Annotated in this window: 54 protein-coding genes and 4 tRNA genes (1 of these 58 only partly in view); 51 read left to right on the top strand and 7 right to left on the bottom strand. The window is 58.1% G+C overall.

The window, feature by feature from the left end; genetic code table 11:
- Positions 1–256: 256 nt before the first annotated feature.
- The 46 genes from ACPF7Z_RS13315 (at position 257) to rplQ (ending at position 33,293) form a co-directional block, all read left to right on the top strand.
- Complete coding sequence (locus ACPF7Z_RS13315) at positions 257–1,240, top strand: biotin--[acetyl-CoA-carboxylase] ligase (protein ID WP_425193729.1); 984 nt, start codon at positions 257–259, stop codon at positions 1,238–1,240.
- Positions 1,237–2,076, top strand: a complete 840-nt coding sequence (locus tag ACPF7Z_RS13310) for a type III pantothenate kinase (protein WP_425193728.1) — start codon at positions 1,237–1,239, stop codon at positions 2,074–2,076. The genes ACPF7Z_RS13315 and ACPF7Z_RS13310 overlap by 4 nt, the downstream gene beginning before the upstream one ends.
- A 102-nt stretch (positions 2,077–2,178) precedes the next feature.
- Positions 2,179–2,262 (top strand) — tRNA-Tyr (locus ACPF7Z_RS13305).
- A 44-nt stretch (positions 2,263–2,306) separates the two neighbouring features.
- Positions 2,307–2,380 (top strand) — tRNA-Gly (locus ACPF7Z_RS13300).
- Between the two features lie 10 nt (positions 2,381–2,390).
- Positions 2,391–2,465, top strand: a tRNA-Thr gene (locus ACPF7Z_RS13295).
- 136 nt (positions 2,466–2,601) lie between these two features.
- Positions 2,602–2,677: transfer RNA gene (locus tag ACPF7Z_RS13290), tRNA-Trp, on the top strand.
- Between the two features lie 69 nt (positions 2,678–2,746).
- The gene (gene secE / locus ACPF7Z_RS13285; RefSeq protein WP_425193727.1) at positions 2,747–3,115 is read left to right on the top strand and encodes a preprotein translocase subunit SecE; all 369 of its coding nucleotides are present in this window, start codon (positions 2,747–2,749) and stop codon (positions 3,113–3,115) included.
- A gap of 8 nt (positions 3,116–3,123) precedes the next feature.
- Complete coding sequence (nusG, locus tag ACPF7Z_RS13280) at positions 3,124–3,657, top strand: transcription termination/antitermination protein NusG (protein ID WP_425193726.1); 534 nt, start codon at positions 3,124–3,126, stop codon at positions 3,655–3,657.
- 100 nt (positions 3,658–3,757) lie between these two features.
- Positions 3,758–4,189 (top strand): 50S ribosomal protein L11, encoded by a 432-nt coding sequence (rplK, locus tag ACPF7Z_RS13275; protein ID WP_425193725.1) that lies wholly within the window; start codon positions 3,758–3,760, stop codon positions 4,187–4,189.
- A gap of 2 nt (positions 4,190–4,191) precedes the next feature.
- Entirely contained in the window at positions 4,192–4,884 is a 693-nt protein-coding gene (gene rplA / locus ACPF7Z_RS13270; RefSeq protein WP_425193724.1) for a 50S ribosomal protein L1, read from the top strand.
- A 264-nt stretch (positions 4,885–5,148) separates the two neighbouring features.
- Positions 5,149–5,649, top strand: coding sequence for a 50S ribosomal protein L10 (gene rplJ / locus ACPF7Z_RS13265; protein ID WP_425193723.1), 501 nt, complete (start codon positions 5,149–5,151; stop codon positions 5,647–5,649).
- A gap of 90 nt (positions 5,650–5,739) precedes the next feature.
- Positions 5,740–6,111 carry a 50S ribosomal protein L7/L12 gene (rplL, locus tag ACPF7Z_RS13260; protein ID WP_425193722.1) on the top strand — a complete coding sequence of 124 codons (372 nt, stop codon included), beginning with the start codon at positions 5,740–5,742 and terminating at the stop codon, positions 6,109–6,111.
- 245 nt (positions 6,112–6,356) lie between these two features.
- A complete protein-coding gene (gene rpoB, locus ACPF7Z_RS13255) occupies positions 6,357–10,433 on the top strand; it encodes a DNA-directed RNA polymerase subunit beta (RefSeq protein ID WP_425193721.1) in 4,077 nt (1,358 codons plus the stop codon).
- 81 nt (positions 10,434–10,514) lie between these two features.
- A complete protein-coding gene (gene rpoC / locus ACPF7Z_RS13250; RefSeq protein ID WP_425193720.1) occupies positions 10,515–14,732 on the top strand; it encodes a DNA-directed RNA polymerase subunit beta' in 4,218 nt (1,405 codons plus the stop codon).
- A gap of 155 nt (positions 14,733–14,887) precedes the next feature.
- Positions 14,888–15,262, top strand: coding sequence for a 30S ribosomal protein S12 (rpsL, locus tag ACPF7Z_RS13245; protein WP_048306682.1), 375 nt, complete (start codon positions 14,888–14,890; stop codon positions 15,260–15,262).
- Positions 15,263–15,401: 139 nt separating this feature from the next.
- On the top strand, positions 15,402–15,872 hold the full coding sequence (gene rpsG / locus ACPF7Z_RS13240) for a 30S ribosomal protein S7 (protein ID WP_425193719.1): 471 nt from the start codon (positions 15,402–15,404) through the stop codon (positions 15,870–15,872).
- 32 nt (positions 15,873–15,904) lie between these two features.
- Positions 15,905–18,025: an elongation factor G gene (fusA, locus tag ACPF7Z_RS13235; protein ID WP_425193718.1), complete on the top strand. Its 2,121-nt coding sequence runs from the start codon at positions 15,905–15,907 to the stop codon at positions 18,023–18,025.
- Between the two features lie 29 nt (positions 18,026–18,054).
- The gene (gene tuf, locus ACPF7Z_RS13230) at positions 18,055–19,248 is read left to right on the top strand and encodes an elongation factor Tu (RefSeq protein ID WP_425193717.1); all 1,194 of its coding nucleotides are present in this window, start codon (positions 18,055–18,057) and stop codon (positions 19,246–19,248) included.
- A 150-nt stretch (positions 19,249–19,398) separates the two neighbouring features.
- Positions 19,399–19,710, top strand: a complete 312-nt coding sequence (gene rpsJ / locus ACPF7Z_RS13225; protein ID WP_031384780.1) for a 30S ribosomal protein S10 — start codon at positions 19,399–19,401, stop codon at positions 19,708–19,710.
- A 149-nt stretch (positions 19,711–19,859) separates the two neighbouring features.
- Entirely contained in the window at positions 19,860–20,498 is a 639-nt protein-coding gene (gene rplC / locus ACPF7Z_RS13220) for a 50S ribosomal protein L3 (RefSeq protein WP_425193716.1), read from the top strand.
- 13 nt (positions 20,499–20,511) lie between these two features.
- Positions 20,512–21,120: a 50S ribosomal protein L4 gene (gene rplD, locus ACPF7Z_RS13215; protein ID WP_425193715.1), complete on the top strand. Its 609-nt coding sequence runs from the start codon at positions 20,512–20,514 to the stop codon at positions 21,118–21,120.
- On the top strand, positions 21,117–21,413 hold the full coding sequence (gene rplW, locus ACPF7Z_RS13210) for a 50S ribosomal protein L23 (RefSeq protein WP_425193714.1): 297 nt from the start codon (positions 21,117–21,119) through the stop codon (positions 21,411–21,413). The genes rplD and rplW overlap by 4 nt, the downstream gene beginning before the upstream one ends.
- Before the next feature lie 16 nt (positions 21,414–21,429).
- Positions 21,430–22,260: a 50S ribosomal protein L2 gene (gene rplB, locus ACPF7Z_RS13205; RefSeq protein ID WP_425193713.1), complete on the top strand. Its 831-nt coding sequence runs from the start codon at positions 21,430–21,432 to the stop codon at positions 22,258–22,260.
- 33 nt (positions 22,261–22,293) lie between these two features.
- Positions 22,294–22,569 (top strand): 30S ribosomal protein S19, encoded by a 276-nt coding sequence (gene rpsS, locus ACPF7Z_RS13200; RefSeq protein WP_072824351.1) that lies wholly within the window; start codon positions 22,294–22,296, stop codon positions 22,567–22,569.
- An 18-nt stretch (positions 22,570–22,587) separates the two neighbouring features.
- Positions 22,588–22,920, top strand: a complete 333-nt coding sequence (gene rplV, locus ACPF7Z_RS13195) for a 50S ribosomal protein L22 (RefSeq protein WP_048306672.1) — start codon at positions 22,588–22,590, stop codon at positions 22,918–22,920.
- Between the two features lie 11 nt (positions 22,921–22,931).
- Positions 22,932–23,633 carry a 30S ribosomal protein S3 gene (gene rpsC / locus ACPF7Z_RS13190; RefSeq protein WP_425193712.1) on the top strand — a complete coding sequence of 234 codons (702 nt, stop codon included), beginning with the start codon at positions 22,932–22,934 and terminating at the stop codon, positions 23,631–23,633.
- A gap of 15 nt (positions 23,634–23,648) precedes the next feature.
- Complete coding sequence (gene rplP / locus ACPF7Z_RS13185; RefSeq protein ID WP_425193711.1) at positions 23,649–24,062, top strand: 50S ribosomal protein L16; 414 nt, start codon at positions 23,649–23,651, stop codon at positions 24,060–24,062.
- Positions 24,062–24,253, top strand: coding sequence for a 50S ribosomal protein L29 (gene rpmC, locus ACPF7Z_RS13180; protein WP_048306669.1), 192 nt, complete (start codon positions 24,062–24,064; stop codon positions 24,251–24,253). Before rplP ends, rpmC begins: the two co-directional genes overlap by 1 nt.
- Before the next feature lies 1 nt (position 24,254).
- Positions 24,255–24,515, top strand: a complete 261-nt coding sequence (gene rpsQ, locus ACPF7Z_RS13175; protein WP_425193710.1) for a 30S ribosomal protein S17 — start codon at positions 24,255–24,257, stop codon at positions 24,513–24,515.
- Between the two features lie 54 nt (positions 24,516–24,569).
- The gene (rplN, locus tag ACPF7Z_RS13170; RefSeq protein WP_425193709.1) at positions 24,570–24,941 is read left to right on the top strand and encodes a 50S ribosomal protein L14; all 372 of its coding nucleotides are present in this window, start codon (positions 24,570–24,572) and stop codon (positions 24,939–24,941) included.
- 14 nt (positions 24,942–24,955) lie between these two features.
- The gene (gene rplX, locus ACPF7Z_RS13165) at positions 24,956–25,273 is read left to right on the top strand and encodes a 50S ribosomal protein L24 (RefSeq protein ID WP_425193708.1); all 318 of its coding nucleotides are present in this window, start codon (positions 24,956–24,958) and stop codon (positions 25,271–25,273) included.
- An 18-nt stretch (positions 25,274–25,291) separates the two neighbouring features.
- Positions 25,292–25,831, top strand: coding sequence for a 50S ribosomal protein L5 (gene rplE / locus ACPF7Z_RS13160; RefSeq protein ID WP_425193707.1), 540 nt, complete (start codon positions 25,292–25,294; stop codon positions 25,829–25,831).
- Positions 25,832–25,841: 10 nt separating this feature from the next.
- Positions 25,842–26,147 (top strand): 30S ribosomal protein S14, encoded by a 306-nt coding sequence (gene rpsN, locus ACPF7Z_RS13155; protein ID WP_425193706.1) that lies wholly within the window; start codon positions 25,842–25,844, stop codon positions 26,145–26,147.
- Between the two features lie 30 nt (positions 26,148–26,177).
- Positions 26,178–26,570, top strand: coding sequence for a 30S ribosomal protein S8 (gene rpsH, locus ACPF7Z_RS13150; protein WP_425193705.1), 393 nt, complete (start codon positions 26,178–26,180; stop codon positions 26,568–26,570).
- 9 nt (positions 26,571–26,579) lie between these two features.
- Positions 26,580–27,110 (top strand): 50S ribosomal protein L6, encoded by a 531-nt coding sequence (gene rplF / locus ACPF7Z_RS13145; RefSeq protein WP_425193704.1) that lies wholly within the window; start codon positions 26,580–26,582, stop codon positions 27,108–27,110.
- A gap of 9 nt (positions 27,111–27,119) precedes the next feature.
- Positions 27,120–27,470, top strand: coding sequence for a 50S ribosomal protein L18 (gene rplR, locus ACPF7Z_RS13140; RefSeq protein WP_425193703.1), 351 nt, complete (start codon positions 27,120–27,122; stop codon positions 27,468–27,470).
- An 11-nt stretch (positions 27,471–27,481) separates the two neighbouring features.
- Complete coding sequence (gene rpsE / locus ACPF7Z_RS13135; protein ID WP_425193702.1) at positions 27,482–27,982, top strand: 30S ribosomal protein S5; 501 nt, start codon at positions 27,482–27,484, stop codon at positions 27,980–27,982.
- 7 nt (positions 27,983–27,989) lie between these two features.
- Positions 27,990–28,172 (top strand): 50S ribosomal protein L30, encoded by a 183-nt coding sequence (rpmD, locus tag ACPF7Z_RS13130; protein ID WP_425193701.1) that lies wholly within the window; start codon positions 27,990–27,992, stop codon positions 28,170–28,172.
- Positions 28,173–28,175: 3 nt separating this feature from the next.
- Positions 28,176–28,610, top strand: coding sequence for a 50S ribosomal protein L15 (gene rplO / locus ACPF7Z_RS13125; protein WP_425193700.1), 435 nt, complete (start codon positions 28,176–28,178; stop codon positions 28,608–28,610).
- Entirely contained in the window at positions 28,611–29,942 is a 1,332-nt protein-coding gene (gene secY / locus ACPF7Z_RS13120; protein WP_425193699.1) for a preprotein translocase subunit SecY, read from the top strand.
- A 30-nt stretch (positions 29,943–29,972) separates the two neighbouring features.
- Positions 29,973–30,086 carry a 50S ribosomal protein L36 gene (gene rpmJ, locus ACPF7Z_RS13115; RefSeq protein WP_009099023.1) on the top strand — a complete coding sequence of 38 codons (114 nt, stop codon included), beginning with the start codon at positions 29,973–29,975 and terminating at the stop codon, positions 30,084–30,086.
- A gap of 273 nt (positions 30,087–30,359) precedes the next feature.
- Positions 30,360–30,716, top strand: coding sequence for a 30S ribosomal protein S13 (rpsM, locus tag ACPF7Z_RS13110; RefSeq protein WP_048306692.1), 357 nt, complete (start codon positions 30,360–30,362; stop codon positions 30,714–30,716).
- A 39-nt stretch (positions 30,717–30,755) separates the two neighbouring features.
- Positions 30,756–31,142: a 30S ribosomal protein S11 gene (gene rpsK / locus ACPF7Z_RS13105; protein WP_048306656.1), complete on the top strand. Its 387-nt coding sequence runs from the start codon at positions 30,756–30,758 to the stop codon at positions 31,140–31,142.
- Between the two features lie 12 nt (positions 31,143–31,154).
- Positions 31,155–31,775 carry a 30S ribosomal protein S4 gene (rpsD, locus tag ACPF7Z_RS13100; protein ID WP_425193698.1) on the top strand — a complete coding sequence of 207 codons (621 nt, stop codon included), beginning with the start codon at positions 31,155–31,157 and terminating at the stop codon, positions 31,773–31,775.
- 93 nt (positions 31,776–31,868) lie between these two features.
- Entirely contained in the window at positions 31,869–32,867 is a 999-nt protein-coding gene (locus ACPF7Z_RS13095) for a DNA-directed RNA polymerase subunit alpha (RefSeq protein WP_425193697.1), read from the top strand.
- Between the two features lie 39 nt (positions 32,868–32,906).
- The gene (rplQ, locus tag ACPF7Z_RS13090) at positions 32,907–33,293 is read left to right on the top strand and encodes a 50S ribosomal protein L17 (protein WP_425193696.1); all 387 of its coding nucleotides are present in this window, start codon (positions 32,907–32,909) and stop codon (positions 33,291–33,293) included.
- A gap of 156 nt (positions 33,294–33,449) precedes the next feature.
- Here rplQ and uvrA read toward each other — a convergent pair whose 3' ends face one another.
- Positions 33,450–36,326 (bottom strand): excinuclease ABC subunit UvrA, encoded by a 2,877-nt coding sequence (gene uvrA / locus ACPF7Z_RS13085; protein ID WP_425193695.1) that lies wholly within the window; start codon positions 36,324–36,326, stop codon positions 33,450–33,452.
- A gap of 179 nt (positions 36,327–36,505) precedes the next feature.
- Between uvrA and ACPF7Z_RS13080 the strand changes: the two genes are divergently transcribed.
- Together ACPF7Z_RS13080 and ssb are read left to right on the top strand one after the other, a co-directional pair.
- Positions 36,506–37,891 (top strand): MFS transporter, encoded by a 1,386-nt coding sequence (locus ACPF7Z_RS13080; RefSeq protein WP_425193694.1) that lies wholly within the window; start codon positions 36,506–36,508, stop codon positions 37,889–37,891.
- A 240-nt stretch (positions 37,892–38,131) separates the two neighbouring features.
- Complete coding sequence (gene ssb, locus ACPF7Z_RS13075; RefSeq protein ID WP_425193693.1) at positions 38,132–38,701, top strand: single-stranded DNA-binding protein; 570 nt, start codon at positions 38,132–38,134, stop codon at positions 38,699–38,701.
- A gap of 4 nt (positions 38,702–38,705) precedes the next feature.
- Here ssb and ACPF7Z_RS13070 read toward each other — a convergent pair whose 3' ends face one another.
- Positions 38,706–39,302 (bottom strand): DNA-3-methyladenine glycosylase, encoded by a 597-nt coding sequence (locus ACPF7Z_RS13070; protein WP_425193692.1) that lies wholly within the window; start codon positions 39,300–39,302, stop codon positions 38,706–38,708.
- Between the two features lie 58 nt (positions 39,303–39,360).
- On the opposite strand from ACPF7Z_RS13070, the gene ACPF7Z_RS13065 reads away from it, so the two are divergent.
- On the top strand, positions 39,361–40,236 hold the full coding sequence (locus tag ACPF7Z_RS13065) for a sugar nucleotide-binding protein (protein ID WP_425193691.1): 876 nt from the start codon (positions 39,361–39,363) through the stop codon (positions 40,234–40,236).
- Positions 40,233–40,994: a lysophospholipid acyltransferase family protein gene (locus ACPF7Z_RS13060; RefSeq protein WP_425193690.1), complete on the top strand. Its 762-nt coding sequence runs from the start codon at positions 40,233–40,235 to the stop codon at positions 40,992–40,994. The genes ACPF7Z_RS13065 and ACPF7Z_RS13060 overlap by 4 nt, the downstream gene beginning before the upstream one ends.
- A gap of 75 nt (positions 40,995–41,069) precedes the next feature.
- Here ACPF7Z_RS13060 and fabB read toward each other — a convergent pair whose 3' ends face one another.
- Both fabB and fabA read right to left on the bottom strand, forming a co-directional pair.
- A complete protein-coding gene (gene fabB / locus ACPF7Z_RS13055) occupies positions 41,070–42,287 on the bottom strand; it encodes a beta-ketoacyl-ACP synthase I (RefSeq protein ID WP_425193689.1) in 1,218 nt (405 codons plus the stop codon).
- A 13-nt stretch (positions 42,288–42,300) separates the two neighbouring features.
- Complete coding sequence (gene fabA / locus ACPF7Z_RS13050; RefSeq protein ID WP_425193688.1) at positions 42,301–42,816, bottom strand: 3-hydroxyacyl-[acyl-carrier-protein] dehydratase FabA; 516 nt, start codon at positions 42,814–42,816, stop codon at positions 42,301–42,303.
- 273 nt (positions 42,817–43,089) lie between these two features.
- Here fabA and ACPF7Z_RS13045 point away from each other — a divergent pair, with 273 nt between their 5' ends.
- Positions 43,090–44,910, top strand: a complete 1,821-nt coding sequence (locus tag ACPF7Z_RS13045) for a putative bifunctional diguanylate cyclase/phosphodiesterase (RefSeq protein ID WP_425193687.1) — start codon at positions 43,090–43,092, stop codon at positions 44,908–44,910.
- Here ACPF7Z_RS13045 and ACPF7Z_RS13040 read toward each other — a convergent pair.
- The 3 genes in view from ACPF7Z_RS13040 to ACPF7Z_RS13030 are tightly spaced (at most 6 nt apart) and all read right to left on the bottom strand, a layout consistent with a single transcriptional unit that may run on beyond the window.
- Positions 44,892–45,404 (bottom strand): DUF2878 family protein, encoded by a 513-nt coding sequence (locus ACPF7Z_RS13040; protein WP_425193686.1) that lies wholly within the window; start codon positions 45,402–45,404, stop codon positions 44,892–44,894. The genes ACPF7Z_RS13045 and ACPF7Z_RS13040 overlap by 19 nt on opposite strands.
- A 6-nt stretch (positions 45,405–45,410) precedes the next feature.
- Positions 45,411–46,679 (bottom strand): class I SAM-dependent methyltransferase, encoded by a 1,269-nt coding sequence (locus ACPF7Z_RS13035; RefSeq protein WP_425193685.1) that lies wholly within the window; start codon positions 46,677–46,679, stop codon positions 45,411–45,413.
- Positions 46,676–47,143 carry the 3' portion of a DUF1365 domain-containing protein gene (locus ACPF7Z_RS13030; protein WP_425193684.1) on the bottom strand. The gene runs 309 nt beyond the window's last position, so only the last 468 of its 777 coding nucleotides appear in the window; its start codon lies beyond the right edge, outside the window — the gene reads right to left on this strand; the stop codon is at positions 46,676–46,678. Before ACPF7Z_RS13030 ends, ACPF7Z_RS13035 begins: the two co-directional genes overlap by 4 nt.

Below are 47,143 nucleotides of genomic sequence, written 5' to 3'. Positions count from 1 at the left end.
CGACGGGAACCGCTTTAGCGGGCCCGAAGGGCGAGTCTCGGGAAGAGACGAGTAGAGTCCCGGAGTGCCGGCCAGCGGACGGCCGCCCCGCTCCTCGTCAGGCCTTTATCCGACCCCCCAGCCTCGCCGGGGCCGGGGGGTTGTGTGTGGTAGAAAGCGGTCAAAGTTAAGTTTGTTCGCCTAACTTTGATCACAGCGTTTCCGGCTGACAAGTGCTTCCGTTAGAATGTCGGTTTTTCGGGCGGGGCGACACAAGATGACCACCGGTGAGCTGATCCGTCTGCTAAGCGACGGTGACTACCATTCCGGCGAGCAACTAGGCGAGCAGCTTGGTGTGTCACGCACGGCGGTATGGAAGCAGTTGAATAAGCTGGAGGCGCTGGGCATACCGTTGGAAGCGGTTAGAGGGCGAGGCTATCGGCTGGCATTGCCCATCGAATTACTTGATGGGCATGCGATCGTCGCCACATTGTCCAAAGAGTCGCGACGGGATCTGGAAAGGCTGTTCGTGGAGGAATCGCTAGTGTCCACTAACAGTTTTTTGAGCGAGCGTTTTGCTCAAGGTGCGGGCCATGCCGAAGTATGTCTGGCAGAAACTCAAAGTGCTGGTCGAGGGCGACGCGGACGGCAGTGGGTGTCTGCCTGGGGACAGGGGTTAACGCTATCAATCGGCTGGCGATTTGAGAGTGGTGCCGCGGCCTTGGAAGGGCTGAGTCTGGCTGTCGGGGTTGTCATGGCCCGGGTGCTCGAGCGGCAGGGCCTGAATGTCACACTCAAGTGGCCCAATGATGTGCTAATGACGGGCACGAATGGCAAAAAGAACAAATTGGCGGGCATTCTGCTGGAATGCAGCGGCGATGCCGCAGGACCTTGTGAGGTCGTCGTGGGTATCGGTCTCAATATCGCCTTTCCTGAGGCGTTGCGTAGCAGACTGGATCGACCCATTGCGACTATCGCGGATCAAGCGCCCGCGCTTTCACGTAACCGTTTGGCATCGGAGCTAATCGAAGCATTGCTATCTTTGATGATTGACTTCGAGCACGATGGCTTTCCACGGTGGCAAAGAGAATGGAATCAGCGCAACGCCTATTTGGGCCATGAGATAGAGATTGTCCAGAAAACACAGCGTTATGTTGCAGTCGACGAAGGAGTCGATGCATCTGGTAACCTACTTGTGCGTCGTGGTGGTGAGCAACTGCGTCTGGTGGGTGGCGAGATCAGCGTGTGTGAACGCTCATGATTCTTGATCTCGATATAGGCAACACGCTTTCCAAGTGGCGACTAAAGGATGTCGTAAGTAGTGAGATTCGCTCGCGTGGAGCAATATGGACGCGCGAAGAATGGCGCCCTGGCCCGGATATTCCGGATCTGGGTGTGGTGACGGCGGTGCGTATCTCGAGCGTTGCGCGGCGCGCAGTGCTCGAGGAGACCATTGCGTTGCTGCGCCGACAGGTAGCTAAGGTTTATGTGGCGCGTTCCACGCGCGAAAGGCTCGGCGTGGTTAACGGCTATAGTGAACCAGCCCGCCTTGGTGTGGATCGCTGGCTCGGAGTATTGGCTAGTTATCAGCTGGCTGGAGGATGCTGTAGCGTTGATTGTGGTAGTGCAATGACGATCGATTTTGTACTGCCAGGCGGTCGCCATCTCGGCGGGTATATCATTCCAGGCCTGCGATTGATGAAGGAGAGCCTTCATCTGGGAACGCGTAACGTGGCAATCGATCCGAATAGCGAGGCCGGCGAGTTGCTCGCACCGGGTAGAAATACGATCGAGGCCGTCAACCACGGAATTTTCATGGCCACCGTCAACGCGGTGAATCGAATTTACCTCGAAGTGTGCGATCGCGAGGGTGTGTCCCTGCCGCTGTTGTTAACAGGAGGTGATGCGAGGGTGGTGTCGAGAGGTATTCATGTTCCTCATGCGCTGTGGCCAGACATGGTGTATGCAGGGCTTGAAGCCTGCTTTCCATTGACCGCTGCAGAGAGAGCTGGACGCATGTCGGGTGCGCCACGGGTGCCCGAGGCTGTGGAGCTTGAAAAAATTCGCCTCGGTCTTGCATTCTCCATGCTGCTTTGACACAATGCGCCCGCTTCGAGGCAATGCTTATACGAAGTGCAAGTGTTTGAATTAAGAGCGCTTGACAGCATTGCTGGAGGCGGTAAGATTAGCCGCCGTACTGGAGGGGTTCCCGAGTGGCCAAAGGGAGCAGACTGTAAATCTGCCGCGAAAGCTTCGAAGGTTCGAATCCTTCCCCCTCCACCAAGTTTTGCCGACAAGTTTTCTTGTTGAATGAAAAAAGCGGGCAAGCGGGCATAGTTTAATGGTAGAACCTCAGCCTTCCAAGCTGATGATGCGGGTTCGATTCCCGCTGCCCGCTCCAGATGTAATTTGCTCATGTAGCTCAGGGGTAGAGCACACCCTTGGTAAGGGTGAGGTCGACGGTTCAAATCCGTCCATGAGCTCCAGTAGTTCGAGGCGAGCATAGCTCGTCTTTTCTTTTTGGTCGCTATTGAGTAGGGTTGCCAGCGACAGGCTCATCCGCTATCATCTTGGCCGCTGTTATGTGGCTGTCTGTACAAGGCGTGATGTAACACCTGAAAAAGGCCAGTAGCTCAATTGGCAGAGCAGCGGTCTCCAAAACCGCAGGTTGGGGGTTCGATTCCCTCCTGGCCTGCCAGTCTTCCCCAGGCTGGTGTGATTACACAAGATTTCTTTTTGATTGCTGCACCCTGAGGAGTCCCGCTTCATGAAACACAATGCCGAGGTGCAGAAGTCGCGCCACGACGGGGCCAGATGGGCGGTTGTCGTCATTCTAGTTGCCTTGGCCGTTATCGGTAACAGTTATTTTTCCGATCAAGCATTGTTGTATCGTGTCTTGGGCGTGGTGGCTTTGGGTGCTGTTGCTGCCGCAATAGCTTTGACGACGACCAAAGGACGTGAGCTTACCGAATTGGCGCGTAGCGCTCGCAAGGAAATTCAACGCGTTGTCTGGCCAACTCGTCAGGAAACCATACAGACGACAGCCATTGTGCTAGTGGCTGTGTTGGTAGTTGGTTTGATGCTGTGGTTAATCGACACCCTTCTGGGCTGGGCCATGTCCGGCATCATAGGTTAGGAGCACCCATGTCCAAGCGTTGGTATGTCGTACATGCTTATTCTGGTTTCGAAAAACAGGTAATGCGCTCATTGATCGAGCGCGTGAAGATGTATGACATGGAAGATCAATTCGGCGAGATTCTAGTGCCGACTGAAGAAGTCGTCGAGATGCGTGATGGCAAGCGCCGTAAGAGTGAGCGCAAGTTTTATCCAGGGTATGTGCTGGTCGAAATGGAAATGGACGATCGCACTTGGCACCTGGTCAACGAAACGCCACGCGTGATGGGTTTTATCGGTGGTACTCCGGAGAAGCCGGCGCCGATTACTCAGAAAGAAGCCGATTCTATCCTGCGTCGTGTGCAGGATGGCACCGATAAGCCGCGCCCCAAAACCTTGTTTGAGCCGGGCGAAGTGGTCCGGGTCGTCGATGGTCCTTTCGCCGACTTCAACGGTGTCGTCGAAGAAGTCAACTATGAGAAGAGTCGTTTACAGGTCAGCGTGCTCATCTTTGGCCGCGCGACACCTGTCGAACTTGAATTCGCACAAGTGGAAAAAGACTGAGCTCAGCTTGTCGTTCCAGACAAGTTGGGCGTCAGAGGCCGCGTAGGCGGCCTGAAAACCCGGGGAGCCGAAAGGCGTTATCACCCAACTGGAGAGTATCATGGCTAAAAAAGTTCAGGCCTACATCAAGCTGCAAGTGGCAGCCGGAAAGGCCAACCCGAGTCCCCCCGTCGGCCCTGCGCTGGGTCAGCACGGCGTTAATATCATGGAGTTCTGCAAGGCATTCAATGCTGCGACCCAGGAGGTTGAGCCTGGTTTGCCGACGCCGGTGGTGATCACGGTCTATTCAGATCGCAGTTTCACCTTCATCACCAAGACACCGCCGGCTGCCGTTCTGTTGAAAAAGGCTGCTGGCATCAAGTCCGGTTCTGGTGAGCCGAACAAGAAGAAGGTCGGCACCGTGTCGCGGGAGCAGCTCGAAGAGATCGCCAAGACCAAGGAGCCGGATATGACGGCTGCAGATCTTGACGCGGCTGTTCGTACTATCGCAGGCAGTGCCCGCAGCATGGGTCTTAACGTGGAGGGGCTCTGATCATGGCGAAACTATCCAAGCGTGCGCAAATGATTCGCGAGAAGGTCGACTCTTCCAAGGTCTATTCTCTGGACGAAGCCGTTGCGCTTCTCGGTGAGCTGTCCAAGGTCAATTTCAAGGAATCACTCGACGTCGCCGTCAATCTTGGTGTCGACCCGCGTAAATCCGACCAGGTGGTGCGTGGTGCTACCGTGATGCCTAATGGTACCGGTAAGGACGTTCGTGTTGCTGTCTTTACGCAAGGTGCCAACGAAGAGGCTGCTAAAGAAGCCGGCGCCGATATCGTGGGTATGGACGATCTTGCCGAGCAGGTAAAGAAGGGCAATCTGGATTTCGATGTTGTTATTGCTTCACCGGATGCCATGCGCGTCGTTGGCCAGCTGGGTCAGATACTCGGCCCGCGTGGCCTGATGCCCAACCCCAAGGTGGGCACGGTGACGCCCGACGTGGCCACTGCAGTCAAGAACGCAAAGGCAGGCCAGGTTCGCTTCCGTACCGACAAGAATGGCATCATCCATACGACGTTGGGCAAGGTGGATTTTTCCGCCGATGCCATTCGCGGCAATCTCGACGCGCTGGTCAATGACCTCAAGCGGCTTAAGCCGAGTACGTCCAAAGGCATCTATTTCAAGAAAGTGACTCTGTCGACTACGATGGGGCCGGGATTGACCGTCGACCACTCAGCATGGGTCTGATGTGTCTGGAAAGGCAGTAACTTTGCGGTCCCCGTGCCAAGCGGTCGGGGCATCGTCAAAGACCGCAGGTGTCACTTGCGGGTGACTTAATGGCTCGATCATCGATCACAGTTGATGATCGACGAGCTGCCTGCGCAGATGGTGTGGCCCGCCAGTATGCTGGTGAGCACCATCAACTAAGACTCCCGTGCCTTAAGCACTGGGAGAGATGGTAACCACCGGGGTTTTCATCGTGAATATCCCCGGCACGAAGGAGTGAACACTGTGCCACTAGCTCTCGAAGGCAAGAAGGCAATTGTCGCTGAGGTCAGTGAAGCCGCCAAGGACGCTCTCTCCGTCGTTGTTGCCGATTCTCGCGGCGTGGCCGTAAGCGCAATGACTGACTTGCGCAAGCAGGCTCGCGAGAATGGCGTGCAGATCCGTGTTGTACGCAACACGTTAGCACGTCGCGCCCTGTCTGGAACTCCTTGGGAGATTCTGGACGAGACGTTGACGGGTCCAACCTTGTTGGCATTTTCCTATGAGCATCCGGGCGCTGCTGCTCGCCTGTTCAAGGAATTTCTCAAGGGGCAGAGGGACTTTGAAGTCAAGGCGCTGGCCTACGAAGGTGAGCTGATTCCAGCTTCCGATCTTGATCGTCTTGCGACGCTACCGACCTATGATGAGGCAATCGCTAAGCTGATGTCCGTCATGAAGGAGGCGTCCGCCGGCAAATTGGTGCGTACCCTTGCTGCGCTGCGCGATCAAAAGCAGGAAGCTGCCTAAGCGGCTTCGCTATCTCTCAAGAATCGACTACCCAGTCACCGAGCGCAGATACACGACGTTAAGCGCTCCGCAAAGTTTAGGAAAGCAAACATGGCACTGACTAAAGACGATATCATCAACGCCGTTGCCGACATGTCCGTGATGGAAGTCGCCGAGTTGATTGAAGCGATGGAAGAAAAGTTCGGCGTTTCTGCGGCTGCGGCTGTGGTTGCCGGTCCGGGCGGCGGCGGTGAAGAAGCGGCCGAAGAGCAGACCGAGTTCGATCTGGTGCTGACCGGTGCCGGTGACAAGAAGGTCAACGTGATCAAGGCGGTTCGCGAGATCACCGGTCTTGGCCTGAAGGAAGCCAAGGGCGCCGTCGACGGTGCACCGGCAACCATCAAGGAGGCCATGTCCAAGGACGACGCCGAGGAAGCCAAGAAGAAGCTGGAAGAAGCCGGCGCTTCTGTGGAACTCAAGTAACCCTTGCGTTCTGGAGCTTTACGCGACGCGTGAGCTTCTACGGCTGGTGGCGGGATGCCCGCTACCGGCCTTTTTCTGTTGTCACTAGCACCTTATCGTGAGCACTTTTTCGGCGATCAGGCGCTAGACGAATCCCGACGGCGAGCCTCTTATTGGGCTTGCCGTCAGCGCCTGGCGAAGATGCCTTCGTCAGGCGGCGTTGACCACGCATCGGTCACCCATGGTGAACAAGCTGGGGAATACAGATGGCTTACTCATACACTGAGAAAAAACGCATCCGCAAGGATTTCGGCAAACTGCCCCAAGTAATGGATGTGCCTTATTTGCTGGCCATCCAGCTTGATTCCTACTACGACTTCCTCCAGCAGGACCGGGCGCCACAGGAACGCCTTGATATCGGTCTTAATGCTGCTTTCAAGTCCGTGTTTCCTATCTCGAGCTTTTCCGGCAATGCCGCACTCGAGTATGTCAGCTATCGTTTCGGAACCCCGGCCTTTGATGTCAAGGAATGTCAGCTGCGTGGCGTCACCTACTCGGCGCCATTGCGGGTCAAGGTCCGCTTGATCATCTACGACAAGGAGTCGTCGAACAAGGCAATCAAGGACATCAAGGAGCAGGAAGTTTACATGGGGGAAATCCCCCTGATGACCGAGAACGGTACTTTCGTCGTCAATGGTACCGAGCGGGTCATCGTCTCCCAGCTACACCGCTCGCCAGGCGTGTTCTTTGATCACGACAAGGGCAAGAGCCACTCGTCGGGCAAGCTGCTATATTCTGCCCGAGTGATTCCCTACCGTGGCTCCTGGCTGGACTTCGAGTTCGATCCGAAGGACAACGTCTTCGTGCGTATCGATCGCCGCCGCAAGTTACCGGCGTCCGTATTGCTGCGCGCGCTGGGCATGAGCACTGAAGAGATTCTCGGCACTTTCTTCGAGACCAGCACTTTCCACATCGAGAAGTCTGGCTTCTCTGTGGATTTGGTGCCGTCACGTCTGCGCGGCGAAACCGCCACCTTCGACATCAAGGATGGCGATGGCAGTGTGATCGTCGAAGAAGGGCGTCGCGTCACTCAAAAACATATCCGCCAGATGGAGAAGGCCGGTCTCGAACGGCTCGAAGTGCCGATGGAGTATCTGTTCGGCAAGACTCTGGCCAAGGATCAGGTCGACCCGAATACCGGTGAGCTGATCTGCGAGTGCAACAGCGAGATCACACCGGAGCTACTCGAGAAGCTGGCCCAGGCCGGTATCGAGACACTTGAAACGCTCTACACCAACGATCTGGACTGCGGCTCGTTCATCTCCGATACGCTAAAGCTGGACACCACCCGTTCAGCGCTAGAGGCGCTGGTCGAGATCTACCGCATGATGCGCCCCGGCGAACCACCGACCAAGGAAGCCGCCGAGACGCTGTTCCACAATCTGTTCTTCACCGAGGATCGTTACGATCTCTCCGGTGTGGGTCGCATGAAGTTCAATCGCCGCCTGCGCCGCGAGTCCGATACCGGTTCCGGGGTGCTCGACAACGACGACATCATCGCCGTGCTCAAGGAACTGATCAGCATCCGCAACGGCTTCGGCGATGTCGACGACATCGACCACCTGGGTAACCGGCGCATCCGCTGCGTCGGCGAGATGGCCGAGAATCAGTTCCGGGTCGGCTTGGTGCGCGTCGAACGGGCGGTCAAGGAACGTCTTTCCATGGCCGAGAGCGAAGGCCTGATGCCCCAGGACCTGATCAACGCCAAGCCGGTGGCGGCGGCGGTCAAGGAGTTCTTCGGCTCGAGCCAGCTCTCCCAGTTCATGGATCAGAACAACCCGCTCTCCGAGGTCACGCACAAGCGCCGCGTGTCCGCCTTGGGGCCGGGTGGCCTGACCCGGGAGCGGGCCGGGTTCGAGGTGCGTGACGTGCATACCACGCACTACGGTCGTCTATGCCCGATCGAGACACCGGAAGGACCGAACATCGGCCTGATCAACTCCTTGGCGACCTACAGTCACACCAACAGCTACGGCTTCCTCGAGACGCCTTACCGCAAGGTGGTGGATCGCCAGGTGACCGACGAAGTGGTGCATCTGTCCGCGATCGAGGAGGGGGATTTCGTTATCGCCCAGGCCTCGGCCACCGTGGATGGCGACAACAAGCTGGTCGATGACCTGGTGCAGGTTCGCCACCGTGGCGAGACTACCTTCATGGGGCCGGACAAGGTCACTTTGATGGATGTGTCTCCGCGTCAGGTGGTGTCCGTGGCGGCGGCGCTAATCCCGTTCCTGGAGCACGACGATGCCAACCGCGCCCTGATGGGCTCGAACATGCAGCGTCAGGCGGTGCCGACCCTGCGGGCCGACAAACCGCTGGTAGGCACCGGCATGGAGCGCTTCGTGGCGCGGGATTCCGGTGTCTGCGCCGTCGCACGTCGTGGCGGCGTGATCGACTCGGTGGATGCCAAGCGTATCGTGGTGCGGATCAACGAGGACGAGATCATCGGCGGCGAAGCCGGGGTCGACATCTACAACCTGACCAAGTACACGCGTTCCAACCAGAACACCTGCATGAACCAGCGCCCCATCGTGCGCCCGGGTGACGAAGTGGCGCGCGGCGACATCCTCGCCGACGGCCCCTCTGTCGACATGGGAGACCTGGCCCTGGGTCAGAACATGCGCATGGCCTTCATGCCCTGGAACGGCTACAACTTCGAGGACTCGATCCTGGTCTCGGAGCGGGTGGTGCAGGAAGATCGCTTCACCACCATCCACATCCAGGAGCTGACCTGCGTGTCCCGGGACACCAAGCTGGGTGCCGAGGAGATCTCCGCGGACATTCCCAACGTCGGCGAGTCGGCGCTGTCCAAGCTCGACGAGGCCGGGGTGGTCTACATCGGTGCCGAGGTGGGTGCCGGCGACATCCTGGTCGGTAAGGTCACGCCCAAGGGTGAAACCCAGTTGACCCCGGAGGAGAAACTGCTGCGGGCGATCTTTGGCGAGAAGGCCAGCGATGTGAAAGACACCTCATTGCGTGCCCCGACGGGTATGAAGGGCACCGTCATCGACGTGCAGGTCTTCACTCGGGATGGTGTCGAGAAGGATTCGCGGGCGCTGTCCATCGAGCAGATGCAGCTCGACGAGGTGCGTCGGGACCTGCAAGAGACCTATCGCATCGCCGAAGACGCGACCTTCGAGCGCCTGAAGCGTACCCTCTCTGGGCAGGCGGTCAATGGTGGGCCCAAGCTCAAGAAGGGCGACGTGCTTTCCGAGGAATATCTCGAGGAGCTGCCGCGTCAGCAATGGTTCAAGTTGCGTCTGCAGGACGAAGCCTTGAACGAACTGCTGGCCCAGGCCGACGAACAGCTCGAGAATCGTCGCAAGGAAATGGACGAGCGTTTCGAAGACAAGAAGCGCAAGCTCACCCAGGGCGATGACCTGGCACCGGGCGTGCTCAAGATCGTCAAGGTCTATCTTGCGGTCAAGCGTCGCATCCAGCCGGGTGACAAGATGGCCGGCCGTCACGGTAACAAGGGTGTCATCTCGGCCATCATGCCCATCGAGGACATGCCCTTCGACGACAATGGCGAGCCGGTCGATGTGGTGCTGAACCCGCTGGGTGTGCCGTCGCGGATGAACGTCGGTCAGATTCTCGAGACCCACCTGGGCCTGGCGTCGCGCGGTCTGGGTATGAAGATCGATCACATGCTGCGCGACGCACGATCGCAGCAGGTCGCCGAAATTCGCGAGTTCCTGGGTAAGATCTACAACACCCCGGATACGCGTCAAGAGGATATCGACTCTCTGACAGACGACGAGGTAATCACCTTGGCCAAGAATCTGCGTGGCGGTGTGCCGATGTCATCACCGGTGTTCGACGGTGCCAAGGAGCAGGAGATCAAGGGCTTGCTCAAATTGGCCGATCTCCCTGAGTCCGGACAGATGGATCTCTACGATGGACGTACCGGGGAAAAGTTCGATCGTCAGGTAACGGTGGGCTACATGTACATGTTGAAGCTTAACCACCTGGTCGACGACAAGATGCACGCTCGCTCCACCGGCTCTTACTCGCTGGTCACCCAGCAGCCATTGGGCGGCAAGGCGCAATTCGGCGGTCAGCGCTTCGGCGAGATGGAGGTCTGGGCACTGGAAGCCTACGGTGCCGCCTACACCCTGCAGGAGATGCTCACGGTCAAGTCCGACGATGTGGAGGGACGTACCAAGATGTACAAGAGTATCGTCGATGGCGACCACGCCATGCAGGCCGGCATGCCGGAGTCCTTCAATGTGTTGGTGAAGGAAATCCGCTCGCTGGGCATTGATATCGAGCTTGAAGGCTAAACGCCGCACGCTAGCGAATGACGGTCCGCGGGGCCCCGAAGAATCGGCCCCGCTCATGACAACTCCGCGATGGAGCGACCTATGAAAGATTTGGTGAAAGTCCTCAAGTCCCAGGCACAGTCCGAAGAGTTCGATGCGATCAAGATTACCCTTGCGTCGCCGGACATGATCCGCTCCTGGTCTTACGGCGAGGTCAAGAAGCCCGAGACCATCAACTACCGCACCTTCAAGCCGGAGCGTGACGGTCTGTTCTGCGCCAAGATTTTTGGTCCGGTGAAAGACTATGAATGCTTGTGCGGCAAGTACAAGCGCATGAAGCATCGGGGCATCATCTGCGAGAAGTGTGGTGTCGAAGTGACCCGCGCTGCCGTTCGCCGTGAGCGTATGGGGCATATCGAACTGGCCTCTCCCGTTGCGCATATCTGGTTCTTGAAATCGCTGCCGTCACGCATTGGCATGTTTCTCGACATGACTCTGCGCGACATCGAGCGCGTGCTTTATTTCGAGAGCTTCGTGGTCATCGATCCGGGCATGACCACGCTGGAGCGCGGTCAGTTGCTCAACGACGAGCAGTACTTCGAGGCGCTAGAGGAGTTCGGTGACGACTTCGATGCACGCATGGGCGCCGAGGCGGTCCAGGCCCTGCTCAAGGATATCGATCTCGAGGAGGAGATCGAGCGGCTGCGCGAGGAAATTCCCCAGACCAACTCCGAGACCAAGATCAAGAAGCTTTCCAAGCGTCTGAAACTTCTTGAGGCCTTCCACAAGTCCGGCAACGCGCCGGCCTGGATGGTCATGGAAGTGCTGCCGGTGCTGCCGCCGGACCTGCGTCCGTTGGTGCCACTGGACGGTGGCCGCTTCGCGACCTCGGATCTCAACGATCTGTATCGCAGGGTGATCAACCGCAACAACCGCCTGAAGCGCCTGCTCGATCTCAATGCGCCGGACATCATCGTGCGCAACGAGAAGCGCATGCTGCAGGAGTCCGTTGATGCGCTGCTCGACAATGGTCGTCGTGGTCGCGCCATCACCGGCTCCAACAAGCGTCCGCTGAAATCGCTCGCCGACATGATCAAGGGCAAGCAGGGGCGTTTCCGTCAGAACCTGCTGGGCAAGCGCGTCGACTATTCCGGCCGCTCGGTGATCACCGTGGGGCCGACCCTGCGTCTGCACCAGTGCGGTCTGCCCAAGAAGATGGCGCTGGAACTGTTCAAGCCGTTCATCTACTCCAAACTGCAGTCCAGCGGCCAGGCCTCGACCATCAAGGCGGCCAAAAAGATGGTCGAGCGTGAACTGCCCGAGGTGTGGGATATTCTCGCCGATGTTATCCGCGAGCATCCGGTGCTGCTCAACCGCGCACCGACCCTGCACCGTCTGGGCATCCAGGCTTTCGAGCCACTACTTATCGAAGGCAAGGCGATTCAGCTGCATCCGCTGGTCTGTGCCGCCTACAACGCTGACTTCGACGGCGACCAGATGGCGGTACACGTGCCGCTGACCCTGGAAGCCCAGCTCGAAGCCCGTGCCTTGATGATGGCCACCAACAACGTACTGTCGCCGGCCAACGGCGAGCCGATCATCGTGCCGTCCCAGGACGTGGTGCTGGGCCTGTATTACATGACCCGAGAGAAGATCAATGCCCAGGGTGAGGGCATGGTGTTCGCCAACCTCAAGGAAGTCGAGCGCGCTTTCGGCACCCAGAGTGTTTCCTTGCACGCCCGGGTCAAGGTGCGACTGACCGAGTATGTGGCCGAAGAGGAAGGAGGCGAACAGATCGAGCGGACATCGATCTTTGATACTACCGTGGGTCGTGCCTTGTTGTTCCGTATTTTGCCCAAGGGCGCCCCTTTCGAGCTGGTCGACCAGCCGATGAAGAAGAAAGCGATCTCGCGGCTGATCAATGAAGTCTATCGTCGTAGTGGCCTCAAGGATGCGGTGATCTTCGCCGACCAACTGATGTACACCGGTTTCCGTTTAGCGACCTGGTCCGGTGCGTCGATCGGTGTCAACGACTTCGTCATTCCCGAGGCGAAGAAAGACATCGTCGAGGGCGCCGAGGACGAAGTGAAGGAGATCGAGGATCAGTTCTCCTCTGGTCTCGTTACCGCCGGCGAGAAGTACAACAAGGTCATCGATATCTGGTCCAAGGCCAATGATAAGGTGGCCAAGGCGATGATGGCGGGTATTTCCAAGGAAACCGTGGTCGATCGCGAAGGCAAGGAAGTCGAGCAGGACTCGTTCAACAGCGTATTCATCATGGCCGACTCCGGTGCTCGTGGTAGTGCCGCTCAGATTCGCCAGCTCGCGGGCATGCGCGGTCTGATGGCCAAGCCGGATGGCTCGATCATCGAGACGCCGATCGTTGCCAACTTCCGCGAGGGCTTGAACGTCCTGCAGTACTTCATCTCGACTCACGGTGCACGTAAGGGTCTGGCGGACACGGCGCTCAAAACCGCCAACTCCGGCTACCTGACCCGGCGCTTGGTGGATGTGGCCCAGGATCTGGTGATCACCGAGGAAGACTGTGGTACCGAGGAGGGCCTGACCCTGCATCCGGTCATCGAGGGTGGCGATATCATCGTGTCCTTGGCTCAGCGGGTGCTGGGGCGTGTGGTTGCTCAGGACGTGATCGATCCCGCCAGCGAAGACGTGTTGATTCCGCGAGGTACGCTGCTGGATGAAGCCTGGTGTGCACAGCTCGATACCATGGGTGTCGACGAGATCATCGTGCGTAGCACCATCGCCTGTGAGACGCCGCATGGCGTGTGCTCCGCTTGCTACGGCCGCGATCTGGCCCGCGGACATCGCGTCAATATCGGCGAGGCGGTGGGAGTCATCGCTGCTCAGTCGATCGGTGAGCCGGGTACTCAGTTGACCATGCGTACCTTCCACATCGGCGGCGCTGCATCGCGGGCCTCCGCGGTGGATAGCGTGCAGGTCAAGCATGGTGGCAAAGTGCGCCTGCACAACATCAAGCACGTCGAGCGCGCCGACGGCAAGCTGGTGGTGGTGTCCCGCTCCAGCGCCCTGGCGGTGGCCGACGAGCATGGACGCGAACGCGAGTACTACAAGCTGCCCTACGGTGCGGAGCTGTCGGTCAAGAACGGTGATCCGGTCGAAGCGGGTCAGACAGTAGCTAAGTGGGACCCGCACACTCACCCGGTGGTTGCCGAGGTAGAGGGCCAGGCACAATACATGGATATGGACGAGGGGGTTACCATCCACCGCAGCGTGGACGAAATGACGGGCCTCTCCTCCATCGAAGTGATCGAGTCCGCGGCACGTCCGGCCTCCGGTCGCGAAAAGCGGCCGATGATCATGTTGCATGACGATGCCGGTGAGCACGTCACGCTGCCGGGCTCCAATACCCCGGTACAGTATTTGCTGCCCGGCAAGGCGATCGTCTCCGTGGATAATGGTGCCAAGATTGGCATCGGTGAAGTGATCGCACGTATTCCGGTAGAGGCATCCAGTAACAAGGATATTACCGGCGGTTTGCCGCGTGTGGCCGACTTGTTCGAAGCGCGTAAACCGAAGGAATCTTCGATTCTTGCCGAGATCACGGGTGTCGTCAGCTTTGGTAAGGAAACCAAGGGCAAGCGGCGCCTGACCATTACACCGGAATCGGGTGATCCTTATGAAGCGCTGATTCCAAAATGGCGTCAGATCGCGGTGTTCGAAGGTGAGACGGTCGAGAAAGGTGAGGTGATTTCCGATGGTCCTAGTAATCCGCACGATATTCTGCGCCTGCTAGGCGTGGCGGAACTGGCGAAGTACATCACCACCGAGATTCAGGAGGTGTACCGCCTGCAGGGCGTGGGCATCAACGACAAGCACATCGAGGTAATCGTGCGTCAGATGCTGCGCAAGGTGGAGATCACCGACGCGGGAGACGCCAACTTTATTCCCGGCGATCAGGTCGAATTGGTGCGCGTGCTTGAAGAAAATGCACGGCTGGCCGAGGAGGACAAGTTTCCGGCCAAGTATGGACGCGTGCTGCTGGGCATCACCAAGGCCTCGCTGGCCACCGAGTCGTTCATCTCCGCGGCCTCCTTCCAGGAGACCACTCGCGTCTTGACCGAAGCGGCAGTCACCGGTAAGCGCGACTATCTGCGCGGCTTGAAGGAGAACGTCGTAGTGGGTCGTCTGATACCGGCCGGGACCGGGCTGACTCATCACGCCGAGCGTCGGCGCAAGCGTGAGGAGCTCGAGCGTATTCAGGATCACCCGTCTGCTTATGATGTCGAGCAGGAGTTGGGTGCTCAGCTCACTGCTCTCGATGCAGACGAAGAGCTTTGAGCCAACGGTAAGTACCGGCGTCCCGAGGGGCGCCGGTATTGACGCGGATCACCGCTAGACATTAGAATGCGCAGCCTTCGATAGTGGGCTGGTGCGCCCCTATCCGCTGAAAAAGTGTCGAAAGGCACAGTAACTACTGGAGTCAGCTACAGACTATGGCAACCATCAATCAGCTTGTGCGCAAGCCGCGCAAGCGCCCCGTCGAAACCAGCGACGTGCCGGCGCTACAGGCTTGTCCGCAGCGTCGCGGGGTTTGTACCCGTGTGTATACCACCACCCCAAAAAAGCCGAACTCTGCACTGCGTAAGGTGTGTCGTGTTCGTTTGACCAATGGCTACGAAGTCGCCTCTTATATCGGCGGTGAAGGTCATAATCTTCAGGAACACTCTGTGGTCCTGATTCGTGGTGGTAGGGTCAAGGATCTGCCGGGTGTGCGTTATCACACCGTGCGCGGTGCGCTGGATACTTCAGGTGTGCAGAACCGTAAGCAAGGCCGTTCCAAGTACGGTACCAAGCGCCCTAAGTCGTGATCTAGAGCGCATCATCTATCCTTGTGTGGTTTTGAAAATATAACGGTCAGATAAGAGTAAGGTCGAGCGGCATAGCAATATAAAGCTAATGCACAGCGTCTCGGGTTTACCTGAAGGACCCTTCAACAGAGGGCTTATCATGCCTAGAAGAAGAGTAATTGCTAAGCGCGAGATTCTCCCGGATCCCAAGTTTGGAAGTGAGCGCCTGGCCAAGTTCATGAATCACCTGATGGTCAGCGGTAAAAAGTCTGTAGCTGAGCGTATCGTTTACGGCGCACTGGATCGAGTTGCAGAGCGTGGCAAGGATGCGCCGCTCGATATTTTCGACAAGGCCCTAGAAGCTATCCAGCCGATGGTCGAGGTCAAGTCCAGGCGTGTCGGTGGCGCTACCTATCAGGTGCCCGTAGAAGTGCGCCCATCGCGTCGTCAGGCGTTGGCCATGCGCTGGTTGGCGGATGCAGCCCGTAACCGTGGCGAAAAGACCATGGTTCAGCGTCTGGCAGGTGAAATGCTGGATGCATCAGAAGGTAAGGGTGCTGCTGTGAAGAAGCGTGAAGACGTGCATCGCATGGCAGAAGCCAACAAGGCCTTCTCACACTATCGCTTCTAAGAGCGCCGCTTCTAACCAACGGGGAGTTCACCTTGGCTCGTAAGACACCACTCAAGCGCTACCGCAACATTGGTATCGTGGCTCACGTCGATGCCGGCAAGACCACGACCACAGAGCGCGTACTGTTTTATACCGGCATCAACCATAAGCTGGGGGAGACCCATGAGGGGGCTTCTACCACGGATTGGATGGAACAAGAGCAAGAGCGGGGGATCACGATTACCTCTGCGGCGGTGACCACGTTCTGGAAAGGCATGAATCACCAGTTCGATGAGCATCGTATCAACATTATCGACACTCCGGGGCACGTCGACTTCACCATCGAGGTCGAGCGCTCCTTGCGCGTGCTCGATGGTGCCGTCGTGGTCTTGTGCGGCAGCTCCGGTGTACAGCCGCAGACCGAGACCGTCTGGCGTCAGGCCAATAAGTACGAAGTGCCGCGTATGGTGTTCGTCAACAAGATGGATCGTGCCGGTGCAGACTTCTTCATGGTCGTCGACCAGTTGAAGAGCCGCCTAGGTGCCAATACGGTGCCGATCCAGATCAACTGGGGGACCGAAGAGGACTTCAAGGGTGTCATCGATCTCATTGAGATGAAGGCCATTCTGTGGAATGAGTCCGATTTCGGCGCTACCTATGATTTGGTCAGTATTCCTGAGGAGTTGCAGGCAACCGCCGAGAAGTACCGTGAGGAAATGGTCGAGGCTGCCGCCGAAGCTTCCGAGGAACTGATGGACAAGTACCTTGAGGAAGGCGAGCTGACCAAGGAAGAAATCAAGGCGGGTCTTCGCCGGCGTACCCTGGACAATGAGATTGTTCTGGTGACCTGCGGTTCCGCGTTCAAGAACAAGGGTGTGCAGGCGGTGCTGGATGGCGTCGTTGACTATCTGCCGTCGCCGACCGAGGTCAAGGCCATCGAAGGCGAGTTGGATGACAAGGACGGCACCATCGCTACTCGTGAAGCGGATGATAGTGCGCCCTTTGCTGCGCTGGCGTTCAAGATCGCCACCGATCCCTTTGTCGGCACCCTGACCTTCATCCGCGTTTACTCGGGTGTGCTGAAGTCCGGCGATAGCGTCTATAACTCCGTCAAGGAGAAGAAAGAGCGTGTCGGGCGTATCGTGCAGATGCATGCCAACTCCCGGGAAGAGATCAAGGAAGTTCTGGCCGGCGATATCGCGGCTTGTATCGGTCTGAAGGATGTCACCACCGGTGATACCCTGTGCGATCTAAACGACAAGATCGTACTCGAGCGCATGGAATTCCCGGATCCGGTCATTTCCGTAGCGGTCGAGCCAAAATCCAAGGCCGATCAGGAAAAGATGGGGGTTGCTCTGGGCAAGCTGGCTCAGGAGGATCCTTCCTTCCAGGTCAAGACCGACGAAGAGACAGGCCAGACCATCATCTCCGGTATGGGCGAGTTGCATCTGGACATCATCGTCGATCGCATGCGTCGCGAGTTCAAGGTCGAGGCTAATATCGGCAAGCCTCAGGTGGCCTATCGCGAGACCATTCGCGGCAGCGTCGAGCAGGAAGGCAAGTTCGTCCGTCAGTCCGGTGGTCGTGGTCAATATGGTCATGTCTACCTGCGTATCGAGCCGTTGACGGCCGAAGACAAGGGCGAGGACGAAGACGCGTACTTCAAGTTCGCGTCCGAGATCGTGGGTGGCGTGGTTCCCAAGGAGTACGTCCCGGCGGTCGAAAAAGGGGCATACGAGCAGCTGAAAAATGGTGTCGTCGCGGGTTATCCGATGATTGACGTCAAGGTTACACTGTTCGATGGTTCCTACCACGACGTGGACTCTAACGAGACCGCGTTCAAGATCGCCTCTTCCATGGCGGTCAAGGAAGGTGCTCGCAAGGCCAAGGCAGTTCTGCTTGAGCCGGTGATGAAGGTCGAAGTCGTGACACCCGAGGACTTCATGGGTGATGTGATGGGTGACCTTAACCGCCGGCGTGGTCTTGTACAGGGCATGGATGACTCTGCCATGGGCAAGATCATCCGCGCCACGGTTCCGTTGGCTGAGATGTTCGGTTATGCCACCGATCTGCGTTCTCAGACCCAGGGCCGCGCAAGCTACACCATGGAGTTTGCGAATTACGAAGAGGCGCCGTCCAGCGTCGTCGAAGCCGTCATTAATCAGAACGGTTAACCGTTAGCTAACGTAAAGAGGTTATAGCAGTGGCTAAGGCAAAATTTGAGCGTTCCAAACCGCATATCAACGTCGGCACCATCGGTCACGTCGACCACGGCAAGACCACGCTGACCGCGGCGCTGACCCGCGTTTCCGCCGAGGTGTTCGGTGGCGACTGGCGTGAATTCGCTAGCATCGACAATGCCCCGGAAGAGCGCGAGCGTGGTATCACCATCGCGACCGCCCACGTCGAGTATCAGTCCGAGACCCGGCACTATGCTCACGTCGATTGCCCAGGGCACGCCGATTACGTCAAGAACATGATCACTGGCGCCGCCCAGATGGATGGCGCGATCCTGGTCTGTTCCGCAGCCGATGGCCCGATGCCGCAGACGCGTGAGCATATCCTGCTCTCGCGTCAGGTCGGTGTGCCGTATATCGTCGTGTTCCTGAACAAGGCGGACATGGTCGACGACGAAGAGCTGCTCGAGCTGGTCGAGATGGAGGTGCGCGAGCTTCTCAACGAGTACGACTTCCCGGGTGACGATACTCCGATCATCATTGGTTCCGCGTTGATGGCGATGGAAGGCAAGGATGACAACGGCATGGGTACTACCGCCGTCGCCAACCTGATCAAGTCGCTTGATGAGTACATTCCGGAGCCGGAGCGTGCCATCGATCAGCCGTTCCTGATGCCGATCGAAGATGTGTTCTCCATCTCCGGCCGTGGCACCGTGGTTACCGGTCGTGTCGAGCGCGGTATCGTCAAGACCGGCGATGAAGTCTCGATCGTCGGCCTCAAGGACACCACCAAGACGACCGTGACCGGTGTCGAAATGTTCCGTAAGCTGCTCGACGAAGGTCGCGCCGGTGAAAACATCGGTGCGCTGCTGCGCGGTACCAAGCGTGATGACGTCGAGCGCGGTCAGGTACTGGCCAAGCCGGGCTCGATCACCCCGCATACCAAGTTCGAAGCCGAGGTCTATATCCTGTCCAAGGAAGAAGGTGGTCGTCATACCCCGTTCTTCAAAGGCTATCGTCCGCAGTTCTACTTCCGAACCACAGACGTGACCGGAACCTGTGAGCTGCCGGAAGGCGTCGAGATGGTCATGCCTGGGGATAACGTGCAGATGGTCGTCACCCTGATTGCGCCGATCGCGATGGAAGATGGTTTGCGTTTCGCTATCCGGGAAGGTGGTCGTACCGTCGGTGCCGGCGTTGTCGCCAAGATCGTCGAGTAATCATTGATTCCACTGGAATCGAAGGGGCTCCGTACGGAGCCCCTTTTCTATGGGCGTTTGACTCTCATTGTGGGCGGGTCTATAATGCGCATCCTTTAAATGCGTGGGTAGACGGCTCGCGCCGTCATCATCCATTGGAGTTCAGGGCTAATGCAGAACCAGAAGATTCGCATTCGGTTGAAGGCCTTCGACCATCGCCTGATTGATCAGTCCGCTCAAGAAATCGTGGATACTGCGAAGCGTACTGGTGCTCAGGTGCATGGGCCGATTCCTTTGCCGACCAATCGTGAGCGCTACACGGTGTTGATTTCACCGCACGTCAACAAGGACGCACGGGATCAGTACGAAATCCGCACCCACAAGCGCGTGCTCGACATCGTCGAGCCGACGGAAAAGACCGTCGACGCGCTGATGAAACTCGACCTCGCCGCCGGCGTGGACGTCCAGATCAAGCTTGACTAATCACACTAGACACTTGCGGTAGATCGCTCTTTTCCAGGATCAGGGCAGTCGCCGCCACGCCGGGAAGGCGTCATACAATGTGCTAGTGGAATGCTCTGGAAAGGGCAGCCATAGCGGGTGATAGCCCCGTACACTAAAGGAGACTGAACATGACTATCGGTTTGGTCGGTAAGAAGAGCGGCATGACCCGCATCTTTACCGAAGAAGGCGCTTCTGTGCCCGTAACCGTTATCGAGGTTGAGCCCAACCGCGTGACGCAGGTCAAGACCGTCGAGACCGACGGCTATCGCGCGGTGCAGGTCACAACCGGTTCCCGCAAAGCCAAGCATCTGACCAAGGCGGCCGCTGGCCAATACGCCAAGGCAGGTATCGAGGCTGGTCGCTCGCTCATGGAATTTCGTCTCGACGAAGGCGATGACAATCCTGAGGTGGGCAGCGAATTCACTGTATCCCTCTTCGAAGCTGGTCAAAAGATTGATGTGACCGGCACCTCAAAAGGCAAGGGCTTCCAGGGCGCCGTCAAGCGCTGGAACTTCCGTACCCAAGACATGACCCACGGTAACTCCCTGTCGCATCGTGCGCCGGGTTCTATCGGCATGTGCCAGACTCCTGGCCGCGTCTTTAAGGGTAAAAAAATGGCTGGTCAGCTCGGTAACGAGCGCGTCACTGTTCAGAGCCTGGAAGTCGTCCGTGTCGATACCGAACGAAATCTGCTGCTGGTCAAGGGCGCCGTACCGGGCGCGCCGGGTGGCGATGTGATCGTTCGTCGTGCTGTCAAAGCTCGCTGAGGGGTAAGTATCAATGAATCTCAATCTTGCAGGTGCTAGCGCCGGCACCGTCGAACTAGCTGACGCCACCTTTGACAGAGAGTTCAATGAAGCGCTGGTGCATCAAGTCGTGACTGCCTATTTGGCGGCAGGTCGTCAGGGTACGCGTGCTCAGAAGAATCGCTCCGATGTCCGTGGCGGTGGCAAGAAGCCATGGCGTCAGAAGGGGACTGGCCGTGCTCGCGCCGGCACCATCCGCTCACCGATCTGGCGCAGCGGCGGCGTGACCTTTGCGGCGCGTCCTCAGGACTACACCCAGAAGGTCAACCGCAAGATGTACCGTGCGGCAATGCAGTCAATTCTGTCCGAGTTGGTGCGTCAGGATCGTCTGGTGGCTGTCGAGGAGTTCGCCGTCGAGTCGCCCAAGACAAAGCAGTTGGTCGGCAAGCTCAAGGAGCTCGATCTGGAAAAAGTCCTGATAGTGACCGAAGAGATCGATGAGAAGCTCTATCTGGCCGCACGCAATATTCCTAACGTGGACGTGGTCAATGTCGCCGCTGCTGATCCGGTGAGCCTGGTCGCCTTCGACAAGGTGCTGGTCACGGTCTCCGCTCTGCGCAAATTCGAGGAGAAGTTGGCATGAACCAGGAGCGCGTATTCAAGGTTCTGCTCGGGCCACACATGACCGAGAAGGCCGCTTTCGCCGCCGAGAACAACCAGTACGTGTTCAAGGTGGCTCAGGACGCGACCAAGCCTGAGATCAAAAAGGCAGTCGAAGTGCTTTTTGGTAAAAAAGTTGATCGCGTACAGGTCTTGAACATGAAGGGCAAGACCAAGCGCACCGCACACGGCATCGGCTTGCGCAAGGGGTATCGCAAGGCCTATGTGACGTTGGCTGCGGGTGAGACCCTCGAAGACTTCTCTGGCGTCGAATAAGGCAGGAGCAAGGATCATGGCAGTAGTTAAGACCAAACCCACATCCGCCGGTCGTCGCCACCTGGTCAAGGTTGTCAGCGACGAGCTCCATAGGGGCCGGCCGCATGCCGCCTTGTTGGAGAAGCAGTCCAAGTCTGGCGGACGCAATAATCATGGACGCATCACCACCCGTCATGTGGGGGGTGGTCATCGTCATCACTATCGTCTGGTCGACTTCAAGCGCACCAAGGACGGCATTCCCGCCGTTGTCGAGCGCCTTGAATACGACCCGAACCGCAGCGCCCACATCGCGCTGCTGAAATACCGGGACGGCGAGCGTCGTTATGTCATCGCGCCCAAGGGCGTAAGTGCTGGCGATGTGCTCGAATCCGGAGTCAATGCAGCGATCAAGAGAGGCAATGCCCTTCCGCTGCGTAACATCCCGGTGGGTTCGACCGTGCATTGTATTGAGCTCAAGCCCGGTAAAGGTGCGCAGATCGCTCGAAGTGCCGGAACCAGCGCTCAGTTGGTCGCGCGAGAAGGCAACTACGCTACTGTGCGTCTGCGCTCCGGTGAAATGCGCAAGATACTGGCCGAATGTCGTGCGACCCTCGGTGAAGTGAGTAACTCGGAGCACAGCCTGCGTCAATTGGGCAAGGCCGGTGCCAAACGCTGGCGTGGTGTGCGTCCAACCGTTCGCGGTGTCGCCATGAACCCGGTGGATCACCCGCATGGTGGTGGTGAAGGTCGCACCAGCGGTGGTCGCCATCCGGTGTCTCCTTGGGGTATTCCCACCAAGGGGCATAAGACCCGCAAGAACAAGCGCACCGACAAGCTCATCATCCGCCGTCGTAAGCCCCGGAGCTGAGATTAAAAGTTTAGATATCAAGAGGTAACGGCTGTGCCACGTTCACTGAAGAAAGGTCCTTTCATTGACCTTCATCTGCTGAAGAAGGTTGAGACTGCAGTGGAAAAGAACGACCGTAAACCGATCAAGACCTGGTCGCGTCGTTCCATGATCCTGCCCAACATGGTCGGGCTCACCATTGCCGTCCATAACGGACGCCAGCATGTCCCGGTGCATGTCTCCGAGGAAATGGTTGGCCACAAGCTGGGCGAATTCGCTGCCACCCGCACTTATCGCGGTCATGCGGCGGACAAGAAAGCCAAACGGTAAGCCAGAGAGGATTGAGAGATGGAAGTCACAGCTAAGCTGCGTGGCGCTCGTTTATCCGCCCAGAAGGCCCGTTTGGTGGCTGATCTGGTACGCGGTAGACCGGTCGCCGAAGCACTCGACCTGCTGACCTTCTCACCGAAGAAGGCGGCCAAGCTGGTCAAGAAAACGCTTCAGTCCGCCATCGCAAACGCGGAAGAAAATAACGGCATGGACATCGATGAGCTGCGTGTCTCGACTATCTGTGTCGATGAGGGCATGACGCTCAAGCGCATCCAGCCGCGTGCCAAGGGCCGCGCGGATCGTATCCTGAAGCGCACTTGCCATATCACCGTCAAGGTAGCCGAGAAGTAGGAGTCGACCACATGGGTCAGAAAGTAAATCCGACAGGCATTCGGCTGGGCATCGTCAAGGACCACACGTCGGTCTGGTATGCCGAGCGCGGTGCTTATGCCGACAAGTTGAACAATGATCTCGAGGTGCGTCGTTTCCTGGAGCAGCGTCTCAAGAACGCCTCCGTGAGCCGTATCGCCATCGAGCGCCCTGCGAACAATGCTCGTATTACCATTCACACTGCTCGTCCGGGCATCGTGATCGGCAAGAAAGGCGAAGATGTCGATCGCCTGCGTCGCGAGGTAGCCGAGATGATGGGCGTGCCGGTGCACGTCAACATCGAGGAAGTGCGCAAGCCGGAGCTCGATGCGGTTCTGGTCGCTCAGAACGTGGCTGGTCAGCTCGAGCGTCGTGTGATGTTCCGGCGTGCCATGAAGCGCGCGGTACAAAACGCCATGCGTCTTGGCGCCGGTGGTATCAAGATCCAGTTGTCCGGTCGTCTCGGCGGTGCGGAAATCGCGCGTACCGAATGGTATCGCGAAGGACGTGTACCACTGCACACCCTGCGCGCGGATATCGATTACGCCACCTACGAAGCACACACCACCTACGGCGTCATCGGCGTCAAGGTGTGGATCTTCAAGGGTGAAATCCTCGGGGGCATCGAAGAGGTGCGTGCCAAGCAGAAGCAGCCGCAAAGCCAGCCCGCACCCAAGAAGAAAGGTTCCAAGTAAGGGGAGATGTAGTCGATGTTGCAACCCAAGCGCATGAAATTCCGCAAGGTGATGAAAGGCCGCAATCGCGGTCTGGCACATCGCGGAAGCAAGGTGAGCTTCGGCGAGTACGGCCTTAAGGCGACTGGCCGCGGGCGTATTACTGCGCGCCAGATCGAGGCGGGTCGTCGCGCCATCACTCGTCACGTCAAGCGTGGCGGGAAGATCTGGATTCGCGTTTTCCCGGACAAGCCGATCACAGAGAAGCCGTTGGAAGTCCGGATGGGTAAGGGTAAGGGCTCCGTCGAGTACTGGGTCGCACAGATTCAGCCTGGCAGAGTGCTCTATGAAATCGAGGGCGTTTCCGAAGAGTTGGCGCGGGAAGCGTTTACTCTTGCGGCGCGCAAGATGCCCGTCTCCACCACCTTTGTGAAACGGACGGTGATGTGATGAAAGCTCAGGAAATTCGCGAAAAGTCGGCCGACGCACTGCAGGAGCAGCTTTTCGAACTCCTCCGCGAGCAGTTCAATCTGCGCATGCAGAAGGCTACCGGCCAATTGAGCCAGACCCATCTGCTCAAGCAGGTGCGCCGGGATATCGCCCGCGTGAAGACGGTGCTCAACGAGAAGGCAGGTAACTGAGATGGCCGAAGAAAAGAAAGCCCGTACGCTCACCGGCAAGGTGGTGAGCGACAAGATGGATAAGTCCATCGTCGTAATGATCGAGCGCCGCGAGCGTCATCCGATCTATGGCAAATACGTGAAGCGCTCCACCAAGCTGCACGCCCATGATGAGGCGAACCAGGCGAAGCAGGGCGATACGGTTTCCATCGAGGAGTGCCGCCCGCTGTCGAAGAAAAAGTCCTGGACACTGGTTGAGGTGGTCGAACAGGCCCGGGGCTGAGTTCGGCCAGGTTTTTCGTAATCAGTGCAGCCAGATTAGGTTTGGAGAAAACCGATGATTCAGACTCAGACAATGCTGGATGTCGCCGACAACAGCGGTGCGCGCCGGGTGCAATGCATCAAGGTGCTGGGCGGTTCCCACCGTCGTTACGCCCGTGTCGGTGACGTCATCAAGGTGACGGTGAAGGAAGCCATTCCGCGTGGCAAGGTCAAGAAAGGCCAGGTCATGAAGGCAGTGGTGGTCCGTACCCGGAGCGGCGTCCGTCGTCCCGACGGGTCGCTGATTCGCTTCGACGGAAATGCGGCAGTTCTGTTGAACAACACCAACGAACAGCCGATCGGCACCCGTATCTTCGGACCGGTAACTCGTGAACTGCGGACTGAGAAGTTCATGAAGATCATTTCCTTGGCGCCTGAAGTGCTGTAAGGAGCGAGGCGGATATGCAAAAGATCAAACGTGACGATGAAGTGATCGTCATTGCCGGCAAGGACAAGGGCAAGCGTGGCACGATCAAGCGGGTTCTTCAGAACAGCCGCTATGTCGTGTCCGGTGTGAACATGATCAAGCGTCACACCAAGCCCAACCCCATGGCGGGCAACCAGGGGGGTATCGTCGAGCGCGAGGCTCCGATTCACGCGTCCAACGTGGCCATCTTCAATTCGGAGACCGGCAAAGCGGATCGCGTCGGCTTCCAGATGTCGGAAGACGGTACCAAGGTACGTATCTACAAGTCGACGCAGAAGCAGATCGACGCCTAACGCGAGTCGGGTAGCAAAATGGCGAACTTGAAAGAACGTTATCAAAACGAAGTAATGGCAGGACTCAGAGAGCAGTTCAGCTATGCCAATGTCATGCAGGTGCCGCGAATCACCAAGGTGACCCTGAACATGGGCATCGGCGAGGCGACCAGCGACAAGAAGCTGATCGACAATGCCGTCGCTGACATGGAAAAACTCTCCGGTCAGAAGCCGGTAGTCACCAAGGCGCGCAAGTCCATCGCGGGCTTTAAGGTCCGTGAAGGCTGGCCGATCGGGATCAAGGTGACGCTGCGCCGTGAGCGCATGTGGGATTTCCTTGATCGTCTGGTGAACATCGCGATTCCTCGCGTGCGGGATTTTCGTGGTCTCAACCCGAAGTCCTTCGATGGGCGTGGCAACTACTCCATGGGTGTGCGTGAGCAGATCATCTTCCCCGAGCTCGAGTATGATAAAATCGATCGGATTCGTGGGTTGGATGTGACGATCACCACCACTGCCACCAGCGATGAAGAAGGTCGTGCTCTGCTGAGCGCGCTGAACTTCCCGTTCAAGAAATAAGGGTAGCATCATGGCAAAGAAAAGCATGATCGAGCGTGAGCTCAAGCGCGCGAAGCTGGTCGACAAATATGCCGCCAAACGTGCAGAGCTCAAGGCCATCATTCACGACGTCAACGCTTCTGATGAAGAGCGCTTCGACGCTCAGCTCAAGCTGCAGTCGTTGCCGCGGGATTCTAGCCCGGTACGTCGCACTAATCGGTGCCGTATCACGGGTCGTCCTCACGGCTTCTACAACAAGTTCGGGCTGGGCCGCAACAAGCTGCGCGAAGCCGCGATGCGTGGCGATGTTCCTGGGCTCAAGAAGTCCAGTTGGTAACGCCACGTCGAGAATCAGGAGCGTAACGTAATGAGTATGCAAGATACGCTGGCGGATATGTTCACTCGTATCCGCAATGCGCAAATGGCCACCAAGGAGGCGGTCAACATGCCGTCTTCCAAGCTCAAGGTCGAAGTGGCCCGTGTGCTGAAGGAAGAGGGCTATATCAACGACTTCGCTGTCGCTGAAGGTACCAAGCCCGAGTTGTCCGTCACCCTCAAGTATTTCGAGGGTAAGCCGGTCATCGAGCATATCCAGCGAGTTTCCAAGCCGTCCCTGCGCATCTACAAGGGCAAGGGCGAGCTGCCGAAGGTCGCGGATGGCCTAGGTGTCGCGATCGTATCCACCTCGCAAGGCGTGATGACCGATCGTGCGGCACGTCATGCCGGGGTCGGTGGCGAAGTCATCTGCACCGTATTCTAGGAGTGACGAATGTCCCGCGTAGCCAAGTATCCGGTTAAATTGCCCAACGGCGTCGAGGCCAAGCTCGACGGCGATCAGCTGACCGTCAAGGGTAGCCAGGGCACGCTTGGTATGACCGTTCATCCCGATGTGGAGATCGGTCAGGAAGACAGCCAGTTGACCTTCAAGCCCAGTGCACAAGCCAAGAGCTGGGCGATGGCTGGTACTACCCGCGCACTGGTCCAGAATATGGTCACCGGTGCTTCCGAGGGCTTTACCAAGTCTCTCGAAATCAATGGCGTCGGCTACCGTGCCCAGGCAAGTGGCAAGACGCTAAACCTGACATTGGGCTTCTCTCACCCGATCGAGTACACGCTGCCCGAGGGTGTTACGGTGGAAACGCCGAAGAACACCGTCATCGTGCTTAAGAGCGCGGACAAGCAGCAACTCGGTCAGGTCGCCGCGGAAATCCGAGCCTTCCGTCCACCTGAGCCTTATAAAGGCAAGGGTATTCGGTATGGCGACGAGCAGGTCCGCCGCAAAGAAGCCAAGAAGAAGTAAGGCAGGGTTATGAACGCGAAGAAAGAATCTCGTCTCCGTCGTGCCCGCCGCGCTCGCGCCAAGATCCGCGAGCTGGGCGTGTACCGCCTGTGTGTCAACCGTACCCCGCGTCATATCTACGCGCAGATCATCTCGCCGCAAGGTGACAAGGTGTTGGCCAGCGCTTCCACGCTGGACAAGTCCCTGCGTGAAGGAGGCACTGGCAATGCGGATGCTGCCGCCAAGGTGGGTGCATTGATTGCCGAACGCGCCAAGGAAGCGGGCATCAAACAAGTTGCCTTCGATCGCGCCGGGTTCAAGTACCACGGTCGGGTCAAGGCCCTGGCCGACGCCGCTCGCGAAGGCGGCCTGGAATTCTAAAGGGTTTTACGATGGCGAAGAACGAACAGCAAAGCGGCGATCTGCAAGAGAAACTCGTGCAGGTCAACCGCGTCGCCAAGGTAGTCAAGGGTGGCCGTATTTTCGGCTTCACTGCCTTGACTGTCGTTGGCGATGGCAATGGTCGTGTGGGTTTCGGTCGTGGCAAGGCGCGGGAAGTGCCGGTGGCGATCCAGAAGGCCATGGATCAGGCCCGTCGCAACATGATCAAGGTCAGCCTCAGCGGCCACACGCTGCAATATCCGGTCAAGGCTCGTCACGGTGCCTCCAAGGTATATATGCAGCCGGCTTCCGAGGGTACCGGGATCATTGCCGGCGGTGCCATGCGCTCCGTGCTCGAACTGGCGGGCGTCCATGACGTCCTGGCCAAGTGTTACGGTTCCACCAACCCGGTGAACGTGGTGCGGGCGACCATCAATGGTCTTTCCGCCATGCAAGCTCCGGAAGACATTGCCGCCAAACGTGGCTTGTCCGTTGAAGAGATCGCGGGGTAAGGCAATCATGGCAGTTTCGATCAAAGTGACTCAGATTCGTAGCACCATCGGCGTATTGGAAAAGCACAAGGCCACCATGAAAGGGCTTGGGCTGCGTCGTATCGGTCATACAGTCGAGTTGGAAGACACCCCTGCCGTGCGCGGCATGGTCAACAAGGTTAATTACCTTGTGCGTGTTGAGGGAGAATAATCCATGAAACTCAATAGCCTGAGCCCGGCACCGGGTTCCAAGCATGCCGCTAAGCGTGTGGGTCGTGGCATCGGCTCCGGCCTTGGTAAGACCGGTGGTCGTGGTCATAAAGGCCTGAAGTCTCGTTCCGGCGGTAGCGTCAAGCCCGGTTTCGAGGGTGGTCAGATGCCACTGCAGCGGCGTCTGCCGAAGTACGGCTTTACCTCTGCCAAGTCCATGGTCTCGGAAGAGGTGCGTCTAGCCGAACTCGGTAAGGTCGACGGTGATATCGCCGATCTGGCTGCATTGAAGAAAGCCAATGTGCTCAAGGATGCTACCCAGTATGCGAAGGTCATCCTCTCTGGCGAATTGAACAGGGCGGTTACCGTTCGTGGTCTCAGGGTCACGAAGGGTGCCCGGGCCGCCATCGAAGCCGCCGGCGGCAAGGTCGAGGACTAAATGGCTAAATCAGGAAACATGCCAGCAATGGGTAGCGGGTTGAGTGAGCTCTGGGCGCGACTGCGCTTCGTGTTCATTGCCATCGTGGTGTACCGCATTGGTGCTCACATTCCCGTCCCGGGCATCAATCCTGATCAGCTTGCTGCGCTGTTTAGAGAAAACCAGGGCACTATCCTGAGCCTGTTCAACATGTTCTCGGGGGGTGCGCTGGAGCGCATGAGTATTCTCGCATTGGGTATCATGCCCTACATCTCTGCGTCGATCATCATGCAGCTTCTAACAGCAACCTCACCCCAGCTGGAACAGCTGAAGAAGGAAGGTGAGGCCGGGCGTCGCAAGATCAGCCAGTATACCCGCTACGGCACCGTCGTACTGGCGCTGATCCAGGCGACCGGCATGGCAGTCGGTCTGGTTGGGCAGGGTGTAACCTATACCAGTGACTTCAGCTTCTACTTCACCGCGATCGTCTCGTTCGTGGCCGGTGCGGTATTTCTGATGTGGCTGGGCGAGCAGATTACCGAGAAGGGTATCGGCAATGGTATTTCATTGCTCATCTTCGCGGGTATCGTCGCGGGGCTCCCTGGTGCTATCGGGCAGTCCTTCGAGCTGGCGCGCAACGATGGCGCCTGGAACGTTCTGCCCTTGCTGGCATTAACGGCATTGGCGATCGCTACCGTGGCCTTCGTGGTATTCATCGAGCGCGGTCAGCGCCGTATTACGGTGAACTATCCTCGTCGCCAGGTTGGCAACAAGATGTATGCAGGTCAGAGCAGCTACCTGCCGCTCAAGGTCAATATGGCAGGCGTTATTCCGGCGATCTTCGCTTCGAGTATTCTGCTGTTCCCGGCCTCGATCGGTCAGTGGGTTGGTTCTGCAGAAGGCTTCGAATGGCTGCAGGCGGCATCGCAGTCATTGGGCCCAGGGCAGCCGTTGTACATCTTGCTTTTCGCTGCGGCAGTGGTATTCTTCTGCTTCTTTTACACAGCGCTGGTCTTCAATCCCAAGGATGTGGCCGACAACCTCAAGAAGTCGGGTGCTTTCTTGCCGGGTATACGTCCAGGTGAGCAGACTGCTCGCTATATCGACAAGGTCATGACACGCCTGACCTTGTTCGGTGCCCTTTATATCACCGCGGTTTCTCTGATGCCTCAATTCCTGATCGTGGCCTGGCAGGTGCCATTCTTCTTTGGCGGCACCTCCTTGCTGATCGTGGTGGTGGTGATCATGGATTTCATGGCGCAAGTGCAGTCTCACCTGATGTCGCATCAGTACGAGTCGGTGATGAAGAAGTCTAATCTGAAAGGCTACGGTAGCGGCGGTTTGATGCGCTGAGGCGCACACCACCGTGTAATGGAGAGAACGATGAAAGTTCGAGCTTCCGTCAAGAAAATGTGCCGCAATTGCAAGATCATTCGGCGTAATGGCGCAGTTCGCGTCATTTGCATCGAGCCACGGCACAAACAGCGTCAGGGTTAACATACCGCGCTGATTTAAAGCGGGTGCAGGCAGGCATGCCCTCTTGCTCTTTGAGGAGCAAAAGGGTACGCTATTGCGCCTTTTGTAGACGATAAATCGAGCAAGCCGCTCAGAAAACGCCGATTGAATCGGCGAGCGGTGTGAAGCGCAAGGCGTACGGAGCGCAAAAACCGAAGCCTATGAAAGATAGGTGAGGATTTCGAGCACCGCACAACGCAGCGATTCGCCCGTGCAGCCATTCAAGCGGTTTTTCATAAATTTCGGAGTAAGCTGATGGCCCGTATAGCAGGCGTCAATATCCCGGACAACAAGCATGCGGCGATCTCGCTGACCTACATCTTCGGGATTGGCCGCACGCGTGCACAAGCAGTCTGTGCAGCAGCCGGCATAGCGCCGACCAGCAAGATCCAGGAGCTATCCGCTGAAGAGCTGGATACCCTGCGGTCCGAAGTCGGCAAATATACCGTTGAAGGCGACCTTCGCCGTGATGTCACGCTGAATATCAAGCGTCTCATGGACCTGGGTTGCTATCGTGGTCTGCGTCATCGCCGTGGTCTTCCGTTGCGTGGACAGCGCACCAAGACCAATGCGCGTACCCGCAAGGGTCCGCGTAAGCCGATTCGCAAATAACACGCACGTTCTGGCGTTTAGACAGGAAGAAACATCAACATGGCTAACCCGCGCAGTAACCGTAAGAAGGTTAAAAAGCAGGTGGTGGATGCCATCGCGCATATCCACGCCTCTTTTAACAACACGATCGTGACGATCACAGACCGCCAGGGGAACGCTCTTTCATGGGCGACTTCCGGTGGTTCGGGTTTTCGTGGTTCTCGCAAGAGCACCCCGTTCGCTGCTCAAGTGGCAAGCGAACGTGCAGCGACCGCTGCAGCCGAGTATGGTGTGAAAAACGTCGACGTACTGGTCAAGGGCCCCGGTCCTGGCCGTGAGTCTGCCGTGCGCGCATTGAATGCCGCCGGTTTTCGCGTGCAAAGCATCACCGACGCGACGCCCGTTCCCCACAACGGCTGCCGTCCGCCGAAGAAACGCCGCGTTTAAGGAGAGAGACTCATGGCACGTTATATTGGACCGAAGTGCAAATTGTCTCGTCGTGAGGGTACCGATCTCTTTTTGAAGAGCGGTGTCACTCCCTTCGAGAAGAAGTGCAAATCCGAACAGATTCCGGGTGTGCATGGCCAGCGCCGTCAGCGTCTTTCCGACTACGGCTTGCAGCTTCGCGAGAAGCAGAAGGTGCGCCGTATCTATGGCGTACTCGAGAAGCAGTTCCGCAACTACTACAAGGAAGCCGCCCGCTTGAAGGGCGCGACCGGTGAGTTGTTGCTTCAGTTGCTCGAATCCCGGCTGGACAATGTCGTCTATCGCATGGGCTTCGGTTCGACACGCTCAGAAGCGCGTCAGCTGGTCAGCCACAAGGCGATCACCGTGAATGGCAAGCGTGTCAACGTAGCCTCCTACCAGGTCAGGCCCGGAGACGTTGTCGCCGTTCGCGAGAAGTCGAAGAATCAGGCACGTATTCAGCACGCCCTGCAGCTGGCTGGCCAGCGCGGCGATGTGACCTGGATCGATGTCGACTCCAAGAAGATGGAAGGCACTTTCAAGGCTGTCCCGGAACGCGGCGACTTGTCTGCCGACATCAACGAAAACCTGATCGTCGAGCTGTACTCGAAGTAAACCCACCTGTTTTATGTGTGAAGCCGGACCTGACAATATCAGGTCCGGCAACCGAGTACCGAGTATCCGTTTGGCAGCCTGAAAGGTGTTCATATGCAGCGTTCAGTGACAGAATTTCTTCGTCCTCGCGATATCAAGGTCGAAGAGATCAATGCGCACCACGCCAAAATCGTGCTCGAACCCTTCGAGCGTGGTTTCGGTCACACTCTGGGCAATGCCCTGCGTCGCATTCTATTGTCTTCCATGCCCGGATGTGCCGTGGTGGAAGTTGAAATTGCCGGTGTCGATCATGAGTACAGCGCGATCGACGGGGTTCAGGAAGACGTCATCGAGATCCTCCTGAATCTCAAGGATGTAGCGATCAAGATGCACAGTCGCGACGAGGCCATGCTGTCGTTGAACAAGCAGGGCCCTTGCGTCGTGACCGCTGGCGATATTGCCACCGATCACGATGTGGATATCGTCAATCCGGAGCACATCATTGCCCATGTCAACGAAGGTGCCGAGATCAAGATGCAGCTCAAGATCGCGCGCGGTCGTGGCTATGAGCCTGCCGACGTGCGTGCCGAAGCCGACGACGAAGCGCGCACCATCGGTCGCTTGCAACTGGATGCAACCTTCAGCCCCGTTCGTCGCGTTTCCTACTCCGTTGAAGCCGCACGTGTCGAGCAGCGCACCGATCTCGACAAGCTGGTCATCGATCTCGAGACCGACGGCACTTTGGATCCTGAAGAGGCGATTCGGCGTAGCGCCACGATTCTCCAAGAGCAATTGGGTGCATTCGTCGATCTTGAAGCCGATAAGGAGCAGGAGAGCGAAGAAGAAGAGGATCATGTCGATCCCATTCTGCTACGCCCCGTGGATGATCTCGAGCTGACGGTTCGCAGTGCCAACTGTCTCAAGGCCGAGAATATCTATTACATCGGCGATCTGATTCAGCGTACCGAGGTGGAGCTGTTGAAGACGCCGAATCTCGGCAAGAAGTCCCTGAATGAAATCAAGGACGTGTTGGCAGCGCGCGGCTTGTCACTTGGCATGCGGCTGGAGAACTGGCCGCCTTCTAGCTTAAAGGACGACAAGGCTTCCGCGTGAGCGTCGACTCGAGTCCCCGTTTGGTAAGGAATTGCAACCATGCGTCATCGTAAGAGTGGTCGTCATCTGAATCGTACCAGCTCGCACCGCCAGGCCATGTTCAAGAACATGTGTGTCTCGCTGGTCGAGCACGAGGTCATCAAGACTACCCTGCCCAAGGCCAAGGAGCTGCGTCGTCATATCGAGCCGCTGATCACCTTGTCCAAGCAAGACAGCGTCGCCAATCGGCGTCTTGCCTTCAGCCGCACCCTTTCCAAGGAAGCGGTTGGCAAGCTCTTCAATGAGCTGGGCCCGCGTTATGCTAACCGCCCCGGTGGTTATGTGCGTGTGCTCAAGTGCGGTTTTCGTACCGGCGACAATGCCCCCATGGCTTACGTCGAACTCGTTGATCGCCCAGTTGCCGACGAGGCTGCTGGCGAAGAGTAATGTCGTCAGGCTTTTAGGTCTGACGACACCCGCAGTATCCAAACCGGTCCATCAGGGCCGGTTTTTTATGGCCTGGATTACTTTGGCATTGAAAAGTGCCTGAGCGAATAGGCCCCAGAGCCGGGGTATTTATCGGCCTGGGAGCGGAATGGAGTATCAAGCGTTGCTCGATACGACGGTCTTACCGGGCTTTTTACTCTTTGCCTTGTGGCGGGCCAGCAGCGGCTTGAGAAAGCGACCGGTATGAGACGCCTCTACTTCAGCGACCTGTTCCGGTGTGCCTTCGGCGATGATCCGTCCGCCCCCGGAGCCGCCCTCGGGGCCCAGGTCGGTCAGCCAGTCCGCGGTCTTGATGACATCAAGATTATGCTCGATGACCACGATGGTGTTGCCGTGGTCGCGGAGCCGGTGGAGCACCGTCAAGAGCTGGCGGATGTCCTCGAAATGCAGGCCGGTGGTGGGCTCATCGAGGATATACAGCGTCTTGCCGGTATCACGCTTTGCCAGCTCCCGGGCTAGTTTGACTCGCTGTGCTTCGCCCCCGGACAGGGTCGTGGCACTTTGTCCCAGTCGCACGTAGGAAAGCCCGACGTCCATCAATGTCTGTAAGCGCCGAGCAATTGCCGGTACCGGGCTGAAGAACTCCAGTGCTTCTTCTACGGTCATTTCCAGCACTTCGTGAATATTCTTGTCCTTGTATTTGACCTCGAGGGTTTCCCGGTTATAACGCTTACCCTTGCAGACATCGCAGGGCACATAGATATCCGGCAGGAAGTGCATCTCTACCTTGATCATGCCCTCGCCCTGGCAGGCTTCACAACGCCCACCCTTGACGTTGAATGAAAAGCGCCCCGGCTTGTAGCCCCGGGAGCGTGCTTCCTGGGTGCCGGAGAATAGCTCGCGAATTGGCGTGAAGATGCCGGTATAGGTGGCTGGATTGGAGCGCGGTGTACGGCCAATGGGGCTCTGGTCGATGTCGATGATCTTGTCGAGTTGATCGAGTCCTTCGATCTTCTTGTAGGGCGCGGGTGTCAGCGTGGTGGCACGGTTCAGTTCGCTGGCGGCAATCGGCATCAGGGTCGAGTTGATCAGCGTCGACTTGCCGGAGCCGGACACCCCGGTCACGCAGACGAGCATGCCCAGAGGAAGCTCTAGGGTGACCTCCTGCAGGTTATTGCCGCTGGCGCCGGTCAGGCGCAGCACTTTCTCCGGATTGCGCGGGATGCGATGGGGCGGTATCTCGATACGCCGTGAGCCGACGAGATACTGACCGGTGAGGGATGCGTCGCAGCGCTCGATATCCTGGGGCGTGCCCTGGGCCACGATGTTGCCCCCATGAACGCCCGCACCGGGGCCAATATCCAGCACATGATCGGCGGCACGGATGGCCTCTTCATCATGCTCGACGACGATCACCGTATTGCCCAGGTCGCGTAGATGAATGAGTGTCCTGAGCAGCCGATCATTGTCACGCTGATGCAGCCCGATGGAGGGTTCATCGAGGATGTACATGACGCCCACCAGGCCGGCACCGATCTGGCTGGCGAGGCGAATACGCTGGGCCTCGCCACCCGAGAGCGTGTCGGCGCTACGCTCAAGATTGAGATAATCCAGGCCGACATTGACCAGAAACTCCAGGCGGGCATGAATCTCATTGATGATCTTGACCGCGATTTCACCCTTGCGCCCGGGCAGTTCCAAGGCCTTGAAGTAGTGCAGAGCTTCACCGATCGGCAGGCGCACGATCTGGGGCAGGGTGCGATCGTCGACGAAAACGTGGCGTGCTTCCTTGCGCAAGCGGCTGCCATGACAGGTCGGGCAGGGCTGAACGGCCAGGTACTTGGCCAGGTCCTCGCGCACCATGCTCGATTCGGTCTCGTGGTAGCGGCGCTGCATGTTGGGCAGCACCCCCTCGAAGGGATGTTCGCGTGTCACCTTGCGGCCACGATCGTTGACATAGCTGAAGGCAATGGCATCGTCGCCGCTGCCGTGGAGCAGAATCTCGCGCTCATGGCGGGCGAGTTCCGTCCAGGGGGTTTCCAGCTGGAAGCGATAATGCTGGGCCACGGCCTGCAGCTGACTGAAGTAGTAAACGCTGCGGCGGTCCCACCCCTTGATGACGCCCTCGGCCAGGGATAGTTCGGGATGACCGATCAGTTTGTCGGCGTCGAAATACTGCTGTACACCGAGTCCATCGCAAGTTGGGCAGGCGCCCGCCGGGTTGTTGAAAGAGAACATTCTCGGTTCGAGTTCGGCGATGGAATAGCCACAGATGGGGCAGGCAAAGCGTGCCGAGAAGGCGATGTCTTCCTGTTCACCGTCCATGAAATGCACGATGGCGGTACCATCGGCCAGGTTGAGGGCGGTCTCGAAGGACTCCGCCAGGCGCTGCTGCAGATCCTCGCGCACCTTGATGCGATCCACCACCACGCTGATGTCGTGTTTCTTGTTCTTTTCCAGCGGTGCGATGTCGTCGAGCTCCAGCACTTGGCCGTCGACCATGGCGCGCACGAAGCCCTGGGCGCGAAGTTCGCTGATCAGTTGCAGATGCTCGCCCTTGCGTCCCTTGACCACCGGCGCCAGAAGCATCAGTTTGCTTCCCCGAGGTAGGGTGAGAACCTGATCGACCATCTGGGAAACGGTCTGGGCTTCCAGGTCGGTGCCATGTTCGGGGCAGCGCGGTGTGCCGGCGCGAGCGAACAGCAAGCGCAGATAATCGTAGATCTCGGTGATTGTGCCGACGGTTGAGCGTGGGTTATGAGAGGTAGACTTCTGTTCGATGGAAATGGCCGGTGACAGGCCTTCGATGTGATCGACATCGGGTTTCTCCATCATCGACAGGAACTGACGAGCATAGGTGGAGAGCGACTCGACGTAACGCCTTTGTCCTTCGGCATAAAGGGTATCGAAAGCCAGCGAGGATTTGCCGGAGCCGGAGAGCCCGGTGACCACGATCAACTTGTCGCGCGGCAATTCAACGTCAATGTTCTTGAGGTTGTGAGTGCGGGCACCCCTGACCTGGATCCTATCCATTATCACCTCGGCAGCGCAAAAGCTCGATTATACGCCTCCTGCCGGAGGGGCGGCAAAACGATGTCATGCTTTTCCTGATGGTTGTGGTGCCGGTAGAATACATGACTCACCGCTGGGCTATTTCATCGCCATGTCTACCTGCCTGGCGCTTCGCCTTTCATTCAGTATGTGACTCGCTCATGACTATCCGTCTGCTTTCCACCGAGCGCCGCGCCATCACCGGTCTAGCCGGCCTGTATGCCACGCGCATGCTCGGGCTGTTCATGGTGTTGCCGGTACTGGCGCTATACGCCGATGACCTGGCCGGTGCCACGCCCTTTTTGGTCGGTTTGGCCCTGGGCATCTATGGATTGACCCAGGCCGTGCTGCAGATACCCTTCGGATTACTGTCCGATCGCATCGGACGCAAGGTGGTGATCGCTGCCGGGCTGCTGCTTTTCGCGTTGGGTAGTATTGTCGCTGCCGAGGCGACCACCATCCAAGGAGTAATCGTTGGGCGCTGTCTACAGGGCAGCGGTGCAGTGGCCGGTGCCATCATGGCGCTTCTTGCCGATCAGACCCGGGAAGAAATCCGTACCGCAGCGATGGCCACCATCGGTTTGTCGATCGGTGTAGCCTTTGCCGTCGCCATGGTGCTTGGCCCGTTGATCGCAGCCTCCTTCGGCCTCACGGGCGTTTTCTGGTTTACCGCAACACTGGCCTTACTGAGTCTGCTGGTGTTATGGCAGCTGGTCCCGGCGGCGCCAAGGCGCGCACGTCATCGCGACGTGGGACTAGATCGCAACCAGTTGCGCGATACCTTGACCCGAAGCGACCTGCTGCGTCTGGATTTTTCGATCTTCGCCTTGCATCTGATCCTGATGGCTGCCTTTGTCGCGGTCCCCTTTAGATTGGTCGATGTCGGCATCGAGGCAAGTCAACAGGGTTGGGTCTATCTGGGGGTGATGGCCTTAGCTTTCCTCGGCATGGTGCCCTTGGTGATCGTCGCCGAAAAGCGCCGGAGAATGCGCATCACCTTCATCGGCGCCGTGGCCAGCATGGCGGTCGTGTTGTTGTTGTTAGGCGAATGGGGCCAGCAGCGATGGGTGCTCGTCGTTCTGCTGTGGGCCTTTTTCGTTGCCTTCAACCTGCTCGAGGCAACACTGCCCTCGATGATCAGCAAGTTGGCACCGGCAGGGGCCAAGGGTACCGCCATGGGCGTGTATTCCACTAGCCAGTTCCTGGGAGCCTTTCTAGGCGGTGTGCTGGGTGGCGCCTTAGCCCAGCGTTTCGGTTACGATGCCGTGTTTTTCGGGGCTGCCGGGCTTGCCCTGGTGTGGCTGGCGGTCATCTGGAAGATGCCGGCGCCTCGCCATCTGTCCAGTGAGGTAGTGGCGCTGGACCCAGCGCATCAGGGCGATGCCCTGGATACCCTGATGGCACGCTTTGCCGACGTGGCGGGGGTCGAAGACGTACTGGTGGTGCCCGAAGAGCGGGTCGCTTATCTCAAGGTGGACCGTCAGCGGCTCGACAAACAGGCATTGGCTCAAATCGTCGGTGCTCGGCAAGATCATGGAGGGGGGTGACTCAGGCATGACTGTGATGGCCGATAGTTGTGAAACGGCCCTGCACGTAAAATCGTCGCTGTATTCACGGCGCGCCGTCTGGTGCATTTGTGTATCATCTGGCAATCATGCAAAAACGACGGTCCCTTGACGCTCCACCTTGTCTGACAGCCACTGACTTGATCATCGTTATTTCGGATATAGAGTGTTGATTGTCTTGGGTTTTTAATCTTAAGTTTGTAAAGGGAAAGGTGTCTAACTATGGCTAGGGGTGTAAACAAGGTCATCCTGATCGGCAATCTGGGTCAAGACCCCGATGTGCGTTTTTTACCCTCCGGTAATCCGGTGGCCAACCTGCGTATCGCGACCACCGACAACTGGACCGACAAGCAGAGCGGACAGCGTCAGGAACGTACCGAGTGGCATAGTGTGGTGCTGTTCGGCAAATTGGCCGAGATCGCCCAGCAATATGTCAAAAAAGGGTCGCGCATCTATATCGAAGGGCGGCTGCAGACCCGCAAATGGCAGGGTCAGGACGGCCAGGATCGCTATAGCACCGAAATCGTCGGTAACGATATGCAGATGCTCGACTCTCGCGGCGGTCAGGGCGGCGGCGATTATGCTCAATCGGCACAAGGTAATTACGGTTCCCAGCAGGGCGGCTACGGCAATGCCCCTCAAGGCGGTGGCCAGCAAGGTGGTCAGGGGCAGCGCCCTGCGCAACAGCCTCCGGCTCAGGGCGGCTCGGGAAATGCGGGGCAGCAGGGCAACAACTACGGCGCGCCCAATCCTGGCAGTTTCGACGATTTCGACGACGAAATCCCCTTCTGACCTTTCACTCTGGTGAATCAGGCTGGTAGCGCAGTCGCCACGGAGCGATCCGATCCTCGTAATTGGCGTAGGGGATGCCGATGCGAGGGCCGGCGATAATGAAGCGGTCTTCAACGGGCATTCCCGACTCGAGCCAGAGACGTTCTCCCAGACATAGATCGTGACGATTGAGTTCGGCCAGGGTAATGCCCATCGCTTGAGTCAGTTTGCCGGGGCCATTGGCCAGATCGCGACCGCGTCGGCCACGCCGTCGTTCCACCATCGACGCCTCGCCTGAAACCGGTTCAATGGCTCTGAGCAAGACGGCGCCCGCCTGGCCCGGGGATTCGGTGACCAGATTGAGCATGTCATGAATGCCATAAATCAGGTAGATATACGCATATCCCGGTGGGCCAAACATGGGGGTGTTGCGGGGTGTCGGGCCTCGCGCGGCATGGCTGGCGCTGTCCAGGGCTCCGCCGTAGGCCTCGGTTTCAACAATGCGTGCCACCAGTCGCTCAGTGCCTGTCGCGTGCACGATATGACATCCCAGCAGGTCGCGCGCGACTTCCAGAGCCGGACGCGCGTAGAAGTCTCTGGATAGCGGTCTGTCATCGATCATTGTTCAAGGGTCCATATCATCATGATGCCGAGCTTGCATTCGTGGAAAAGGAAGCGCTGTGAAGCTATTGATTCTTGATGCGGGGCACTGTCTGAGTCTAGCGCTGGCACGCAAGGTCAGTCGCCGCGCGGATACCGATCTGGTGATTGCACAAGCGCTGACGCTCACGTCCGAACAACTTGATGAAGTGGCGCCAGACGCCTTGATCATTCCGCCTTTGGTGTCCCCGAGTGTAGCGACGCCAGCACTGGTGACTGCTCATGCCGAAGCGGTGGAAAACTGCCTGGCACTATGTCGTCAAGCCGATGTTCCCTTGGTCTGGTGCGTCTCGGACCAGCTCTACGAGGATGGTGCAGAGCTGCCCATCGATGAACATGTCATTCCCCGTCCTCGGGATGAAAGCCTGCGTCGACTGATTGCGACCGGTAATCTCATTCGCGAGTGCTTGCCCAGGCATCTGATCGTACGGCTGGGCCCCCTGTTTGCCCTCGAGGGTAGCAGTGCCTGGCTAACCGAATTGATCGAACAGCTTCTGCAAGGGAAGAGCGTCAGTGTTGCGGAGGATATCGTTTTTTGTCCGATTTCGGCAGATGCCGTGGCCATGGCATTGATTGGTATACTTCACCAATTGAACTGTGACTCTTCGGCTTGGGGGGCTTATCACCTGGCGGGTATCGAGCCCGTCAGTGCCTATACCTTTACGTCGACGGTGCGCACGCAACTCGATACACGCCTTGAGGGATTGGGCGAGAAGGTGGCGTTGGGGGAACTCAAGGCGCTCAATCATCATCACGATCAGCCGCTGCGCCGTGTGCTCAACTGCCAACGCGTGCTCGAAGTCTTCGGTGTGCATCAAAAGCTATGGCGGCTCGAGCTGGGCCGCATGCTGGATAGCTGGTGCCAAGCTTACCAGGTTCGAGGGGAAACAGAATGAATACGCTACGCAGTCTGGTGTTCTATCTGGTCTATTTTCTGGCCATCCTGTTCTTTGGCCTGGTGTGCCTGCCGATTACCCCGATTTTGCCGCTGCAGGGGCGCTACAAACTGCTTAACCTCTACAATCATTTCATTGTCGCCTGGTTCGCATTCGCCTGTGGTGTGCGCTATGAGGTGCGTGGTCGTGAGCATGTGCCCACAGGGCCGGTGGTGATTCTGGCCAACCATCAGTGTGAATGGGAAACCCTTTTCCTACAGGTACTCAAGCCGCCGGTGTGTACCGTGCTCAAGCAGGAGCTTTTGCGTTTGCCGCTATTCGGTTGGGCGCTGCGACTGCTGCACCCTATCGCCCTGGATCGCTCACGGCCGGCCCGCGCCATGAAGCAGGTGCTATCCCAAGGGCCACAGCGTCTCAAGGAGGGATTGTCGGTGCTGATCTTCCCCGAAGGCACCCGAGTCGAGCCAGGGCAGCGACGGCGTTACAACAAGAGCGGAGCGGTCATCGCTTGTCGTGCCGGCGTACCGGTGATGCCCGTGGCACACAATGCGGGTGAACGCTGGCCAGGACGGCATTGGGTCAAGAACCCCGGGCGTTTGTCGGTGGTAGTAGGAGAGCCTATTGCAACGGAAGGGCGGACACCTGAAGAGGTGCTGGTAAAGGTCGAGGAGTGGATCGAGACACAGTTGGCGCTAATCTCGGAAGTGCCTCGGCCTGAGCGTATGACCGAAGCGGCGGCATCACAGCTACCTACCTAGACGAACACGAATAGCACGAATAAAAAGGGGCGCCCGGATAAGGCGCCCCTCGCATTTCAACAACCGATACCTCGATCAGGCATTCAGCCGTTGCATGACCAGGCAAGCATTGGTACCGCCGAAGCCGAAACTATTGGTCAGTACCCGTTCGATGGTTACGTTGTCGCGTCGCTGGCGCACGATATCAAAGCCCTCTGCTTGATCATCGAGTTCATCGATATTCGCCGACGCCGTGATAAAGCCATGTTCCATCATCAGCAGGGAGTAAATGGCTTCCTGTACGCCGGTGGCGCCCAGCGAATGCCCGGTAAGCGACTTGGTCGAACTCATGGCCGGTGTCTGGTTGCCGAATATCTCGCGTATCGCCCGAAGTTCGGAAATATCCCCTACCGGCGTCGACGTGCCGTGGGTGTTGATGTAATCGATATCACCCTCGATACCCGCCATGGCCTGGCGCATACAGCGTACGGCGCCTTCACCGGAAGGCGCGACCATATCGTAGCCATCCGAGGTGGCGCCGTAGCCGACGATTTCCGCATAGATTTTCGCACCACGAGCCTTGGCGTGCTCCAACTCCTCAAGTACCAGCATTCCCCCGCCGCCGGCAATGACGAAGCCGTCTCGCGCTTTGTCATAGGGGCGGGAGGCCTTGTCGGGAGTGGCGTTGTAGCCCGTGCTCAGGGCGCCCATGGCATCGAACAGGCAGGAAAGCGTCCAGTGCTCCTCCTCGCCACCACCGGCAAACACGATATCCTGCTTGCCCATCTGGATTTGCTCTACGGCATTCCCGATACAATGTACTGAGGTGGCGCAGGCCGAGGAGATCGAGTAGTTGACACCCTTGATCTTGAACGGCGTGGCCAGACAGGCAGAAACCGTGCTGCCCATGGTGCGGGTGACACGGTAGGGGCCGATGCGACGCAGTCCCTTGTCGCGCAGTACGTCGGCGGCTTCCACCTGGTTGGCGCTGGAGGCTCCGCCGGAGCCGGCGATCAGCCCGCTACGCTCATTGGACACCTGTTCCGGTGTCAGTCCTGCATCCTCGATGGCTTGCAACATGGAAACATAGGAATAGGCCGCAGCATCGCCCATGAAGCGACGCTGCTTGCGATCAACCAAGGCATCCAGATCGATATCAACCACGCCGGCGACGTGGCTACGAAAGCCGCGCTCGGCGTACTCTTCTTTGAAGCGTATGCCCGAACGCCCCGCCTTGAGCGAATCCAGCACCTGGTGCTGATCATTGCCAAGACAGGAGACGATGCCCAGGCCAGTGACGACCACTCGTCGCATGGAAGCCTCCTGATCAGAAGTTCGCAGTTGAGGTAAACAGACCGACACGCAGATCATTGGCCTGATAGATCTCACGGCCATCGACCGCGACGGTACCATCGGCAATGCCCAAGATGAGACGCCGCGTGATAACCCGTTTCACATGAATATGATAAGTGACTTTTTCGGCATCCGGCATGATCTGACCGGAAAACTTGACCTCGCCGCAGCCCAGAGCACGTCCACGCCCAGGATGGCCGAGCCAGCCTAGATAGAAGCCGACCAGTTGCCACATGGCATCCAGTCCCAGGCATCCCGGCATGACCGGGTCGCCGGGGAAGTGACAACCGAAGAACCATAGGTCGGGCCGGATATCCAGTTCGGCGATCAGCTCGCCTTTGTCATAGCGGCCGCCGCCTTCTTCGATCTGTGTAATACGATCCAACATCAACATGTTGGGTGCCGGTAATTGGGCGTTGCCGGGGCCGAACAGCTCGCCTTGGCTGCAAGCCAGCAGTTCTTCGTAACTAAAAGAGTGTTGCTTGGTCACTGAGTCGTTCCAAGAGTCAGAATGTCATGTGCCGCACCGTCGAGTACCGCACCGTGCGTGAACGCGCCTAGTCTACTGGCAGCGTGGTATGAATGCACGCAGGCCGTAGCGGACATTAGTTGTGATTAGAGGCCGCTGGACGCCATGTTGCAAACCTTAGTTCTGCTTTACAGAGGTTGCAACGTGATACGTTGGGCGTTCGGCTTGCGCCCGGGTCAGCCTGCAAGGCATGATGCCCGCTCAGCCGGCAACCTAGTATTATAATGAAAAATCATGTGGCCTTCCTTTTCACTTAATCGTCCATTGGTCTGGCTAGGCATCATCGCCCTCGGGGTGATGGTCTGGCTTCCGCTTCTGTTGCTGAGGTTGGCGGCGCTGGTCGTCGTGATCATGGCGTTGCTGGATGTAGCGCGACGAATTTATCAAGAGCATTGCCATCGTCGGCTCAGTGAAAAAGCGCTGGAGCTATCGGAGGATGGGGTGATGATCTGCGATGCCCGTAATCGTATCGTCAGCGTCAATGCCGCCTTTACCCGCATCACCGGCTTCCAGCACCAGGAAGTCTTGGGGCGTGATCCCTCGATTTTATCCTCGGGTCTTCATGACCATGCGTTCTACGAGCGCTACTGGGAGTCCCTTAATACCACTGGGCGCTGGGAAGGCGAAATATGGAACCGACGTAAACGCGGCGAGCACTATCCAGAATGGTTGCGCGTTCAGACCTACATGAGTCGCCGTGGACGGGTCGAACACTACATCGCGCTATTCACCGACATTTCCAGACACAAGGCTCGCGGACAGGATCTCAAGCGTGTTGGCTTCGAAGATCCTCTCACCGGTCTGCCCAATCGTCGTCGTTTGCACGATCTGCTCACATCGCGGTTACAACATCTGCGAGCCGGTGAGGGACTGGATCTGGCACTGATCGACATCGACGGCTTCAAGGCGGTCAACGATGGTCTTGGGGTCGATGGCGGCGACCGACTTTTGGCGCGCTTTGGTCAGCGTCTGTCGACCATCGCTCCTCAGGCGACGGTAGGACGCCTGGGCGGGGATGAGTTCATGCTGATCCGCACCACCACGTTTGATGATCATGAGAAATGGATCTCTGGGTTACGTGAGCACCTCAGCGAGCCTTTCGAATACAACGACCACTCCTTGCGGCTGGGGTTTTCCATCGGCAGCTGTCGGGTTCCGGAAGACGGTAACGATTCAGGGCTCTTGTTCCAGCGTCTGGAGTCGGCACTGTACAGCGCCAAGCATCATGGCCGCAGTCACGATCAACGTTTCCAACCTTCCTTGGAGGTCAAGGGCGATCGGCAGTTGACGCTGGTCAATGATCTGCGTCGCGCCTTGATTCAGGGCGACCAGTTGGAGCTTCATTACCAGACCCAGCATCGTCTTGCGGATAACTCCCTCGTGGGCATGGAAGCGTTGCTGCGCTGGCGCCACCCCGAGCATGGCATGATATCCCCCTCCGACTTCATTCCATTGGCTGAGCGGCATGGGTTGATGACCGCCTTGGGCAGTTGGGTCATCGAACAGGCCGTGGCTCAGCAGGCCAAATGGTTAGCGAGAAATGAGTCTTGCGTGCCCGTATGGGTCAATATCTCAGTATTGCAATTGATCCAAGGGGATCTCGAGTCGCGCATCGCTGCGTCTTTGGCCCAGCATGGGGTGCCCACCCGTCTACTAGGCCTTGAGCTGACCGAGTCGGTACTGCTCGACGAGCGCGCCGGCGATATTTCCCCGCGCCTCAACGCACTGCGGGACAACGGTCATCCCATCGCCATCGATGATTTCGGTACCGGTTATTCCTCCTTGGCGTATCTCAAGCATCTGCCGGTAGACAAGCTCAAGCTCGACCGTATGTTCATTCATGCCTTGCCGGGGGATTCCGGCGACGCTGCCATCGTTAAAGCGGTACTGGCCATGGCGCGCGGGCTGAAATTGGAGGTCATTGCCGAAGGGGTGGAAACCATTGCCCAGCGCGATCATCTGACCGCCGATGGTTGCCAGCTGTGCCAGGGCTTTCTGTTCTCACGCCCCGAGGCAGCGAGCTCGATCGAAGTGCGTTATCCCGTTGCGTTGTAATCATGGGGCATCGATGGGTACTTCAGGCGGCGACACAGCCACAGGCAGAGCAAGGCCCAGATTACCGCCTGAGCGGGGAGTAGCCAGGGGGCCAATTCGATTCCTGCAAGTTGGGCCCCGCCGAAATAGGATAAGGGCCCGCTGACTGCGCCGCCCAGCATGGCAAGCCCGGGGTGCTGCCAGAGCCAGGCCAGGGAGTGCTGCAACAGCGTTGCGAACAACGGCCACAGGATCCATAGCCACAGCGGTAAAGGCAATGGCCACCACGGAGGATTCGTGAAGATGAATCCGCCCGCCAGAGCCAGCCCACCATCGACGATCAGTCCAAGACCAGCGAATCCCGCTAACCAGTGCCATTCACCAGGGCGTGCCAGCCATATCAGATGCGCTGTGATGATCGCTGCGGCCACCAGCGCGCCGATCAACGAGCCGCCCAGTACGCAGGCCAGCCAACCGACTTCGAAGGCCACCAGATTGAAGAGTGCGCGCAGCACTTCGTTCTACACCATACCGATCAGAGGCGCCGGTCGGGCCCCGGGCTTGGCCAGCAGCAGATGACAGGTGCCGATCGATCGCTCGAGAAATCCACCTTCGCAATAGCACAGGTAATAGCGCCACATTCGAATGAAGCGATCGTCGTAGCCTAGCCGCCTCACTCGCTCCAGATTCGTCTCGAATCGTGTCCGCCATTCGCGCAGGGTGCGCGCATAATGCAAGCCGATTTCATCGAGGGACAAGACATTGAGAGATGTCTTGCGCATGAGGTTATTCAGGATGGCGGTGTGGGAAGGCAAGAAGCCACCAGGAAAGATATAGCGCTTGATGAAGTCCATCTCACGCTTGGCTGCCTCGAAGCGTTGGTCACGAATGGTGATTGCCTGCAATACCGCCATGCCATCCTCGGTAAGCAGCCGATCCAGGGTCGCGAGATAAGTACCCAAATACTGATGCCCCACGGCTTCGACCATTTCTATCGAGATCAGGCGATCGTAGCGCCCTTTGAGGTCCCGATAGTCCTGTTTGAGCAGCGTAATGCGCTCACTCAGCCCCTCCTCCTCGATGCGCTTTGCCGTATGCGCGTATTGGGCTTCGGAGATGGTGGTGGTGGTCACCTTACAGCCGCGGGTCTTGGCGGCATGAATCGCCAAGCCACCCCAGCCGGTACCGATTTCGAGCAGATGATGTTCGGGACGAACGTCGAGCTTGTCGAGCAGGCGCTCCAACTTATAGGTCGAGGCCTCCTCCAGGCTGGCATCACGATAGGGAAAGACCGCGCTGGAGTACATCCAGTGGTCACGATCGAGGAAAGTGGCAAACAATTCGTTGCCGATGTCGTAATGTGCCCCAACATTACGCTGCGAACCGCGCTGAGTATTGCGCTGCAAGGAATAGAGCGCAGTCAGCAGCCAGCGCGTCAATCGTGCACTGCCATTTTCCATCTCGGTGTTGACTCGTTCCATGTTGGACGCAAACAGCCGGGTCAGCGTCACCAGATCGTCGGCCTCCCAGTCGCCGTCGATATAGGCCTCGGCGGCGCCGACCGTGCCCCCCAGGGCGAGCCGTCGCCAGGCACGTTCATGGTTCAAGATCACGCAAACTTGCAAGGGACCTCCCTGACCCAGGCACAGGCACTGATCACCTTCGATGAGCGTGATATTGCCGCCTTGCAGGCGATCGAGCTGAGCGATCAGCCGCGGTCTCAGCCAGCGGTACAGGCGGTCGCCGGGTGCCGATGCGCCCTGGGAGGTAGCAGAGGGAAGTGTGTTCATGACGGTGTCTCCCCGCGCTTGGGATGATCGAAGATCGGAACGCGCTTCAGCCACAGGCGCAGCGCCTCGAAATGAATGGCCGCCAGCGTCTTGAGGCTCATCCACGGCTGGCGCGCCAGGGTGGCGAGCAGTACGCCACGAGTCGCCGGACGGGCGTCCAGGGTCAAGGTGGCATCGAAATGACGTTGTTTGTCTCGCCAGTTTTCCATATGCAGGTAGAGATGCTCGTCAGGCGTGTTAAAGCGCCAGCGATAGGTCATATCCATGGGATTGAAGGGCGAGACGTGCATGGCCTTGGCGAAGTAAGCTTGATGGCTATGACGCAGCGGATCGACGGCACAGGCATAGCACTGGCGCTCGCCCCAGGGTGTATTGCTGACCTCGCTGAGCACGGCCCGTAGCTGCCCCTCGCGGTCATAGAGGTAATAAAGCGTGATGGGATTGAAGATGACACCCCACAGGCG

Origin of the sequence: Halomonas sp. GXIMD04776, from assembly GCF_049808615.1 — a bacterium.
In the GTDB taxonomy this organism is placed as follows: Bacteria; Pseudomonadota; Gammaproteobacteria; order Pseudomonadales; family Halomonadaceae; genus Modicisalibacter.
Note: the sequence above shows the minus strand (reverse complement) of the source record. Positions and strands in the feature narration are given on the sequence as shown.

Bases quoted from the DNA above. Each gene is read 5' to 3' on its own strand.
- rpsL (WP_048306682.1), top strand. From the start codon at position 14,888: ATGGCAACCATCAATCAGCTTGTGCGCAAGCCGCGCAAGCGCCCCGTC.
- rpsQ (WP_425193710.1), top strand. From the start codon at position 24,255: ATGGCCGAAGAAAAGAAAGCCCGTACGCTCACCGGCAAGGTGGTGAGC.
- ACPF7Z_RS13315 (WP_425193729.1), top strand. From the start codon at position 257: ATGACCACCGGTGAGCTGATCCGTCTGCTAAGCGACGGTGACTACCAT.
- rplB (WP_425193713.1), top strand. From the start codon at position 21,430: ATGGCAGTAGTTAAGACCAAACCCACATCCGCCGGTCGTCGCCACCTG.
- rplO (WP_425193700.1), top strand. From the start codon at position 28,176: ATGAAACTCAATAGCCTGAGCCCGGCACCGGGTTCCAAGCATGCCGCT.
- fabB (WP_425193689.1), bottom strand. From the start codon at position 42,287: ATGCGACGAGTGGTCGTCACTGGCCTGGGCATCGTCTCCTGTCTTGGC.
- ACPF7Z_RS13070 (WP_425193692.1), bottom strand. From the start codon at position 39,302: ATGATCGATGACAGACCGCTATCCAGAGACTTCTACGCGCGTCCGGCT.
- rpsC (WP_425193712.1), top strand. From the start codon at position 22,932: ATGGGTCAGAAAGTAAATCCGACAGGCATTCGGCTGGGCATCGTCAAG.
- ACPF7Z_RS13035 (WP_425193685.1), bottom strand. From the start codon at position 46,679: ATGAACACACTTCCCTCTGCTACCTCCCAGGGCGCATCGGCACCCGGC.
- rpsD (WP_425193698.1), top strand. From the start codon at position 31,155: ATGGCACGTTATATTGGACCGAAGTGCAAATTGTCTCGTCGTGAGGGT.
- rplX (WP_425193708.1), top strand. From the start codon at position 24,956: ATGCAAAAGATCAAACGTGACGATGAAGTGATCGTCATTGCCGGCAAG.
- ACPF7Z_RS13095 (WP_425193697.1), top strand. From the start codon at position 31,869: ATGCAGCGTTCAGTGACAGAATTTCTTCGTCCTCGCGATATCAAGGTC.
- rpmC (WP_048306669.1), top strand. From the start codon at position 24,062: ATGAAAGCTCAGGAAATTCGCGAAAAGTCGGCCGACGCACTGCAGGAG.
- rpsG (WP_425193719.1), top strand. From the start codon at position 15,402: ATGCCTAGAAGAAGAGTAATTGCTAAGCGCGAGATTCTCCCGGATCCC.
- rpsK (WP_048306656.1), top strand. From the start codon at position 30,756: ATGGCTAACCCGCGCAGTAACCGTAAGAAGGTTAAAAAGCAGGTGGTG.
- secE (WP_425193727.1), top strand. From the start codon at position 2,747: ATGAAACACAATGCCGAGGTGCAGAAGTCGCGCCACGACGGGGCCAGA.
- rpsJ (WP_031384780.1), top strand. From the start codon at position 19,399: ATGCAGAACCAGAAGATTCGCATTCGGTTGAAGGCCTTCGACCATCGC.
- rplL (WP_425193722.1), top strand. From the start codon at position 5,740: ATGGCACTGACTAAAGACGATATCATCAACGCCGTTGCCGACATGTCC.
- ACPF7Z_RS13080 (WP_425193694.1), top strand. From the start codon at position 36,506: ATGACTATCCGTCTGCTTTCCACCGAGCGCCGCGCCATCACCGGTCTA.
- rplC (WP_425193716.1), top strand. From the start codon at position 19,860: ATGACTATCGGTTTGGTCGGTAAGAAGAGCGGCATGACCCGCATCTTT.
- rpoB (WP_425193721.1), top strand. From the start codon at position 6,357: ATGGCTTACTCATACACTGAGAAAAAACGCATCCGCAAGGATTTCGGC.
- rplF (WP_425193704.1), top strand. From the start codon at position 26,580: ATGTCCCGCGTAGCCAAGTATCCGGTTAAATTGCCCAACGGCGTCGAG.
- ACPF7Z_RS13045 (WP_425193687.1), top strand. From the start codon at position 43,090: ATGTGGCCTTCCTTTTCACTTAATCGTCCATTGGTCTGGCTAGGCATC.
- rplD (WP_425193715.1), top strand. From the start codon at position 20,512: ATGAATCTCAATCTTGCAGGTGCTAGCGCCGGCACCGTCGAACTAGCT.
- rpsM (WP_048306692.1), top strand. From the start codon at position 30,360: ATGGCCCGTATAGCAGGCGTCAATATCCCGGACAACAAGCATGCGGCG.
- rpmJ (WP_009099023.1), top strand. From the start codon at position 29,973: ATGAAAGTTCGAGCTTCCGTCAAGAAAATGTGCCGCAATTGCAAGATC.
- rpmD (WP_425193701.1), top strand. From the start codon at position 27,990: ATGGCAGTTTCGATCAAAGTGACTCAGATTCGTAGCACCATCGGCGTA.
- ACPF7Z_RS13310 (WP_425193728.1), top strand. From the start codon at position 1,237: ATGATTCTTGATCTCGATATAGGCAACACGCTTTCCAAGTGGCGACTA.
- rpsH (WP_425193705.1), top strand. From the start codon at position 26,178: ATGAGTATGCAAGATACGCTGGCGGATATGTTCACTCGTATCCGCAAT.
- rplA (WP_425193724.1), top strand. From the start codon at position 4,192: ATGGCGAAACTATCCAAGCGTGCGCAAATGATTCGCGAGAAGGTCGAC.
- rplW (WP_425193714.1), top strand. From the start codon at position 21,117: ATGAACCAGGAGCGCGTATTCAAGGTTCTGCTCGGGCCACACATGACC.
- rplK (WP_425193725.1), top strand. From the start codon at position 3,758: ATGGCTAAAAAAGTTCAGGCCTACATCAAGCTGCAAGTGGCAGCCGGA.
- nusG (WP_425193726.1), top strand. From the start codon at position 3,124: ATGTCCAAGCGTTGGTATGTCGTACATGCTTATTCTGGTTTCGAAAAA.
- rpsE (WP_425193702.1), top strand. From the start codon at position 27,482: ATGGCGAAGAACGAACAGCAAAGCGGCGATCTGCAAGAGAAACTCGTG.
- rplP (WP_425193711.1), top strand. From the start codon at position 23,649: ATGTTGCAACCCAAGCGCATGAAATTCCGCAAGGTGATGAAAGGCCGC.
- secY (WP_425193699.1), top strand. From the start codon at position 28,611: ATGGCTAAATCAGGAAACATGCCAGCAATGGGTAGCGGGTTGAGTGAG.
- rpoC (WP_425193720.1), top strand. From the start codon at position 10,515: ATGAAAGATTTGGTGAAAGTCCTCAAGTCCCAGGCACAGTCCGAAGAG.
- ACPF7Z_RS13060 (WP_425193690.1), top strand. From the start codon at position 40,233: ATGAATACGCTACGCAGTCTGGTGTTCTATCTGGTCTATTTTCTGGCC.
- ssb (WP_425193693.1), top strand. From the start codon at position 38,132: ATGGCTAGGGGTGTAAACAAGGTCATCCTGATCGGCAATCTGGGTCAA.
- rplR (WP_425193703.1), top strand. From the start codon at position 27,120: ATGAACGCGAAGAAAGAATCTCGTCTCCGTCGTGCCCGCCGCGCTCGC.
- rplN (WP_425193709.1), top strand. From the start codon at position 24,570: ATGATTCAGACTCAGACAATGCTGGATGTCGCCGACAACAGCGGTGCG.
- uvrA (WP_425193695.1), bottom strand. From the start codon at position 36,326: ATGGATAGGATCCAGGTCAGGGGTGCCCGCACTCACAACCTCAAGAAC.
- rpsN (WP_425193706.1), top strand. From the start codon at position 25,842: ATGGCAAAGAAAAGCATGATCGAGCGTGAGCTCAAGCGCGCGAAGCTG.
- rplV (WP_048306672.1), top strand. From the start codon at position 22,588: ATGGAAGTCACAGCTAAGCTGCGTGGCGCTCGTTTATCCGCCCAGAAG.
- rplE (WP_425193707.1), top strand. From the start codon at position 25,292: ATGGCGAACTTGAAAGAACGTTATCAAAACGAAGTAATGGCAGGACTC.
- rplQ (WP_425193696.1), top strand. From the start codon at position 32,907: ATGCGTCATCGTAAGAGTGGTCGTCATCTGAATCGTACCAGCTCGCAC.